Below are 57671 nucleotides of genomic sequence, written 5' to 3' on the forward strand. Positions count from 1 at the left end.
GACGCCACCCATCGTGCGTCCGAGCTGAGGGGGTCCCCATCACATGTCATCTTTCGTCGGTCGGCGGCGGCGTGTCGGTCCCTCGGGAGCCGGCTTCAGCCGGCCTGCTCCTGCTTCTTCTCCACGTTGATGCTCGGGTCGATCAGACCCTCGTTCATCGCCTTGATGAGCAGCGCGACGTGCTGGGAGAAGAACCGCGCCAGGCGCAGGCCGTTGGCCATGAACCAGAGCTTCTGGTGGCCGGAGTGGCGCAGCGTCGTCCGGAGCTCGCCGCGGTCGTCGACGTTCCAGACCGTTGCCAGTGCATCGGTCACCTCGTCCCCGACGATCGGGCGTGCCACCTCGCGCATGTTGCGGAAGCCGGTGCAGAAGACGACCACGTCGGCGGCCTCCTCGGTCCCGTCGCGGTAGACCACTCCGTTCGCGGTGAACCGCTCGATCTCGCCCGGCTGAATCCGGATCTCGCCGTTGATGATCAGCGCGCAGTTGCCCTTGTCGATGTAGACCGCACCGCCGCCGCGCGTGGTCAGGTAGGCCTGGCCCGCGTCGCCCGGTCCGAGGGTGGTGCGGAAACCCGCCGCCTCCAGGCCGGCCAGCATCTCGGTGTCGAGCTCGGCGATCCTGCGGGTCACGATCGGCGCCAGCCCGGTGCTGAGCGCGAGTGGGTTCGCGCTGGCGAGGAGGTCGGCGGTGCTGGTCTCCGGACCGTCCTCGCCGTAGTAGTTTCCGAAGAGATTCTTCAGGCCGTGCCGCTGGGAGAAGACCAGAACGGGGCTGCGCTGGACCATCGTGATCGAGGCGGCCTCGTGCTCGTAGGCGTCCTGAGCGATGTCGTGTGCGCTCGCGCCGGCTCCGACCACCACGACCTTCTTGCCCCGCAGTGCCTCGCCGCCCAGATGCGTGCTGGAGTGGGCGACGGTGCCGGTGAACTCGTCCATGCCCTCCACCACGGGCTTGTGCGCGATCGTCTCGCGGCCGGTGGCGAAGACCAGGTGCTGCGGGTGGAGGGTGCGCCGCTCGCCGCCGTGGTCGAGTTCGACGGTCCAGTGTCCGTGCGCCTCGTCGTACGTGGCGCTGTGGACGTTCGTGCTGGTCCACAGGTCGAGGTCCATCAGGGTGACGTAGGACTCCATCCAGTCGGCGAGCTTCTCCTTCGGGGTGAAGAGCGGCCAGGTGCTCGGATAGGGCAGGTAGGGGAACTGGGTCGCCCACTTCGTGTCGTGCAGCAGCAGCCCGTTGTAGCGCAGTCGCCAGTTGTCGCCGGCGCGCGCGTAGCGGTCGACGAGCAGCGTGGAGACGCCGAGCTGTCCCAGCCGGGCGGCCAGGAACAGGCCGGAGTGTCCGGCACCGACGATGAGGACGCTGGGGTCGGCGTCGCGGTACTCGCGGCGCTCTGCCCGGACCTCGTCCAGTGAGCGGCGGGCGCCCGGCACCGACGGCGAGTTGTGCTCGTCCTTGGCGGCGTCGTCGATCGAGACCACCGGCTCGGGGAAGTCGCGCAGCGCCTCGAGGCTGGTGGAGACGACCCACGAGCGCCAGGCCCCGTCGTCTTCCTGCACCAGGCGGACCACGCCGCGGCCGGTCGAGACCCGGGTCTCGAAGTGGTAGATCGCCTCGATGTAGTTGCCGTTGAACGAAACCGGCCAGGACTCGTCGAGCCGGAGCGCGCCGAAGCCGGTGTCCTCCAGCGCGCTCGCGAGCGCGTCGACGATGTCGTCGGCGCCGTGGAGGGCGACCAGGTCCCAGGTCAGGGCGTAGATGTCGCGCCACCAGGGGTCGGCGGAGAGCAGCGCACGTACGCCGGTCCGATCAGCACCGGCCAGCGCGCGGTCCATGCTGTCGAGCCACTCCTGCACCACCGTCCGGTGGTCGGGCTCCAGCCTGGTCAGGATTGGTGTGTCGTCGATCTGGGTCATCGGGTCTCGTCCTTTCCGGCCTGCGCGCGGAACTCCCGCACCGTCTCGGCCGAGGGAAGTGCGATCAGCTCCACCTGGTTGCCGTCCGGGTCCTCGCAGAGGAAGAGCGTCACAGGTCCGTAGTTCTTGATGAGGCTGGTGGTGGGCTCGGAGTAGACCTCGTAGCCCATCGCGACCAGCCGGTCGTGGAGGGCGCCGATGTGGTCGGGGTCGACCGGGAAGGACAGCTGGCCCATGCCGATGTCACCCGGTCGCTTGGGCCGGCCTTCGTCGTGCTCCGGCAGGTTCCACTGCGCGAGCTCGATCTGGCCGACCCGCGAGGCTCCCTGCACGAAGACAGTGGTCGCCTTGGCGTGCGCGGGCAGCCGCATGAGCGACGGCGTCAGGTCGCTCGTCTCCTTCGTCAGGGTCTGGCGCATGCCCAGCCCTTCGACGTAGAACCGCACGGAGGCGTCGAGGTCGCGGACACCGAGCGCGACGTGGTTCAGGCTCCCGACGGCGATCCGGGGCTCCGCCGGGGCGCGATTCTCCTCGGCCGTCGTCACAGCACGAACCCCTCTTCCTTGAAGTCGCCGTCGCGCCATTGCAGCGCCGACTTCAGCCCGTCGCGGGCCGCCCGGGTCTTGAACTCGCCGGAACCGGGCCGGAAGCCCTGGGCGAGCACGTACCACGGGACCGACGACTGCAGTGCGGACCGGAAGCCCATCGCCTCGTAGGTCTGGTTGAGCGCGATCTTGTTGGCCGAGAGCATCGCCGGGTGCAGCTTGGCCATCGGCCGCAGCTCGCGCATGACCTGTTCGTCGAGCTCCTCGGCCGGGTAACTCTTGGCGATCCAGCCCATCTCCGCGGCACGCTGCCCGGTCACCGAGTGACCGCCCAGCTGCATGTACTTCGCCTGCGCCATCGACATCTTCCAGGGGAAGTACTCGATGTCGGGGGTGGACTGCGCCCGGGTGGGCGGGTAGCCCATCACGCAGTCGTCGGCGGCGAAGACGATGTCGCACATCGACATCAGCTCCGAGCCGCCGGCCAGCGCGTAGCCGTGCACCTTGGCGACCACCGGCTTGAGCAGGTCCCAGATGGTCATCCAGTCGCGCAGGCAACTGCGCGGGAACTGCCCGGTCCAGGACTCGAAGAGCTCGGAGTGGTTCCACCCGTCGGGCCGCTCCGGGTTGGCCTGGCCGCCTGCGTAGCTGTTCATGTCGTAGCCGGCGCAGAACGCCTCGCCCGCACCCTGGATCAGGATGAGGGTGACCTCGTCGTCGGCCTCGGCGTCCTTGAGTGCCGCCACCACCTCGCGCCGCAGCGCGGGGCTGAGCGCATTGCGCTTCTCCGGCCGGTTGAGGGTGATCGTCGCGATCCGGTCCTCCACGCCGTACAGGATGTTCTCGAACTCCACTAGCTCTCCTCGGATCTGTGCTCATGGCTCTGCCCGGTGTCGGGCTGGTAGGGGGTGGGGGCGTCGGTGGTGACGACGACTCCACGGGCGATCAGGTCCTCGATCTGGGCGGCGGTCACGCCGGCGGCCGCCAGCACGGCGCGGGTGTCGGCGCCCTGCGCTCGTGGCGGGGTGCGCACCGCTCCGGGGGTCCGCGCCAGCCGCACCGGAACGCCGAGCATCCGGACGCCGCCTGCCTCGCTCACCATGCCGTGTTCGGTCAGGTACGGGTCGTCGAGCACGTGCTCGACCGGGCGCACCACGCTGGCAGGCACACCCTTGGCGATCATCTCGCGTGCGATGTCGGCGTCCGGGTCGAGTCCGGAGACCAGGCCAGCCAGGTCCGCGTTGAGGTCGTGCCGGTTCGCCAGCCTGTCGGCGTTGGTGCGGTAGCGCGGGTCGGTGACCAGGCCCGGTTCCCCCAGGAAGTCCGCGAGCAGCGCGAACTGCCGGTCGGAGCCTGCCGCGACGTACACCTCGCCCGCCGGCGAGTCGAACACCTCGCAGGGGGCGATGTTCGGGTGGCCGCTGCCGAGGCGGCGCGGGGGTTCGCCCGTCATGAAATAGTTCGCCGCGACGGGGTGCAGCAGGCTGAGCGCGCCGTCGGCCAGGCTCAGCTCGACGAGCTGGCCACGGCCCGACGCAGTGCGCTCGTGGAGCGCCAGCAGCACGCCGGAAAGGGCGAACAAGCCGGCGGTGAGATCGGTGATCGGCATCGGTACCCGCATCGGGCCGCCGTCGGGCTCGCCGTTGAGGTGCATGATCCCGGCGTGCGCCTGGATCACCGCGTCGTATCCGGGCAGACCGGCCATCGGGCCGTCGTTCCCGAACGCGGTGATCCGGCAGTAGACCAACCGCGGAAACCGCTCCAAGAGCGATGCCGCGTCCAGTCCCCAGCGATCCATCACACCGGGCTTGAAGTTCTCCACCAGGACATCGGCGCCCTCGAGCAGCCGCAGTACGAGCGCGCGGCCGTCAGGCGTGGAGAGATCGGCGCTCAGGTGCTGTTTGTTGCGGTTGAGCCCCGCGTAGTAGGAACTCACGCCGTCGGGACGCGCCGGCCCCCAGGTGCGGGTCAGATCGCCGGCGACGGGCTCGACCTTCACCACCTCGGCACCGTGGTCGGCCAGCATCTGGGTGCAGTACGGACCCGCGAGGACGCGTGAGAGGTCGATGACCCGCACGCCGTCCAGGGCCCCGGTCACTCCGCTGCCCTCAGCACCTCAGCCGCGTCGGGGGCCCCGGGCATCCGGCGCTTGCGCATCCGGATCCGCCAGCGGCCGACCTCGCGCCGGAACGCCCACTCGTTGATCGAGGCGCTGAGCAGCTTCAGGGTGGTCCCGTCCTGGTGGAAGATGAACGAGTAGCCGTTGGCCACGGCGTCGTCACCGGTCACCGCGATCGCCAGATTGTTTCCCTGCACGTGCATGCTGCGGCCGTAGAAGCCGTTGTCGTGGGCGGCGGTCCGCACCGAGAGGAACTCGCGCATCGCGGCGAGCCCCTCCCACCGGACCACCTCGTAGGGGTCGTCCCCGCGTCCGGCGGAGACGTCCATGACGCAATCGTCGGTGAAGAGCGCGAAGTACTCCTCGTCGAGCGGAGCATCGGCGTAATAGCCGTATCGGGCGAGCAGCTCACGGATCTCGCGCTCGTCCTCCAGCTCGCGCAGCCGAGCCTCCAGCATTGCCAGCCGGTCCTCCACGGTGCATCATCCTTTCGAGTCGCCCCACCACGCACTGTACATTACAGCAACATGCTTACAATACATCACTGCAACACACTTGCGGGAGTGGCGCTTGTGTCTCAGCAGCAGCCGTCGGCAGAGACGCCGACCCGCTCGTCGAACTGCAGGATCGTGCCGTCGGGGTCCTTGACGAACATCGCCCGCATCGGCTGGTCGGCGCTCTCGCCGTATCCGGCTCCGGTGGTGTCCTTGACCGAGATCGGCTCGTAGCCGGCCGAGCGCAGCCGTGTCGCCAGAGCCGGGATGTCGTCTACCCAGAACCCGATGTGGTGGATTCCTATCTGCCCCAGATGAAGCGGTGCGTTTCCGGCCAATTCGTCGGACTGCGAGATCGCCAGGAAGAGCCGGTCGCCGAAGCCCTCGCCGTCGTTGCCTCCGAACCTCAGCATCACCTCGCGGCGCCGGGTCGAGCCCACCTCGGGCCCGTAGAGCGAGTCCGCCGGCGGCTCGTTGGTCGCGTCGCGGATCACCGTCATCCCGAGCGCGTCGCGGTAGAACGCCAGCGAGCGCTTCAGGTCGCTGACGCCGATGGCGATGTGGGAGGCGAGCTTCATGAGGGTTCCCTTTCGGCAAGTGACGCGGATAACATGATCACAATAGCCTCATTACTAACCATGTCGGGCGCCGCAGCTCGGCCGCCCGTCCCAGGAGGATCCTTGACCGCCACGCTGCCCGACCTCGGCACCGCGGAGACCGGGCACACGCTCGGGATCATCGATTGCGACGTCCACCCGCTCAAGATTCGCGAGCACCAGCAGCGCGGTGCGGGTGTGCTCTCGTACCTGCCGCAGCGCTGGCAGCGGCATGCTGCCGAGGTGGGTGTCGCCCGCGGCGGCTGGGCCGGCGGCGACCGGCCACGGCCGCGGGAGTACGGCCAGCGCTGGGACACCGAGCCTCCCGGCGGCGGCGCGCCGGGGAGCGACCCGCTCTTCGCTGCCGAGCAACTGCTCGACACCTATCAGATCAGCGCGGGCCTGCTCAACGACCTGGGCGCCTTCTCCTCGGCGGGGATGAAGGGGCAGCCGACCGGCTTCTCGGCGGCGTACTGCCGGGCGCTCAACGAGCACCGGCGCGACAACTGGCTGGCCCGGGACCCGCGCTGGTACGCCTCGATCAACCTGCCCTACGAGCTGCCCGAGCTGGCGGTGCGGGAGATCGAGTTCTGGAAGGACCAGGACCGGCAGTACGGCGACCGGATGAAGCAGATCATGCTCGCACCGGACAACCTGCGCCCGCCGGGCCACCCGTCGTACTGGCCGATCTACGAGGCCTGCGAGCACTACGGGCTGCCGGTGACCTTCCACGTGATGACCGGCAACCGGGTCACCCCGTCGGGCTCGCCGAGCTACTACTACGAGGAGCACTGCGATTACGCGGCGTTCAACTTCCCGATGGTGGCCAGCTTCATCTTCGAGGGCGTCTTCGACCGCTTCCCGAATCTCGCGATCGTCCTGGTGGAGCTCGGCTGGTCGTGGGCGCTGCCGCTGTCGTGGCGCCTGGACGCCGCGGCCCGCACGATGGGCGGCGAGGTCGCGCACCTGGCCAAGGCGCCGTCGGAGTATCTCCGCGACCACTTCTACTTCACCACCCAGCCGATGGAGGAGCCCGAGGACAACGCCCACCTCGACGAGGTCTACGACGCATTCCTGGCCTCGGGTCTGGGCGAGAAGCTGATGTACTCCTCGGACTACCCGCACTGGGACTTCGACGAGCCCGCGGCGTTGCCGCGCAACCTGAGTGCCGAGCGCAGGGCCGCCGTCCTGGGCGGCGTGGCGAGCGAGCTGTACGGAATTCCACTGCTCCCCGGCCAGGGCTTCGCGGTCTGACCTCGGCTCTGGCTTCCTGCAGTCTATTTCTAATAATGTTACTGACATGGACATAGCTAGATGGCGGGCCTAGGCTGCCCTCGGTGCCGCACCGCGGGTGGTGGGGCCGGAGGGAACGCGAGGAGAAGCGTGACAATGAAGGTGAACGGTCGAAGGAGAACAGCGCGGATCGTCAGCGCTCTGGCGGCACTGGCGACGGTGGCACTCGCCGGCTGCGGCGCCGACAACACGTCGGGATCCGAGCAGTCGGCCGGCGGCGCCGATAGCCCGGCGGCCGCCCTGAGCGGGACCCCGATCACGATCGGGTACGCCGCCTCGATGTCGGGAGCGCAGGCCAGCAACGGACTCGGCGGCAAGGCCGTCGCCCACGCTTGGCAGGAGTACACCAACGCGCACGGCGGCATCCTCGGTCATCCCGTCGAGATCACGGTGACGGACACCAAGAACACCGTGCCGGGCGCGACGTCGGTCGTGAAGGGGTTCATGGGCGACTCCGACGTCGACGCCGTCTTCATGACCGATCTGGTCGCCGAGTCCGCGATGACGGACACCTTCAGGAACACCGATGTCGTGGTCATCAGCGCGAACGGCGCCACGAACGTGCCGTGGACCACCGTTCCCGGGCTCTTCCAGGACGTGTCCGGTGCCGAGTACGCGGCGCGGGTGTTCGCCGACGTCGCGAAGGCCGCAGGCACCGAGAAGCTCGGGTGGGCGGTCTGCTCGGAGGTGGCGAACTGTCAGGAGAACAGCGACAAGGGCTCGGCCTACGCGCAGACGCTCGGCGTCGCCCCGGTCGGCACCCAGCTGATCTCCGCGAGCGCCTCCGACTACACCGCCCCCTGCCTGTCCTTCGCAGGCAAGGGCACCGACGGCATCGCGATGTACGCCGGCTACACGACCGGTACCCGCTTCGCCACGGATTGCCTCCGGCAGGGGTACTCCGGCATCTTCCTGACCGCGAACTCCGGGTTCGACCAGACCGCCTTCGGCAAGGTCAGCGGTTTCAAGTCCTACGGCAGTACCGAGGGCTTCCCCTGGTGGGCCGACGATCCCGCCGTGGCGACGTATGGCGACGCGATGGCCGAGTACTCCCCCGACGGTGCCTGGCAGTCCGGCAACGCGACGGCGATCTGGTCGTCCTTCGAGCTCTTCAAGAAGGCCCTCGACGACGCGAAGCCCGCGACGATCGACCGCGCCACGGTGATGGACGCGATGTACCAGGTGAAGGACGAGACGCTCGGCGGCCTCCTCGCCCAGCCGGTCACCTACACCGAGGGCGAGCCTTCCCGGCCCGTCGAGTGCAGCTGGTTCCTGAAGTTCGACGCCGGCGACGACGAGCCGACGAGCATCGAGCCCGCGAAGTCCGGCAACGGCGCGACCGGCGACCTGGCGAGCACCTGCGGGGACAGCGTCGGCAGCTGACGCTCGACGAAACATCTACGGCGCGCGATGAATCCGGCGCGGCTGACCGGATCCGATCACCTCGATCGTTCGGGCCAGCCGCGCCGGGGTGGTGTAGGACTCGATCGAGCCACTCCCCCAATAGCCGGGAGTATCGGTGACGTTCACCACCGGGTTGTCGCCCACGGCGACGGCTCCCGATCCGATCAGCTCGTCCAGGAGGCGACCGGCGCCCAGCTCCTCGACGACGTCGACGGTGTCCAGGCCGGGTCGTCGGGCGGCCAGGAACGGACGCGCCGAGTCCTCGAACGCCCCGAAGACCGGATGCCCGATCCCGAACGCGCGCCCGATGCCGGGATGGTCGACGACGGCCAGCAGCCCGCGCCGAAGAGCGGTAGGGTCCTCGACGAGGTCGATCACCGGCACGTAGCGATGCGCGCCGATCCCGGCGGTACGCAGCTCGGCCACCGCCTCGGCGACGCCGCGCGCAGCGAAGTGTGGCACGAGCCACGCGCCGAGGTGTCCGTCCGGCACCGCAACCGACTCCGCGAGCCCGGCGACCTGAGCGAGCAGGTCCCGGCCGTCCGAGCCTGCGGCCAGGTAGAACCAGCCGTCGCGGGCACGGTAGAGCCGGTCCAGCTCATGCCGGCCCATGGCCTCGGGCCCGCTCGGCTCGTCCCACGACCTGCCGTCGTACCCGATCGCGAACGGCAGCTGGTGCAGCGTGGCGGTCCGTGACAGCGACGCGTTGACCTGCTGCCCCGCACCGGTGCGCAGCCGGTCCAGAAGCGCGAGCATGATGCCGAAAGCGTTCAGGTGCCCGGCCGCATGGTCGTTGACCACGACACCGAGCATCCGCGGCGGGCCCTCACCACCGGCGCGGACGCCCATGCCGGTCACCATCTGCGCGAGCGGCTCGTGACCCCGGTATTCTGCCCGGGAGCCGCCGTGGGAGTGCAGCGACATCGTGGAGTAGATCGCGGCCGGATTCAGCTGGTGCACCCGCTCGGCGCCGAGACCGAGCCGCTCGGCCGCTGCCGGCGTGAAGTTGTGATGGACGACGTCCATGGCGCCGATCAGATCCGGCAGCAGCCCCTGGATCCTCTCGTCCCGGAGGTCGAGGAACGCCATCCGCTTGCCACTGCTGACCGTGCGATGGCCGTGGAAGGCGGACAGGTCGTCGGTCAGTGGGTCGGCCCGGCTCGCGGCCACCGCCGGACTGTCGACCTTGAGCACGTCGGCGCCGTACTGCGCCAGCACACGCGTGCTCGTCGGTCCGGCCAGCAGGCTGGCACAGTCGAGCACCCGGATACCGTCCAGGGCGAGGTCGTGACGCAACCGCCTCTCGCTCGACCAGGAGAACCCCTCCCCGGCCCAGTCGACGTCCGCCTCCGGGCCGACGCCGTCGGGTCGCGCGGAACGGCCCCGGCGCAGCTGGGGCCGACTCTCCGAGAGCAGCACCGGAAATCCCGGCTGGACGGTCGCACCGAGCACCGGGTCGGCGACCTCGATGACCGACCGGCTGGCGCGCGCATGGTCGTCGGCGAGCCACGCCCGGGTGCTCTGGCACAGCCCGAAGGCACCCTGGAGCTCCTCCTGGCAGATGCGCTCCCAGTCCCGGCCGGACCGGGTGCCGATCAGCTCCACCACGTCCCGGACCATCTGCTCGCACGTGGAGTCGTCGAGATCGACGAGCCGGTACTGCGGAAGGAACCGGTCGAGGAACCGCTGCAGGCCGCGCAGCGGCGTGTCGAAGTACAGATGGGTCCCGTCGGCCGCCCGCGCGGTCTGGAGCATCCGGTGCAGACGCGCGTACGTCGGGTTGTTCGTTTTGCGGGAGACGGGGACCTCGGCGTAGGAGCCCACCGCCTGGAAGGCCGCCTCGTAGAGTGAGACCTCGATCCACGCGCCCCGGCCGGTGGAGGCCCGGGTGAGCAGTGCGCCGGCCACCCGATGCGACGCCATGAAGGCCGCGAAGGTCGAGGCCATCGGGAGCGCGCTGAAGACGGGGTCACCGTCGACCTCGCCGTGCCGCGCCGGGTACAGGCCGGTGGCCGCGGCGAGCAAACCGTCCCAGCCGGGCAGATCGGCCCGAGGATCGTCGCGGGGGAAACCCGGCAGCGAGCACCACACCAGCTGCGGTGCGCGCTCGCGGATGGCCGCCGGGTCCAGACCCAGTCGCTGCAGGACCCCCGGGCGGAAGTTGTCGACCACGACGTCGGCGGACTCGGCCAACGCTGCCGCACGGGCGACGGCCGCCGGATCGTGGAGATCGAGGCGGAGCTGCCGCTTGTTTCGATAGAGCGCAGCGTTCGCCGGCGAGTCCCACCGCGGGCCGTCCGGAGGATCGATGTGGATCACGTCGGCGCCGTTGTCGCCGAGGAACATCGCCAGCATGGGTCCGGCCAGGTAATGGCCGAGATCCAGGACACGCAACCCGCTCAGCGCACCGGTCGTCATCGGCGCACGCCCTCTATATACATAGCTACATCATTTCTGCACAATAGAAACAAAACAAGACTTCGGATACGACAGAGCGAGTCAGGAGGTCAGGTGAGCACCAGGAGGTACGTCGTCGGCAGGGCGGCCGATCTCGCCGACGGGGAGAAGATGGCCGTCGAAGCGGGCGGCCGCTCGATCGCGATCTTCAACGTCAAGGGCCGCTACTACGGCCTACTGAACCGCTGCCCACACCGCGGCGCCGACCTGTGCGCGGGGCGATTCCTGCCGCGGGTGACGGCGGCCGTCCCGGGCGAGTACCACTACGACACCGAGCACACCTTCCTGGTCTGCCCGTGGCACGGCTGGGAGTTCGACGTGACCACCGGCCAGTCCTACTTCGACCCGATCGGGATGCGCGGGCGGCCCTACAAGGTCGACGTCGAGAGCGGCGCGACCATCGCCGGGATGCAGCCCGGACCGCTCCGGGCCGAGACGGTCAGCGTTGAGATCGAGGACGACTACCTCGTCGTCGACCTCCGCCCGCAGCGACCACATCGCGCCCAGTCGGCGCGCACCGAGAAGCAGGAGACCGCATGACCACCCTGACCACTCCCCCGGCACCGACCGAGCCGGCCCTGATCGAGCCCGTCGTCGACCGCGCGGGCCGCGAGACGCTGTGGACCGGCAGCGTCATCGACGCCGATGTGCACGCCCAGGTGCCGAGCGCCGAGACGCTCTTCCCCTATCTCGCCCAGCAGTGGGTCGACTGGTGCACCGAGCGGAACTGGAAGCAGCCCCAGGGTCCGCTGTCGCACTACCCGCCGAACTCGCCGCGCACCTGCCGGCTGCAGTGGCGGCCCGCCGACGGCCGCACGCCGGCCTCGGACGTGGACCTGCTGCGCCGGCACGTCCTCGACCCGTGGGACGTCGATCGCGCAATCCTCAACTGCTACTACGGCATCGACAGCATCCGCCAGCCCGATTGGCACAACGCGATGGCCGGCGCAGTCAACGACTGGTTGATCGAGGAGTGGCTGAGCAAGGACTCCCGGCTGCGCGCCTCGATGGTGCTGCCCGCCCGCGACCCGGCCTCCATGATCGCGGAGATCGAGCGGGTCGGCTCGCACCCGGGAATCGTGCAGGTGCTCCTGCCGGTGCGCACCGACGCCCTGTGGGGCCGTCGGATGTTCTTCCCGGTCTTCGAGGCGATGGCCGAGCGCGGCCTGGTCGCCGGGCTGCACTACGGGGGAACCGCCGACGGCGTGCCGTCGACCACGGGCTATCCGTCGTACTTCATCGAGGAGTACGCCGCCGAGTGGCAGGCCTTCGGCAGCCAGATCACCAGCATGGTCGCCGAAGGTCTCTTCCAGGTCGTCCCCGACCTGCGCGTCTCCGTCCTCGAAGGCGGGTTCCTGTGGCTGCCCGCATGGGGCTGGCGGATGAACAAGGACTGGAAGGGGCTGCGTCGCGAGGTGCCGTGGCTGACCGAGCCGCCGTTCGACGTGGTGCGCAGGCACTTCCGCTTCTCCACCGCACCCACCGAGGCCGGGCCGACCCCGTTGCTGGAGAAGACGATCGGGTGGCTGCGCAGCGAGGACCTGCTGATGTTCGCCACCGACTATCCGCACGCGCACGACGACGACCTGGCCCAGCTGCTGAGCGCGATGCCGGAGTCGATGCGGGCCAAGACCATGGCGGAGAACGCCCGGTCCTGGTACCGGCTCTGAGACAGCGATCGGCGGGTCCCGTACTCGCGTACGTGGACCCGCCGATCAGCGTGTCGGGGGCAGCGTCAGCGGCCCGAGACCAGGAGCCGCACCGGGCCGCGGAAGTTGTACTCCGGGCGGTAGTCGAACCCGCCGGCGACGCGAAGGTCCGGGTAACGCCGATAGAGTGCGGTCAGCCCGACCTCGATGTCGAGTCGAGCGAGCCACTGTCCCAGGCAGGTGTGGATCCCGAACCCGAAGTCGACGTGGTGCTTGGCATCCTCACGCTCGATGTCGAGCCGCTCGGGGTCGGGGAACCGGGCCGGGTCGTGGTTGGCCGAGGCGACGAGGAGGCGGAGCGTCTCGCCGGTACGCACCTCGAACCCGTCGATCTCGGTATCGACCGCGACCGCGCGGTGCACGCCGTGCGCGGAGGGGCAGTAGCGGAAGAACTCCTCGATCGCGTTGCTCGTCAATTCGGGGCGCTCGTGCAGCAGGGCGCGCTGCTCGGGGAAGGCGTCCAGGGCGATCACCGCATTGGAGATCATGTCGTTCGCGTTGCCCGAGGTGAGCATGACGGTGAACATCGTGGTCAGCTCGGCATCGCTGAGTCCGGTGCCGTCCTCCCCCGCTGCAAGCAGGTTGGAGACCAGGTCGTCGCCGGGTCCGTCGGCGGAGTTCCCCGGCCGGCGTGAGCGAATCACGTCGTGGACGTAGGCCTCGATGTTGCGGACCGCGTCGTACGCCTCGGTGAGGTTCTCGTAGTTGGTGCCCAGCCCGCGACGCGCGGCCAGTGCCCAGCCGCGGAAGGACTCGACGTCGATGTCGGGAATACGCAGCATCCGGCAGACCACCCGGAACGGCAGGTAGAAGGAGAGCGCGCCCAGGTCGAATGGGCCCTCGCCGGTGGCGGCGATGCCGTCGAGCAACTCCTCGGCGATCTCCTCGGCCTCACTGCGCAGCGCGTCGATGGCCCGCACCGAGAAGGCCCGGGCGACGAAGCGGCGCAGCCGGCTGTGGTCCGGTGGGTCGTTCAGCCCGAGGTGATGGGAGTCGTGCCCGATGAGATGGTCGTACATCGCCAGCTCGTCGCCGCCCAGGGCGGCCCGCTTCTCGGTGACACGGGAGCCGGTCTGCCGCCGGTTGGAGAAGCGCTCGGTGTCGCGGAAGATCGCCTTGATGTCGTCGTACCTCGAGACCACCACGACCGGCCCGACGCGCAGCACGGGCGCGTGCGCGCGCAGGTCGGCGTAGAGCGACCAGGGATCGGCCAGCATCTCGGGGTCGAGCGCGAAGAAGCGGCTCGCCCGCTCCTCGAGGTCGCCCAGGCGGGCACCCGTGTCGGCCACGGTCATCGGCATGCCTCTCTGTCGTTTCGGGGACTCACAGGTCGAGGACGAGGCGCGGGCCCTTGGAGCGGGAGCAGCAGATCATCATCACGTCGTTCGCTGCCCGCTCGTCCTCGGTCAGCAGGGAATCGCGATGGTCCGGCTCGCCACCCAGGACGGTGGTCTCGCAGGTGCCGCAGGTGCCCTCGCGGCAGGACGTGAAAATGTCTACGCCGGCACGCTCGAGGACGTCCGCGATGGACTCGTCGGGTCCCACCGTCATGGTGAGGCCGGAAGCGTCGAGCACCACCTCGAAGGAGGTCGCCGGGCCGTCGAGGGCACCGGCCTTGGGCCGGAAGCGCTCGACGTGCAGGGCTCCGGTGGGCCACTCGGCGCACTGCGCCTCGACGGCGTCGATCAAAACACCGGGACCGCAGCAGTAGACCGCCGTGCCGTCGACCGGCTCGCCGAGCAGTCCGGCCAAGTCGATCAGGCCGCGCTCGTCCTCGGGCCACAGCGTGACCCGGTCCCCGTAGCGCTCCAACTCGCCGCGGAAGGCCATCGACGCACGGCGCCTGCCGCCGTAGACGAGTCGCCAGTCGGCCCCACGGCCCTCCAGCTCGGCGATCATGGTCAGCAGCGGCGTGATGCCGATGCCACCGGCGATGAAGAGGTGGCGCGGGGCCTCCTCCAGCGCGAACTCGTTGCGGGGGCCGCGCAGGCGGACGGCGTGTCCGGCCGCGACCGTGTCGTGCAGGTACGACGAACCGCCCCTGCTCTCCGGCTCGCGCAGGACGGCCACCCGCCACGACGACAGGTCGGCTGGGTCGCCGCACAGCGAGTACTGCCGCTCGACGCCGTTCCCGAGCACCAGATCGACGTGCGCACCGGGTGTCCACGCGGGCATCGCACCCCCGTCGGCGCGCACCAGCTCGAAGGAGCGCACGCCGTCGGCCTCGGCGACGACTGCTCGCACGGTCGCATCGACGAGCCGATCCGGGTCGGCCGACAGGGGATCCCTCTGTGCACCGGTCTGTGTCATCTCGATAGCCCTCGACATCGTTGCTGTAGAAACATTAGAAATCATAGTAACATGATATGTACACAACTTTGTTCGACGAGAGGGCGGCGAAGATGGCCGGAGAGTTCACCCGCAACGGATTGCAGCGCGCAGCGCTGAAGTGGGGGCATCAGCTCAGCAATCTGCTCTACCCCGTCGCGCGCAAGACGCTGCCGTATCGCCCGAAGATGTGGTGGATCCCGCGACTACCGATCTGGGCCCACCCGAGGCGCGCACCGCACGGCCGCCCCTGGAGCACCCCGGTCCCGGCACCGGCCGACGAACTGCGCACCGGCCCCGGCGTCCACCTGATCCCCGACGCGCAGCAGCGCGCCTTCGACGAGGCTCCGCTGCACGACTTCATCCGCCTCCACCCGGAGATGCGCGGAGAGCACAGCCCCACCGGCCACATGTGGATCTCGCTGCTCTCGACGTCGCCGCGCGTCCAGGGCGCCGCCCGCCGCCGCGCGCAGGCCAACCGCCGCCCCGACGCCACCGCACCGGCCGCGCGGGTGACGCCGGCAGCACTCACCGAGGCGATGAAGCGTGAGGCGGCACGCCTCGGCCTCGCCGCGGTCGGCGTGACCGCCTACGACATCAAGTACAACTACGCCGAATATCACGGCCTCGCCGTCGGCGACACGATCATCGTCGGCATCGTCGAGCAGAACTTCGACTCCACCCAGATGTGCCCGAGCCTGCGGTCGGAGAAGGCCGCCCTCTCCGCGTACGCGGGACTCGAGGACCGGATGCGCCTGCTCGCCGACTGGATCCGAGCGCAGGGCTACGCCGCCAGGGCCGAAGGCTTCGTGGGCGAGTCCATGGTGATCCCGTACGCCGTCCAGGCAGGGCTGGGTCAACTCGGGCTCAACGGACAGCTGTTGACGCCGAACGCCGGGTCGCGCTGTCGCATCGAGGTGATGTCGACCGACGCGCCGTTCCTCCACGACGCCCCGGTGGACTTCGGAATCGAGGGCGTGTGCGACAAGTGCCAGATCTGCGTGCGCCGGTGTCCGGCGGGCGCGATCCCGGCGATCCGCAAGGAGAGCCGCGGCGTCGTCAAGGCGAAGCTCAACACCAAGCGCTGCCTGCCCGTGATGGGCAAGACCGCAGGCTGCTCGGTCTGCATGAAGGTCTGCCCGGTGCAGCGGTACGGCCTCCCCGCCGTACTCCAGGAGTTCGAGGCCACCGGCCGCGTCCTGGGCAAGGACACCGACGACCTGGAGGGCTTCGACTGGCCACTGGACGGCAGGCACTACGGGCCCGGTGAGCGGCCCCGGCTCGCTCCCGAGGTCTTCGAGACGCCGGGCTTCGAGTTCGACCCGAGCCGCAAGGTGCCGCTGGACTGGGTGGACCCGACCGGGAAGAACCCCGAGGCGCTCGGCTACTGAGCTGACGAAACCCCCGCATGACGACGTTTCCATCCCCCTGAGAACCCCACATCCTTTGAAAACCCCACATCCTTTGAAAACCCAACATCCTTTGAAAACCCAACATCCTTTGAAAACCCCACATCCTTTGAAACCCAGGAGAAGCCCCATGAAGCTCGCCGTCGACCTCAACCAGTGTGAAAACCACGGTCAGTGCACGTTCGCGACACCGTCCCTCTTCTCACTCACCGACGAGGGCCTGCTGTCGTTCCGGTCCCTGGCCCGGGACGAGTACGTCTCCGCCGACCTCACCGAGGCCGACGCCGAGGCGGCGGCCGCTGCCGTCGACATGTGCCCCATGCAGGCGATCAGCCTGCGCGGGTGAACGCGTCCATGAGCGGGGCCTGCCGCCGGTTCGAAGACCACGTGGTCCTGGTGACGGGGGCGACCAGCGGCTTGGGCGAGGCCTGCGCACTGCGACTCGCTGCGGAGGGCGCCGACGTGGTGGTCACCGGTCGGCGCGCGGATCGCTGTGCGGAGGTGGCCGAGGAGGTGCGCCGGCACGGCGGGAGATGCCTCAGTGTTCCCGGCGATATCACCGACGCCGCCCATCCGGAGCGTCTGGTGGAGGCGACGCTGGCCGAGTTCGGCCGGCTCGACGGCGCTGTGAACAACGCCGGGGTCAGCCCAGCGCCGCGACCGGCGGCCGAGTATCCGGACGAGCTGTGGAACGACACGATCGCGCTGGACCTGACGGCCGTGTTCCGCTGCCAGCGTGCGGAACTCGGAGCGATGGTCGGGGCCGGCCGCGGCGCGATCGTCAACGTCGCCTCCTACGCAGGCACCACGGTCCAGACGCGGGGAATCGCCTCCTATGCCGCGGCCAAGCACGGGGTGCTCGGCCTGACCCGGTCGGCGGCACGCGACCATGCGGCCGACGGTGTGCGGGTGAACGCGGTCGGACCGGGGCACATGCGCACGGCGATGATCGACCGGCTGCTCGACCCGGAGGGCGAGGAGCGGCTGCGGACGCGCATCCCGATGGGCCGCATCTCGGACCCGGAAGAGGTCGCCGCCGTGGTGGTGTTCCTGCTCTCTCGGGACGCCTCGTTCGTGACGGGGCAGATCGTCGTGGCCGACGGCGGACTCTCGATCTGAACCGAACCGGACCGGGTCGATCGGCTGAGCCCGCCGACAGGCGCAGGCCTCAGCCGATCGACGTCTCGGTCTCCGGGTTCTCCGGCCACTTCAGGCGCTTGTAGAGCGGATCGTTCTGGTCGCGCGTTCCCCGGAAGTGGCCGCCCGGCACGGCATTCCGGCAGGGCACCGTCCCGTCCCACTCCATCACCACGCGGCGGTAGGTGATCCGCCAGCCGTCCTCGGTGCGCTGGAAGTAGTCGAGATAGCGCCCGATCGACTGGTACAGCCGGTCCTCGGCGGTCTGCATCCAGTAGGCGAAGTAGGACTCGCCGTACGCCTCGTCTCCCTCGACCTCGAAGATCGACTGGCCCATCAGGTGGTAGATGAAGCTGGAGGCCGACGTGAAACCGGGGTTGTTACAGATGAACTCGGCGAACTCCTCGCGGCTGCCCCGGAAGCGACCGTGGTCGTCGAAGGACTTCTCGGAGTAGCAGGCCAGGATCCCCTCGCGGTCCATCCGATCCACGGCGCGCTCGAGCTTGGCCACCAGTTCGGTGAGCTCCATCTTGTCGGCCAGCAGCGCCAGGTCAAGCGTGGCAGTCATGTATCACTCCTTCAGTCAGAACGTCGACAGTTGTTGTCAACTTATGCTTAAAGCAGGCTAGCGCGGTCGGTCGGCATCGTCCAGCACGTGCGGTTTCCCTCTTTCGGTGTCGCAATCAAGTGCGTTTACTATTATGGAATAAGTAGACAAGTGATGCTCGTCTCATCTATGTTCCCTTCAGAGGACACCCGTCGCCCGATGACGGGACCCGAACACACGAGGAGCATCGGTGTCATCCAGGATTCTCACCCTCAAGAAGGCAAAGCGGGTCGGTGCCGTGTTCGCCGTGGCCGGCGTGGCCAGCGTGGCACTCGCAGCGTGCGGCGGCAGCAGCAACGACACATCCACGTCCGGCCTCGACAGCGGCGGCAGCTCGTCGAGCTTGACCGGAACGCCGATCAAGATCGGCTATGTCGCTTCCAAGTCCGGCGCGCAGGCCACGAACGGCCTCGCGGCCGAGGCCGTCGCACACGCCTGGCAGGAGTCCACCAACGCAAGCGGCGGCATCCTCGGTCACCCGGTCGAGATCGACATGGTCGACTCCAAGAACACCGTTCCGGGCGCCACCTCGGCGGCCAAGGCATTCCTCGCCGACGACAGCGTCGACGCCATCTTCATGACCGATCTGGTCGCCGAGGGGGCGATGGCCGACCTGTTCAAGGACACTCCGGTCCCGGTGATCAGCGGCGGCGGCTCCAGCGACCTGCTCTGGTCGCAGGTGCCCGGCGTCTTCCAGAACGTCTCTGGTTCGGACTACACCATCAAGTCCTACATCGACCAGGCCAAGGCGGCAGGTGCGAAGAGCTTCGGCTGGGCCGCCTGCGCCGAGGTCGCCGTCTGCGCGACCAACGGCGACAAGGCCGAGGACTACGTCCAGTCCATCGGCATGACCGCGACCGGCGTGCAGCAGCTCTCGGCGACGGCCAGCGACTACACCGCCCAGTGCCTGGCCTTCACCGGCAAGGACACCGACGCAATCGCCTTCAACATCGGCTATGCCGTCGGCGCCCGTGTCGCGACCGACTGCCTGCAGCAGGGCTACGACGGCATCTTCTCGGTCATCAACTCAGGTTTCGACCAGGAGGCGTTCAGCAAGGTCTCGGGCTTCAAGTCGGCCGGCGGCACTCAGGGCTTCCCGTGGTGGTCCGACGACGCGAAGGTCGTGGCCTACCGCGACGCCATGAACAAGTACTCGCCCAACGGCGTCTACAGCTCGGGCAACTCCACCGCCATCTGGTCCAGCTTCGAGCTGCTGAAGAAGGCGCTGGAGAACGCCAAGCCGGCCGAGATCAACCGTTCGACGGCGATGGACGCGATGTACACCATCAAGGACGAGACCCTCGACGGCCTGCTGCCCGAGCCGATCACCTACACCAAGGGCCAGCCCTCCAAGCCGATCGGGTGCAACTGGCTGTTCACCTTCAACGCCGGCGACGACGACCCCAAGGGCATCGCGCCGGCAACGTCCGGCAACAGTGCGACGGGCGACCTCGCCAGCACCTGCGGGGGCTACCTGCCCGGCCTGGGTATCTGATCGACCGCACACGCATCACCGAAGGCCCGCGTCCTCCGTCCGGAGGGCGCGGGCCTTCGTCTTGTTCGTCCGTGGGGCGCAGGGCGTGTGACGGCGCTTGTTCGCACGCCTAGGTATTTCGCCACCCGAATCACTCAGCGCCACATCACTATCCGGGACCAGACCGGGCCGGGAGAGGCACGCTGGAAAGCCGCGGCCACGCGCCCGTGGCGTAGCTCGAACGACCTGGAATGCGATGAGGTTCAACGCATCTGAGCCCGCCCCCTGATCGGGGAGCGGGCTCAGTTTCGTTCGCAGGAGGGGCTCAGGCGGCGCCGTCGCCGATGTACTGCTCGAGGACGTTGCCCTGAAGCAAGGTCGCGGCGCTGCCGTCGTAGGCGATCTCGCCGCGGCGCAGCACGTAGGCGTGGTCGGCGATCGACAGGGTGCGCAGCGCGTACTGGTCGACGAGGAGTAGCGCGACGCCCTTCTCGCGCAGGGTGCGGAGGAAGTCGAAGACCAGGTCCACGATGATCGGCGCCAGACCGAGCGAGGGCTCGTCGACGAGGACCAGACGCGGGTTGGCGACGTAGGCGGCCGACAGCGCGAGCATCTGCTGCTCACCGCCCGACATGGTGCCGGCCTTCTGGTTCAGCCGCTCCCCCAGACGCGGGAAGACACCGGTCGCTATCTCGATGCTCTCCTGGGCGTTGAATGCGTTGGACTGCATCAACAAGTTCTCCCGCACGGTGAGGTTGCGGTAGACCCCCCGGCCCTCGGGCACGTGACACAGGCCCGCGCGCGAGCGCCGCGCCGCCGAGGTCCGGGTGACCTCGTCACCGTCGATGAGCACCTGGCCCGACGAGGGTCGAATCAGCCCCGATGCGACGCGCAGCGACGTGGTCTTGCCGGCACCGTTCGGGCCGATCAGGGCCGTCACCGAACCCGGCGCCACCCGCAGGGACACATCCCGCAGCACAGACGTGGTCCCGTAGCTGGCGTTGACGTTGCGCAGTTCGAGGGCCGGCTTCCCGGTGACGGCGACTCCCCCTCCGGACTCGGTCATTGTCGGTCGTTCGGTCATCGGACCATCTCCTCGATGAGGTCGTCGGCGGTCTCGATCTCGGCGTCGGTCTCCGAGCCGAGATACGCCGCCTGGACGACGGGACTGTTGCGGACCTCGCTCGGCGTGCCGTGGAAAAGCATCTTGCCGAAGTCGAGGACATGGATCTGGGCGCAGATCCTGAGCACGAGAGCCATGTCGTGTTCGACCAGCAGGATGCCGCAGCCGCGGGTCTTGACGATCTGGGTCAGGGTCTCGCCGAATTTCTCCGTCTCGACCGGATCCAGGCCGGAGGACGGCTCGTCCAACAGCAGGACGTCGAAGGGGCCGCTGAGGCAGCGTGCCAGCTCGACGAGGCGCCGCTGTCCGGTGGACAGCTCGCCCGCGTTCACGTCACGCAGGTCTGCGATCCCGCACAGCTCCATCGCGTACTCGGCCGCCTCCAGGGTCGCCCTGCGTTCCTTCCGGGTCGCGATCAGTTGACCGCGCAGGTTGGAGCCGGCCATGCCGGACTCGACTCCGAGCGCGACGTTCTGCGCCACCGTGAGCGAATCGGCCAACTGCATCAGCTGGAAGGTCCGGCCGAGACCGCGGCGGCCGCGGGCGGCGGCGCCGAGGCCGGTGACGTCCTGGCCGTGCAGCATGACCTGGCCGGTGGTCGGGGTGAGCAGGCCGCTCGCCGCGTTGAACAGCGTGGTCTTGCCCGCACCGTTGGGGCCGATCAGTCCGGTGATCTGGCCGACTGGAGCCGTCAGCACCGCCTTGTCGAGCGCGGTCCGACCGCCGTACTTGATCGTCAGGTCGCGGATCTCCAGGCCGGTCGCCGCCGACGGGATCTGCCATGGGTCGTCGGCGACGGCGACGTTCGGGGCCTCCTTGCGACGCCGGAAGTGGGTGTCGATGAAGTCGCGGGCACGCTGCGGGAGCGTGTCCGCGCCGCCGCGGGTGGCGATCACGATGGCGCCGACGCCGAAGAGCACACTGAGCCACGGCGTGGCGGTCTCGCTGTGCCAGTACGCCGGGATCATCGCCGAGACGACGCCCACCACCGCGTACCACGGCTCACGGAACGGCATCAGTGCCAGCGTGGCGACCAGGACCAGTGAGTAGTAGGCGGCGTAGTTGCTGTCGCCGAGCACCGCGTAGTGGATGGTGCTGCCGTAGAGCGTGCCGCCGATACCGGCGATGTAGCCGGCGATGCAGAAGACGATGAGGCGCAGCAGGTTTGTGTTGAGTCCGAGGGTGCGCACCGCGAGCGTCGCCTCGGACAGTCCGCGCAGCACCCGGCCCAGCCGGCTCTGGTGGATGAGCACCATCACGAGTGCGGCAACGACGAAGAAGGCGAGCACGACGTAGTACCACGCCTCGTCGCCGGCGTCGCCCGGTCGCGGCATCGGCAGGCCGGTGCCCGTCGTACCGAAGAACCAGCTCTTCTGGTAGAGCCAGGCCTCCGCGGACAGGCCGAAGCCGAGCGTGGCCAGGGCGAGGAAGAGTCCCTGCAGACGGATGGCCGGCAGCGCGAGCAGCGCCGCCACCGGGACGACGACCAGGCCGGAGAGCAGAACGCCGACCAGCCACGGCAGACCCCAGTGAGCACTGATCTGGGCGAAGGTGACGGCACCGATGGCGGCGAAAACGGCCTGGCACAGCGAGACCATGCCGCCGGTGCGTACGACCAGACCGAGCGAGAGCAGCACGATCGCCTGCGTCAGGCCGACGGTCAGGAAGGTCAGGTTGGAGGAGAAGATCTGCGGACCGAAGAGCAGGAAGATCAGCACGACTCCACCGCCGATGAGACGGGTGCTGGTCGGGCCGTGGTACGGGATCTTGGGCGCGTGCTCGGCTCGCGCCGGAGTGTCGAGGCGCCGCTTGGGCGTCACCATGAGAGCGACGATCAGGACGATGAAGGGCAGCGCCGTCGACATGCCCTGCAGGGACGGGAAGTCGATCGCGAACTTGGTGAAGAGGCTCGAGGCGACGCCGATCACCAGTGCGCCGACGTAGGTCAACGGGATGTTCGAGAACCCGCCGAGGGCGGCGGCGCCGAAGGCCTGCACGAACAGGAAGGTCATCGCGACCGCCTCGATGCCGGCCGTCGGAGCGATCAGCACGCCCGACAGAGCCGCGAACGAGGCGCCGATGCCCCAGGACAGCCGCTGGACGGCCTGCGGGCTGGTGCCGTGCAGGGCGACGAGGTCGGGATCGTTGACCACTGCGCGCATGGCCAGGCCGACCCGGCTGAAGCGGAAGAAGTAGAACAGCGCGGCGACGATCACCAGTGAGATCACGATGATCGTCAGCTGGGCGTAGGTGACGTTGACGCCGGCGATCCGTGTGAACTCGGTGGCGCCGGGCAGGAACGGCTCGGGCCGCAGCGGGTTGAAGCCGAACTTGACGGTGGACAGGCCCTGGACGAGCAGGACAATGCCCACCGTGGCCACCACCTTGAAGGTGGGTCTCTGGTTGCTCAGTTTGAGACTCACCGCAGAGAGGACCAGGCCGCTCAGCGGGCCGAAGACCAGTACCGACAGCAGCATCGCGAGCCACCAGTTCATGGTGAGCTCGACATGGAGCCAGTAGAAGATGTAGGCGGCCGCGGCGGCGATCGCGCCATGGCCGATATTGAACAGGCCGGACGTCTTGTACGTCAGTACCAGCCCCGTCCCGGCGAGGCCGAGCACAGATCCGGTCACCAGTCCGGCGACGATGAAGGGCAGGAGAGTGTCCACGTGATACCTCGAGGTTGCTGGGAACGATGGCACGCGCCCCGGGACCGGGCGTCGGGTCTACTGATGTTCTATGAATCCCACAATGATTCTTAATGGTCGTCTAATAATGCTCAGAGATCTGGGTCACGTCAATCGTCAGAGCGGACGAATACGACAGAAAGGTGTCGCCCACGCGTCACGAGCCGGCCTACGGCAGGGTCGCCGCGCCGACGATCGCGGCCCGCTGCGCTGCGCTGAGCACCCAACGGGGTTGGCGCCGCTCGACGAACGCGCTTGTGCCCTCCGTGTGGTCCGACGAGCCGCACAGGACGTCCATCGCCTCCGCGGTGACCGCCCAGCCCAGCTGCTCCCCGGGCTCCTCGATCCGCTCCAGTCCGCGCAGGATCTGGGCCACCGACTCGGGCGCACTCGTGATCGCATCCAGCGCGAGCTCGAACGCGGTCCGGAGCACCGCTCCGGGCTCCACCAGCCGATTGACCAGTCCCAGGTCGTAGGCGCGCGCGGCATCCAGACGGGCGCCGGTGAGCATCATCTCGACGGCCACGTTGCGGGGCAGCCGCTCCGGAGCGCGCAACAGACCTCCCGCGCCCGGCAGCCGTCCCCGAGCACCCTCGGGCAGCGCGAACCAGGCGTTGCGCGAGGCCACCACGAGATCGGCCGCGAGCACCATCTCGAAGCCGCCGCCCAGCGCCGGCCCGTCAACGGCGGCGACGAGGGGCTTTGTGCGGGAACGCCGGATCATGCCGTACTGCCCGCCATCGGCGGTATGCGGCCCCGCGCCCAGGACGAGGTCGCTGCCGGCGCAGAAGTAGTCGCCGGTCGCTGCGAGCACGCAGACCCGCAGGTCGGGATCCGCCTCCAGCCGGGTGAACGCCGCCTCCAGGCCGAGGGTCATCGCCGGGTCCACCGCGTTGCGCTTGTGCGGTCGGTCGAGGGTGATCTGCAGCACCGGTCCGATCGCCCGGACACGGACCACGCCGCCGGGCCGTCCGTCCTCTGACCGCGGATCAGCCATCGAAGGGCTCAGGCCAGTCCAGCCAGGTGGTCAGCGCCCGCCCTGCGACCAGGGCGCGCTCGGCCTCGCTCAGCGCGGGGAGTCGAGCGACGAAGACGTCCGCCAACTCGGCATAGGGCACCGCCAGCCGCGACAGATCGGATCCGAAGAAGACACGCGCGGCGCCGAAGGACTCCACCAGCCGGTAGATCGCCTCGGTGATGGACGGGAACGGGTGCTGCTCGCGTACGAAGCATGGGAGCGCCGATGCCTTGACCGCGATGCCGGGATAGCGGGCCAGAGCTGCGAGTGGCGCCACCGCCTCGGGCAGGGGAACCTCGGCGGTCTCGACGGCAGCATGGTCGACGGCGATCTTCAAGCCCGGGAACTCCTCGGCCAGTCCGGCGTAGAGCCCGTAGCGACCGGGCGCGTAGATGCTCAGGGGAACGCCGTAGCGCTCGGCCGCCGCGAAGAAGCCGCTGCGTCGCGCCGCTTCCAGCGTCCCGTCGACGTCGCCGCGGTTGAGCGACATCCTGATGGCCCGCATCCCCGCGATGTCGCGCCACTGCGCCAGCCGCTCGACCGCTTCCGGGTCGCCGGTGGCGAAGCGGCAGATCGCGCCGAAGCGCGCCGGGTCCGCCGCAGCCACCTCGAGCACGTAGTCGTTGCGCGATCCCTCCCAGGTCGGCCCGAGCAGGAGAGCACCGCTGACCCCGGCACCGGCCATCTCGTCCAGCACCTCGGGCACCTCCAGCGGAACGGGCCGCTGCGGTTCGATGGCGTCGAGGGGCCAGGGACGGTCCGGCGTCGAGGCCTTCCAGACGTGGATCTGAGCGTCGATCAGTCGAGTTGGAGTCATGATCATAAGATCATAGCGTCATCATTTGTCCACGAGAAGGATCTCAGAACGCGAAACCCTGCCAGGCTCGTCTGCTGAACGCCAACGGGTCCTGCACCAGCGAGACAGTGAGGTCGAGGCGGCAGAACGTCCTGTCCTCGCCATATGCCGGCCAGCCCGGCTCGCCGGTGGCGACGAACGCGACCCAGGCGCCGTGCATCCGGGTGGCCAGCTCCCGCGGCGCGTCGACACCGCGCAGCTCGATCCCCCAGGGATCGTCCAGGGTGTCGAAGACGAAGGGCACCTCGAGTGTGTGGCAGGCCCCCAGCCGGCCCTCGAACGTCGCCGGCCGCCAAGCGAATTGGTAGGCGTACGACGCCGTCCCCGCCGCCCGCCGAGCCTCGAGGAGGCGGTCGGTGGGGGCGATGCAGAACCAGTCCGACTGCACCGCCACGAACAGCTCGGCCGACGTCGCCTCGGGCAGCTGCTCGCGGTACGTCGCGAGCATTGCGCCCGGGTCCTCGCACAGCCTCGCCGTCGTGGCGGTGAGCACCTGAGCGGTCATCGCGTCGGCCAGGCCGGTGGGTGCCACGAAGAGCCCGTACTCCTCGGCGTTCACCCCGATCAGCAGGTCGACGTCCGCGGCGGCGCCGGCCGCGATCGCGTCCACCGGGTGCTCGGGCAGGAAGTCACCGTCGACCACCGGCTGGAACACCAACCGCCGGAATTCGGCGAAGCGCGGGTCCTGGCCGGAGGTCAGCCGGGCGATCACCGCGTTGGTGGCGGTGTGCAGCTCCTCAACCGGAACCTCCGCCAGGGCACGGGCATTCGCCTCGACACCGAGCTCGATACCCAGTTCGGCGGCGACGGTCTCGGCCCGTGCCCGGGTGTGCACGTGATGCCCGGTCCCGCTCTGCGAGATGGCGCGATGGAAGAGGCCACGCGCGCTCGGGACAGCGAGCAGGGTGCACACCGCCATCGCGCCTGCGGACTCCCCCGCGATGGTCACCCGTCCGGGGTCGCCACCGAACGCTGCGATGTTGTCGCGGATCCACTCCAGCGCCGCGACCTGGTCGCGCAGTCCGCGGTTGGTCGCGGCACCACGAAGCAGCGCGAAGCCCTCCACTGCCAGCCGGTAGTTGATCGTCACGGCGAGTACGCCGTCGCGTGCGAACGCCGTACCGTCGAAGGCCGTGGTGGAGCCGGCGCCGGTGGCGAATCCGCCGCCGTGGATGAAGACCAGCACCGGTGCGCTGCCGTCCAGATCCGGCGTCCAGAGGTTGAGGTTCAGGCCGTTCTCGCCGTGCCGGTGCGGGTCCGGTAGCAGGGCATCGATCACCGCGGAGCGCTGCGGCGGGGTGGAGACGGTCGGTCCCCAGTCGGTGGCGTCCGCGATTCCCTGGTGCGGCACCGGCGGGCGCGGGGCGTCGAAGCGGGCCTCGCCGACCGGCGGTGCGGCGTACGGGACACCCTTGAAGGCCCAGCCACTGCCGGTGCGCGCGCCACGGAAGGCGCCCTGCGCGATGCTCACCACCCTCGTCTCGGCCGCTTCGTCCACCACTGCCGTCTCCGCCTCTGACATCGGTCGCCTCCCTGTCGTGCTCGTGCCGCGGTCTTGCTGCGCGCATCGCGCTTGTACTTATTTTGCTATTATGTACAACTATTGCAGAAGTCGCGCTGAGACGCGACCGGCCTCCGCCGGACCGAGACTGTCCGCGGCGGGCGCTCGAGAGGCATTCGCGAAAGGTAGCGCCACCATGACCCTGGACGAGACGACTCGACTCCGGCTCCTCACCGCACCCGACGGGGCGTTCCCCGTGACGGAGATCGTCGTCGACGGTGTGCGCCTGGAGATGTTCGACCGCGATCCGCGCACGATGCGCGACGCCTTCCTCGCCACCCGAGCGCACCGGAACCGGACCGCGGTCGTGTACGGCGAGGAGCGCTGGACCTACGAGGACCAGTGGCAGGAGGTCGTCGCGCTCGCCCACGCCCTGCGCGACGAACTCGGCGTGCGCAAGGGCGACCGGGTCGGCCTGGCCATGCGCAACTACCCGGAGTTCCTCTTCACCTTCTGGGCGACCCAGCTGCTCGGTGCCGTGCTGGTGCCGTACAACGGCTGGCTCCGCACCCGCGAACTCGCCGACCTGATCGCCGGGTCGGGACCGGTGGTGCTGGTCGCCGACCGCGAACGCGTCGCCCTGCTGGCCGAGGAGGACCTGACCGCCGCAGGCGTACGCGCCGTCATCGGGGTCCGAGCCGAGGACGCCACCGCCACCGCCACCGCCACCGAGCGCGGACGCAACGCGGTGATTGCCTATGCCGACCTCGTGCGGCGCGCCGGTCACCCGGCCGAGCCGCCGGCCGAGGAGGTCCTCCCGGAGGACCCCGCCACGATCCTCTACACCTCGGGCACCACCGGAAAACCGAAGGGCGCGCTGCACCGCCACCGCAACCACTCGGCTTCCCTGCTCAACAAACTGATCCGCGCCGTGCGGGTCGTGCCTGCGACCGCCACCGAGCCGCTCCAGGTCCTGCCGCCGGCTCCGTCGACGAAGCTGATGACGTTCCCGATGTTCCACATCGCCGGGATGAACACGCTCTACACAGCGGCGTACTCGGGCCACACCCTGGTGCTGATGTACAAGTGGAACGCCGAGCTGGCGGTCGAGCTGATCGAGCGCGAGGCGGCCAACGAGATCGCAGGCCCGCCGTTCGTCATCCAGACCTTCCTCGACGCCGCCGCGACCACCGAGCGCGACCTCGGCAGCCTGCGCATCATCGGGATGGGTGGCTCGGCAGCCTCTCTCCAGGTCGTCGACGCCATACGGGAGCGCTTCGGCGACCAGATCACGCCCCGCACCGGGTACGGCCTGACCGAGACCACCTCGGGTGTCCTGTCCATTCCGGCCGGCGACTTCGCCCGTCATCCAGACAGCGTCGGGCGCACGCTCCCCACCGTGCAGGTGGCCATCCTGGGCGAGGACGGTCGCTCTCTCCCGACAGGCGAAGTGGGTGAAATCGCGATCTGCGGACCTCAGGTCGTCAGCGGCTACTTCGACGTGCCGGACGCCGAGGACTTCCGCGACGGATGGTTCCACACCGGCGACCTCGGCCGGATCGACGAGGAGGGCCTGGTCTACATCACCGGTCGCCTCAAGGACGTGGTCATCCGCGGCGGCGAGAACATCTACTGCGCCGAGGTCGAGGCCGCGCTCAACGCACATCCCGACCTACTCGAGGCGGCCGCGTTCGGCGCCCCGCACGCCGCGCTCGGCGAGGAGCTCGTCGCGGTCGCACGTGTCCGGCCCGGCAGCAGCGTCGAACCGGAGGAGCTGCGCACCTTCGCCGCCGAGCGGCTGGCCGCCTTCAAGGTGCCGGCCCGGATCGCGATCGTCGACGCCGAGCTCCCCCGCACGCCGAGCGGCAAAATCGTCAAACGCGACATCGCCACCACGCTCGACGTCACCGACCTGCTCAACCCCGTCGATGCCTGAGATGGCGGGCTCGGAGCTGCGCTGGAGCATCCGGGCCAGCTTCCTGCGCTACGTGGCGGCGCTGCCGGACGCCCGCGGGTCGGTGTCCGACGGCGCGCGGCTGACCCGCGACGACCCGCAGCTCGTCGTCTATCCGGCGGACCCGGACGCGACCACCGCCTCGACCCTGGCCTTCCGCGGTGACCTGCGGCTGTCGGGTCATGGCGGGCTGCTCTTCGTCCGCCTGGCCGGGCCGCGGATCGAGCTGGGCATCGACGGCGGTACGGCGGTGCTCAGCGTCGAGGACCCGCAATCCGAGGACGGGACCGGGCCGCGCCTGCCGCTCGTCACCGTGACCATGACCCGGACCGAGGCAGGCTGGTCCGGCTCGGACGCCGCGCTCACCGCGGACGGCGTGGCGCTGTTCAACCACGTGTACCCCGCCGGTGCTGCGTTCGACCCGCTCGAGATCGTCACCCCCGACACGGTGACCGACTCCGCTCGATGAGCGTCCTGGATCCTCGTCGGGGCGAGGATCCAGGGCGCCGGGGGTCGAAAGTCCCGCTCAGACCCGCTCGGGTTCGGGAGTATCGACGTTGAAGACGATGCTGTTGCCGCCGTCGACGATGATCGTCTGACCGGTGACGTGGCCGGCCAGCGGCGAGCTCAGGAAGAGCAGCACGGCGGCGATGTCCGAGGGATAGGCAACCTTGCGCAGCGGCGTTTTGTCCACGTTGGCGACCACGAGGTCGTGGGTCCAGCGCGGGTTGGTCTGTTGCCGCGGCGTGCGCACCACGCCCGGGGCGGCGGCATTCACCCGGATGCCCAGCGGACCGAGTTCGACCGCGGACGTGCGCACCAGCGACATCAGCGCCGCCTTCATCGCGCCGTACGCGCTGGTCTTCGGGGCGCTGGTCATCCCGGCGACGGATGCGACGAAGGAGATCGAGCCGCCGGTGCCGGTCCGCTCCCAGAGCTTGCCGGCGTAGGTGAGCGCGAGGTAGGCGTGCTTGAGCACGAGATCGACGTGGAACGTCCAGTCGTCGTCGGTCAGGTCGACCAGCGGCTTGTACATCGCCAGTCCGACGATGTCGACCACGCCGTCCAGCCGACCGCACTGCTCCTCGACGAAGCCGAAGAGCGAGGCCATCGCCTCGCGGTCGGTGATGTCCCCCGTCCAGGCAAGACCGCCGACCTCCGCGGCGACAGCGGCGGCGCGTTCCTCCTCGCGATCCACGCAGACGACGGTCGCGCCGTTGGCCGCCAGAGCCCGGCATGCCTGCAGGCCGATTCCGAACCCGCCGCCGAGGACCACGTGTACCTCACCGTCCAGGCGCAGCATCGACGCGTAGTCCGGGCTCCAGTCCGCGTCGCGGTCCACCCACTCGGTCACTTCGCGGCCACCGTGGTGTGCGCCTTGGTCTGTTCCGGGTCCTGATCGGGATCCGCCGAGGATTCCCGCTTGCGCCACTGGACTGCGCCGTCCTCGACGGTCGCGTGGGCGACCCGGCCGCCGTGGATCTCCGCCCAGTGGGCGTGGTTGATCTGGTGCAAGCTGAAGCAGGCCTGCAGTGCGTTGTGGAAACCCATGTTGTCCTGGGTCTGATTGACCGCTTCCTTGATCATCAAGGCGGTCATGGTGGGCCGCTTGGCGATCTCGCGGGCGTAGTCGAGCGTGCGCTCCTCGAGCTCGTCAGCGGGGAAGATCTTTTGGACCATGCCGAGGAGGTGGGCCTCCTCGATCGTGACCTCGCCGCCGGTGAGCATCAGCTCCTTGGTGCGTCGCAGGCCGAACTCCCAGGGGTGGGCGAAGTACTCGACGCCGCACATGCCGAGCCGGGTGCCCACCGGGTCGGCGAAGGTCGAGCCCTCGGCTCCGACGATCAGGTCGCACGACCAGGCGAAAGTGAGTCCCGCCGCATGCACCGGCCCTTGGACCGAGCAGACGGTGATCTTGCGCAGGTTCCGCCACCGCAGCGAGTTCTGGTAGTAGAAGTGCCACTCCTGGGTCATCCGCTTCTCAGCGCTGACCTTGGTCGCTCCGTGGCTCTGGAACGTCGGGTGCTGATCGGGACCGGCCTCGCGCTCCAGGGCCCTGTCAGGCGTGCCCATGTCGTGCCCGGAGGAGAACGTCATACCGTTGCCGGCCAGGATCACCACACGCACGGTGTCGTCGGCCTCGGCACGGAGCATCGCCTCGTCGAGTTCGACGAGCAGGCCGCGGTTCTGGGCGTTCCGGTAGCGGGGACGGTTCAGGGTGATCCGCGCGATGACGCCTCCGTCCAGCTCCTCATAGGTGATGAACTTGTACTCCGACATGAGCGTCCTCTCCGGCGCGACGACCGTGTCGCCCCATTCTTCGATCGAAACATAGAAACAACATAATTGCGGTCCTACTTGACCGCGATCGGGTTCAACGGCGAGCCGACGGCTCCCGTCACCGTCAGTGGCTGGGCACTGAGGAAGAACTCGTAGATGCCGTCCGCGGCGCAGTCGGCGGCGAGCTGGTCGAGATCCCACATCTCACCGATGAGGACACCGGCATTGACCAGGAAGATCACGTGCAACGCGAACTTCGCCTCCGGCAACGACTCGCTGGGGACAGACTCGAGTCCCCAGGTGTCGGAGGCGACCGCCGCGATCTTCCGCGGGAGCAGGTAGTCGGCCGCGCTCACGCCGAGCCCCGGCGCGGGACCGGCGGCGTAATCGCCCCAGTGCTCCTCGCCCTCCTCGCGCCGGCGACACATGTGCCCGGTGCGGATCAGCACGATGTCGCCCTCGCCGATCTCGACGCCCTGCGCCTCGGCGCAGGCCTCCACGTCGACGTCCTGGATCGCCTCCTCGGGCTCGAGCCAGTCGACGCCGTAGAAACGCGGGAAGTCGAGCAGCACACCGCGTCCCACCACCCGGTCGCTCACCTGGGCGATGCTGTTGTGCACCGCCCCCTGGCCGGTCACCGACTGCGGACCGTGACCGTTGTAGGTGACGCCGTCGTAGAACACATGGCAGAAGGCGTCCCACTGGGTGGCGCACTGCAGCGGCAGGTAGATGCCGTCGTCGGTGGACTGCATCCCGTGCTGGGCGTTGTCCCAGTCGGCCAGCAGGTCGCCACCGTGCTTGTACATCACGTGCTGTGGGTTGACCCGTGCCGACCGTGCCGGCATCGGACCGTTCCGGTCGAGCGGGATGGCCAGGGAGAACGACTTCCCGGTGCGGATCAGCGCACCGGCAGCGGCTCTCCGCTCCCGAGTGATGTAGTTGAGCGAGCCGGCCTCGTCGTCACTCCCCCAGCGCCCCCACGTGCGGTAGCGCTGGGCGATCTCGTCGAGTTGGGCCTTGCTGTAGCTGCGCCGTGGCGAGACGGTCGGGCGAGTACTGATCGTCTTCTCCATATCTCTGGGTCGGGTCCGGGTCAGCCGCCGATGCCATACGTCTTCATGTTGGCGAACTGGTCCATGCCACTGCGCCCGAGCTCACGACCGACACCGGAGCGCTTGGTGCCACCGAAGGGCACCTCGGTCGGCGAACCCAGGAAGGCGTTGATGCCGACACCACCGGTGTCGAGGCGTGCGGCGATCCGCATGGCCTCCTCCTCGGCGCCGAAGACGGCGCCGCCGAGACCGTAGGGGTTGTCGTTGGCGAGTGCCACGGCCGCTTCCGCGTCGGCGACCCGGAAGATCATCCCGAGGGGGCCGAACGGCTCCTCCTTGTAGACCCGCATCTCCGGCGTGACGTTTCCGATGACGGCAGGCGCGAAGTACGAACCGGGGCCGTCGACCTTGCCGCCCTCGAGCAGCACCGTCGCACCCTTCGCGATCGCGTCCTCCATCTGCTCCTGCAGCAGGTCGGCCGCCGCCTGGCTCGACATGGGGCCCACGGTCGACTTCTCGTCGAACGGGTCGCCGAGAACCTGCCCGGCGAACGCGGCGACATACTTCTCGGTGAACTCGTCGGCGATGCCGTCGGTCACGATGACGCGCTTCGGCAGCGCGCAGGCCTGGCCGCCGAGAACGAGGCGGCAGGCCGCAGCAGTGCCGGCAGCGAGGTCGACGTCGGCCGAGTCCAGCACGATGAACGCGTCGGACCCACCGAGCTCGAGGACGACCGGCTTGATGTGCCTGCTCGCCTGGGCGCCCACGGCCGAGCCCGCGCGGTCGGAGCCGGTGAGGGTCACAGCCCGGACGCGGTCGTCGGCGATGAGGGTCGAGCACTGGTCGGGGGTGGCGAGGATGGTCTGGTAACACCCCTCGGGGAACCCGGCGTCGCGGAAGATCTCGTCGTACATCAGCGTCGAGCCGGCGCAGATCTCGGCAGGCTTCACCATCACGGTGTTGCCGAGCATCAGGTTCGGCGCGGTCGCGCGCATCGCCTGGTAGAGCGGGGCGTTCCACGGCTCGATGCCGAGAACGACACCGACTGCCTCCCGCCGCAGGATCACCTTGGCGAAGCCGGCAACCTCGATCAGCTCGTCGGCGAGCAGCTCCTCGCCGTGCTTGGCGTAGTACCGGAACATGTCCACGGCACCGCTGCCCTCGGCCATCGAATGTGGCAGCACCTTGCCCATCTCCAGGGTCGCCTGGTGGGCGAGTTCGGGGAGCCTCGCCTCGATCAGGTCCGCGACCGCGTGGAAGAGTGCGACCTTCTCCGAGATCGGAACGTCGCGCCAGACGCGGTGGGCCGCGTGCGCGGTCGCCAGCTTCGCCTCCAGATCCGCGTCGTCGACGAAGGCGAACTCTCGCAGCAGCTCACCCGTGGCGGGGTTGAGCGTTCGGTAGGTGCGCTGGGCGGGCATCGTGGCAGTCACGTGGTCCTCCTGTGGACGGGCTCGTAATTAGCTTTCAACACTAGTACAACAAGACTTAAAAAGGTATGTTCCCTTATTGAAACTCGTCAGCCCGGCGGCGCCCGGGATCTCTCTCCTTCTGGAGGTGCGCATGGACATCAACCTGCTCGACCCGGCCCACTACGTGAACGGCCAGCCCTATGAGCTCTATCGCCATCTGCGCGAGACCGACCCCGTGCACTGGCACGAGGAGTCGTACGGCGGACCGGGCTACTTCGCCCTGACGCGCTACGCCGACATCAAGGCGGTCGAAACCGACTCCGCGACGTTCGCGAACGCACCGACAACGCTGATCAACGACGACGCTCGCGTCGGCGACGAAACCCATCAGCACCTGATCTTCTCCGACCCTCCGCACCACACCGAGCACCGCAAGTTCCTCAGCCCGGAATTGGGCGTGCTCGCGGTTCGCACGGGAGATGACCGCCTTCAGGAGCTGGTCCACGACATCATCGACCGGGTCATCGAGAAGGGCGAGTGCGACTTCGTCGAAGACATCGCCGGCCGGATGGCCAGTTTCGTCATGGCCGACCTCATCGGGCTGCCGCGCGAGCAGTCGCTGGTGATGTTCGACGCTGCGGCCGTCCTCGCCAGCGGCGCCGACACCTCGAAGGGCCGCGGCCTCGAGGCGGCGACGATCATGTACCAGTGGGCCGACGCGGCCCGCAAGGAGCGGCTCGAGAGCCCCCGTGACGACATGCTGACCCGGATCGCGCACGGGGAGGTGCTCGGCATCCCGTTCGACGAGTTTCAATTCCAGCTCGACTTCCAGCTCCTGGTCAGCGCAGGCAGCGATACCTCCCGCAATGTGCTCGCGACGGGCATGCTCCGGCTGTTCGAGAACCCGGACCAGTACCGCGCCCTGGTGGAGGACCCGAGCCTCGTCGCCCAGGCCGTCGAGGAGATGCTGCGGTTCGACCCGCCGATCGTCTTCCAACGCCGCACGGTGACGCGCGATACCGAGATCGGTGGTGTCGCGATCCGACAGGGCCAGAAGGTGGCGAGCTACTACGGCGCCGCGAACCGTGATCCCGCCGTCTTCGCCGATCCCGACACGTTCGACATCCGCCGCTCCCCCAACCCGCACCTCGCCTTCGGCGCAGGCAGGCACTTCTGCCTCGGCACGCACCTTGCGCGGGCCGAACTGGTGGCGATGTTCACCGCGCTGGTGACCCGGATGCCCGACCTGCGTGCGACCGGTGACACCGTCTGGCACGAGTCGCCCGAGACCCCCTCCGTAGTCGGTCCGACGGCGATTCCGGTGGCGTTCACCCCCGGCGTCCGACTGGGCAGCGCCGCGCTCATCTGACGTCCGGCTTCCACCCATCCATATTATGTTTGTAGTGAGGCAACTCACCTGCTTTAGTTATGTTAATCCGAGTAGGTTGGTTGCCGTCACTGCCCCCGGCTGCGAAGGATCACCATGACAACCGCGCCCCCCGCGACCGCCAGCGAGACCCTGGTCGAGGAGATCGCCCACCGAGTGGTGGCCGAGCATCCGCCGGCCACCACCCCGCTGCCCGAACTGATGGGCGCGTGGTACGACGCCGGCCTCACCTGGGTACATTTCCCCCTCGGCCTGGGTGGGCTGGACGCACCGCGCTCGCTGCAACCGCTCGCCAATCGGATTCTCCGCGAGGCGGGCGGTCCCGAGCCTCGCACTGTCAACACCATCGGCTACGGCATCGTCGCCGGCACCATCCGGCGCTATGCCGACACCGAGCTCGCCGCTCGCCTGCTGCGCCCGCTGGCCACCGGCGAGGAGAAGTGGTGCCAACTGTTCAGCGAGCCCGGCGCCGGCTCCGATCTCGCCGGCCTGGCGACCCGCGCCGTACGCGAGGGGGACGGCTGGCGGATCAACGGCCAGAAGGTGTGGAACAGCCTCGCTCACCTCTCCCGCTGGGCGGTCCTGCTGGCCCGGACCGATCCCGACTTGCCCAAGCACAAGGGCCTCACCTACTTCATCGTCGACATGCAGACCCCTGGCATCGAGGTCCGGCCGTTGCGCCAGCTGACCGGACGGGCGTCGTTCAACGAGGTCTTCCTCGACGACGTCTTCATCCCGGACAGTCAGCGCTTCGGCGAGGTCGGCGAGGGCTGGATCGTGGCCAACAGCACCCTCGGCGACGAACGGACCTCCTTGGGTGACCGCGTCGCCGCCCGCGGCAGCGGTGCCATCGCCGACGCCCTCGCACTGTGGGCCGCCCACCCCGAGCGGCACACCCCGGTACTGCGTGAGCGCCTGGTCCGGCTGTGGGTGCGGGCGGAGAGCCAGCGACTGACCGGCAACCGGGCCCGCGTGGCCGCCACCAAGGGCGTGATCGGTCCCGAGAGCGCCATCATCAAGCTGCTCAATTCCGAACTCACCCAGCATGTCTACGAGTTCTGCATGGAGTTGCTCGGACCCGAGGCGACGCTCATCGACACCTACTCCCTGGATGCGCCGGACGATGAGAGCGGGCCGACTGCGATCCAGCGCAAGTACCTCCGGTCCCGGGCCACCACCCTGGAGGGCGGCACTTCGGAGATCATGCGCAACGTCATCGGCGAGCGCGTCCTGAAGCTGCCGCAGGAGCTGCGCGCCGACAAGGGCATCCCGTGGAAGGACATCCCCCGATGAGCACGACCCCGACCACCCCCAGTTTCCCCACACGACAGGCAGGCAGATGACGCAGGAGTTCGAGTTCAGCGACGAGTTGGTGGAGCTGCGCACCATGGTGCGCGACTTCTGCCGGGAATTCTCCCCCGAGGCCGTCGTACGCGAAGCGATGGAGAGCGACACCGGCCACGACCCTGCGCTGTGGCGACGGTTCGGTAGCGAACTCGGCGTGCTCGGGCTCGCCGTTCCCGAGGAGTACGGCGGCGACGACGCCGGTCTGGTTGCACAGGCCATCGCTGTCGAGGAGATGGGCGCTGCTCTGGTGTGCGGCCCTGTTCTCGGCACTGTTGCTCTGGCGATGCCGGCCCTCGCCGCGCTGACCGACGACGACGCCAAGCGCGAACTGCTGCCGGAGCTGTGCTCCGGCGCGAAGCTCGCGACGCTGGTCGCGCCGCTCTCCGACGGCACGCTCGACGTGGACGCCGTCACCGTGTCGGCGACGGCCACGGACGGCGCCTGGCGGCTCGGCGGTGAAGTCACGCAGGCCCCCGACGCCGGCACCGCCGACCTGCTCCTGGTCGTGGCGACCACCGACGAGGGACCTGCACTGTTCGCGGTCGCGGGCGATGCCGCGGGGCTGACGCGTACGCCGCTGACCACCCTCGACCTCACCCGTCGTCAGGCCGCGCTCTCGTTCGCCGGAACTCCGGCACGGCTCCTGGCCACCGGCGCCGAAGCGCTCGCTGCTTGCGCTCGCGCCGCTCTGGTCGCCGGCGTGCTGCTCGCCGTCGAGCAGGTCGGTGGCGCCCAGCGGATGCTCGACATCACCGTGGCGCACGTGGCCGCCCGCAAGCAGTTCGGTCAGGCCGTGGGCGCGTATCAGGCGGTCAAGCACCGGTGCGCGAACATGCTCATTGCGGTGGAGACGGCGCGGTCCGCGGCCTACCACGGAGTCTGGGCGCTGCAGGACGGCACCGACGACCCGCAACTCGCGGCGAGCCTGGCCAAGGCGGTGGCGAGCGAGTCCTACGCGTGGGTCAGCACCAGCGCGATCCAGATGCACGGCGGGCTCGGCTTCACCTGGGAAGGCACCCCGCAGCTCTACTTCAAGCGCGCGACCACCGACTCGCTCACCCTCGGCACCGCCGACCAGCACCTCGACCGGATCGCCGGCCAGGTGCTCGACGGGCTCGTGCGGGCCTGAGGTCCCGTCGCCCAACACAACCCGGGCCGGCTCGCCGAGTCGGTACGCGCAGCAAGGAGAAGAAAGACCGTGGAGTACGACTACGTCATCATCGGATCGGGCGCGGGTGGCTCCGTGCTGGCAGACCGGCTCTCCGCCGGCTCCGACGCGAGCATCCTGGTCATCGAGGCCGGCGGCAGCGACCGCAACCCGATGCATCTGGTCCCGAAGGGCTTCTTCTTCACGATGCACTCGGACAAGTACGCCAAGAAATTCGACGCCGGGCCGTTCGGGCCCAACGACTCGATCGATGCGTGGTGGCGCGGCCGGGTGCTCGGCGGCTCCACCACGATCAACGGTCTGGTCTGGAACCGCGGGTGGGCGGGAGACTTCGACAGCTTGGTCGAGGACGGTAATCCCGGCTGGGGCTGGGACACCTTCCTGGCCGCGTACCGGGAGATCGAGTCGTTCCAACTCGGGGCCTCCGAACTTCACGGCGCCGGCGGCCCGGTGAGCGTGGAGATCACCGCCCCCGTCGAGCCGGTGTCGGAGGCGTTCATGGCCTCGTCCGCCGCCATCGGCGCGACGCGGGTCATCGACATCAACGGCTCCGACCTGGAGCGCGCCGGCTACACCCAGTTCTCCACCCGTCGCGGGCTGCGGGTCACCGCCGCAACATCGTTCCTGCGTCCGGCGCTGCGCCGACCGAACGTGACCCTGATGAGCCGCACCGAGGTCGCCCGCATCCTCTTCGACGGCACCCGCGCCGTCGGCGTGCTCGCGCGGCGCCGGGGCGAGAAGGTGGAGATCAAGGCCCGCCGCGAGGTACTGGTCTGCGGCGGCTCACTGGACTCCCCCATCCTGCTGGAGCGCTCGGGCATCGGCCGCGGCGACGTGCTCGCAGCCGCGGGCGTCAAGCAGGTCGCGGAGAGCCCGAACCTCGGCGAGCGGCTCAACGAGCACCGCGGACTGCGGTTCATGTACAAGCTGAACGGGCGCACCGCTGCCGAGAACGGTTTCAACCCGCTCGTCGGCAGTTCCGTGAAGCAGATGACCCAGGGAGCCAAGTACCTCGTCCGCCGGGACGGCATCATCGCGCAGGGATCGGCCACCTGTCTGCTCTACTTCAAAGCGGACCCCACCTCGGACAGGCCCGACACCATCGGCTTCTTCAACCCGATCTCGATGAAGGCCCCGACCATGCACAACGACAAGCTCGCGGTGGACGACGAACCCGGCCTGATGCTGGCGGCGTACCCGTTGCGCCCGACCAGCCAGGGCAACATCCACATCACGGGTCCTCACCCGGGCGACCCGGTGGCGATCCAGCCCAATTTCCTCGACACCGAGGACGACCGGCGGATCCTGTCGAAAGTCGGACCGCGTGTGCGTGAGCTGTTCGCCAGCGGACCCATCGCCGACCTGGTCACCGAGGAGCGCGTTCCCGGCAGCGGCGTCCGCACCGAGACCGACTTCGAGCAGCTCGGGCTCAACGCCGGATCCTCGGGTTACCACCCGCTCGGCAGTTGTGCCATGGGGCCGAACGCGGACGACGTCGTCGATGCCCGGCTGCGCGTGCGCGGCGTCGAGGGCGTGCGGGTGGTCGACGCCTCCGTCTTTCCCCGCCAGCCGTCGGGCAACACCTCGGCACCCACCCAGGCGCTGGCCTGGCACGCGGCCAAGCTGATCCTGGAGGATGCGTGAGCGTGAGCCCTGCGTGCTCGACAGCGTGATGGTCGGCGCGCCCGTGCCCACACGGGCGCGCCGCTCCCTCAGCCGCGCGTGACCTCGTCCCTCACCCGTCGAGTCTCCTTCCACTTCATGAAGACCCGACGCTCGGTGATCCGCCATCCCGCGTCCGTACGCGCCAGCGTGTCCTCGTAGGCGCCACCACCGGACACCCGCACGATCTCGCCCTCGCTCTCCCCGCGTCGCCCGGTCTCCATCTGATAGTGGGAGAAGGCTTTTGCGGTGTCTCCCGCGAGCTCGATGACCGTGTTGTACAGCGGATGCTGGGCGAACAACCATGCCGGGTCGGGCTTGCCGAGACGCTCGCGCATCTGCGCGGGAGTCTCGCGCTTACCCCCCATCGGCGTGAAGTCGATCGCCGCGTCGGCCGCGAAGGCCAGATCCCATTCCTCCCAGCGGCGCTCGTCGAGCCCGATTGCGTAGTGGCGCAGCGCCTTCTCGATATCGAGCCGGTCCTGTAGTTGATCAGCCATCGTCGGTGTCTCCTCGTCGTGGCTCAGTGTGGCCATTGGATGGTGAAGTACTGCGTCTCGAGGAACTCGTCGAGACCGGCACGGGCCCCCTCGCGGCCGAGGCCACTCTGCTTCATGCCGCCGAACGGCGCCGACGGATCGGAGACGAGTCCGCGGTTGATACCGACCATTCCGGCATCGATCCGCTCGGAAATCCGCAGCGCGCGGCCCAGCTCGCCGGAGACGACGTACGCCGCCAGTCCCATCTCGGTGTCATTGACCAGGCGCAGCATCTGCTCCTCGTCGGTCCAGGTCACGATCGGGGCGACCGGACCGAAGATCTCCTGGGTGACCACGTCGGCGTCGGGCGCCACGTCGACCAGGACCGTCGGCGCGTAGTAGAAACCGGCGTCGTCCGGCGTCGCGGCGCGGTGGCTGACGCGGGCACCGCCTGCCACCGCGCGCTCGACCAGGCTGCCGACCTCCTCGACGGCACGAGCGGAGATGAGCGGGCCGATGTCGTGCCCCTGCGCCGCGGGGCCGACGCTGAGCTTCTCCACCGCGTTGCCGAACCGCTCGGCGAATTCGTCGGCGACCGCGGCATGCACGTAGAAGCGGTTCGCGGCGGTGCAGGCCTGTCCCGCGCCGCGGAACTTCGCCACCATCGCGGCCTCGACGGCCAGTTCGAGGTCGGCATCGTCGGTAATCACGAACGGCGCGTTGCCGCCGAGCTCCATCGAGGCGTTGAGCACACGGTCGGACGCCTGGCGCAGCAGTGTGCGACCGACTTCCGTCGAACCGGTGAAGGAGATCTTGCGCACGCGTGGATCGGAGATCCACGTCGAGACGAGAGTGCCTGACCGTTTGGTCGGGACGACATTGACGACCCCGGCGGGGAGACCGGCCTCGACCATCAGCCGAACGACGGCGAGGGTGGTGAGCGGGGTCTCCGAGGCCGGCTTCACTACCGTCGTGCATCCGGCCGCCAGTGCCGGTGCGAGCTTGCGGGTGGCCATCGCCGCCGGGAAGTTCCACGGCGTGACCAGGGCCGCCACGCCGACGGGCTTGTGCGTGACGACGGTGCGGGTCCCGCCGGCCGGCGCGACGCCGTAGTCGCCGGCGGTGCGCACGCCCTCCTCGGCGAACCAGCGGAAGAACTCCGCCGCGTACGTCACCTCGGCGCGGGCGTCGGCGAGTGCTTTGCCGTTCTCGGCACTGATGAGGGCAGCCAGTTCCTCGCGGTCGCGCAACATGAGTTCGTAGGTACGGCGCAGCAGTTCCGAGCGCACGCGCGGGGCCGTTGCGGCCCAGCCGGGAAGCGCCTCGGCCGCGGCATCGACGGCGGCGGTGCCTTCGGCCTCGTCGCCGTCCGCGATCGTGGCGACCACGCTGCCGTCAGCCGGGTTCAGGACGTCGAACTCGCCCGCGCCACCTGCCCGCCAGACGCCTCCGACGAACAGGCCATTGTGGACAATTTCATTACTTAAAGTCATATCAGCATTATTCACAACATAATTGCAGTAGTCCAGGGAGTCACCCCACCACCGAACGGGATACCGTGGCGGCTCCGCTCCTGTCGAACGGTCCTGTCCGTGACAGGATCACTACAAGACAAATAGAAAATCGGAACCCCGGGTTCGGTTCGGACGCCGTTCCGCTCGTGAATAGGATGAGGGCCATCATGCAGAGCCAACGCGACGAGTCCATCTCGATCGCACTCGAGCGACTCGCCCTCACCCTGGGCGAGAGCGGCGCCGTGCCCGTCGCCGAGCTCGTCCGTGCGCTCGAGCGTGCGGCGGAGCGGCTGCGCACCAAGTCGGTCGCCGACGAGAACCCCATCGACCTGGTCACCCAGGCGGACGCATCGCGCGCGGTGGGGGTCAGCCGCCAAGCGGTGAACCAGTGGGTGCGCAACGGCGTGGTGCGCTCCTACGCCGGTTCGGGCACCAGCGGCCGCTACGGCCCGATGGTGTCGCTGGCCGAGATCGCGATCGCCGCCAACCGCCGGACCCGCGACGTACCGTTCTCGAACAGACGGCGCCGAGAGCTGGTCGATTTCCTCGGGCTTGTCACTCGGAGCACGGCCGCCCCGGTCGCAGCCGAGATCCTGAGCGCGCTCGAGGACGAGGGCTACGAGAGCCGCACGCCCGAGAAGACCCGGGTTCTGGGCGAGTTCGTGATGGCGTCGATGGGTCTGGGCGACCAGCAGCGTGAGTTCACGCCCGAGGGGCTCCGTCTGCTCTCCCAGCTCGAACCTGCGATCACCGTCGACACCGACTCGCCGTTCGGGCGGTTCACGGACTCACTGGGGCTGCTGATTCGCTCGTCGGGCGGCAATGCAGGCTTCGACTCTCCCTCGGCCGCGCTGCTGTCCCTGTTCGGCTGTGCGACCGTCGGGGCGCTCTACTCCGGCGCCGACGCTGAGATCGGTCGCGACATCGCCGACGCGGCGCACGAGGTGTGGGGAGAGGATTGGGTCGAGCGCCTGCTCGATGCCGTCTTCCACCTCGGCGAACTGCGCCGCTCGCCGCTGACGCGGTTCACCGCCTCACTGACGTACCTGGACAACAACCGCTTCTTGCGCAACGCCCAAGCGGCCGGAGTGAGCATCGCCTACTCGCGTGGGCCGGGCCCCTTGCTCCCCCACCGCTTCTACGGCGGTCCGATCTTCCGGGACTTGATGGCGGACACGGAACGGCGCACCACTCCCTGGGGCTTCTCGCCCGCCTCCGCCCAGGTGGGGCGGCCGGCCGAACTCGAGAGCGGTCTCAACCCGTTCCGCGTGATGAACTACGAATTCGGGCTCCTCGACCCGCACGTGCACGGCATTCGCCGCTACTGCTTCTCGACGACGGATGCCCGGCGTGACCTTCGGGCGTACGTCGAATCGCTCCACGGGAGCGAGCGAGAGCGCTACGTCGGGTATGCCGTCGACGGCCTCGCCCGCACTGTGCAGCAGCAGAACATCGAGCTGGCCGCGATCGACTCCGAGCAGGAGTTCGACTGGTGGAAGGACCACATCATCCGCTCCTCGGAGCAGGAGATCCTGCTCGGTCTGCGCGACGAGCGCGCTCGCAAGGTCGCGCACGCCCTGCTGGTCTCGACGAGTCTGCTGCCCGAGGTGGTCAGCGCCGCACACACCGACGGCGCGTTGCGCGACCGGCTGCGGATCTATGTGAAGAACCTCGAGTTCGACGTCATCGACGCCCGCTACCGCGACGACCTACGCCGCGGTGCCTCCCGTGTCATCAAGGGTGGCGGTGTCGCCTTCGACGAAGCCAAAGCCACCGAGGCCGCGACGGCAGAGATTCAGGCGATGCTCGCCTGATCCTCGGACCGAGGCTCGGGAGCGACTCGCACCAGGCGCTTGCCCAGGTGCTCGCCCGCGAGCATCCCCAGGAAAGCCGACGGTGCGTTGACCAACCCGTCCACCACGTCCTCGTGATGAACCACGTCGCCGGCGCGGAGCCAGTCCGCGACCTCGCGCTCGAAGGTGGGCCGCAGGTGCTCGAAGTCACTGAAGACGAACCCCCGCATCGTGATGCTCCGTGTCACGAGCCCGGACAGCAGGCTGTCGGCGTCGGTATCGAGACCTGTCGACGCCGCGCTGTACGCCGAGGCGACGCCGCAGACCGGCACCCTCGCGTGCCGGTTCAGGCGGGGCCAGACCGCCTTCCGGACCCGCCCGCCGACGCTCTCGACGTAGACGTCGATACCGTTCGGCGTGGCATCGGCGAGACAGCTCTCGAAGTCGGGATCACGGTGGTCGAGGGCGGCGTCGAAGCCTGCGGCGCGCAGCCAGCCGACCTTGCGCTCGCCACCGGCGATGCCGACGACGCGGGAGCCCTCCAGGCGGGCCATCTGCCCGGCCAACGATCCGACCGTCCCGGTCGCAGCGGCGACGACGACCGTTTCCCCCGGCCGCGGCCTGCCGATCTCACGGATGGCGGCGTACCCGGTCAGTCCTGGCATACCCCGCACACCCAGCGCCGTGGAGACGGGTGCATCAGCTGGATTCAGGCGCCGGACCGCGGTCGCCGGAGCAACGGCATACTGCTGCCAGCCGGTGGCTGCGGCGACGACGTCACCCGGCACGAAGCGCGGGTCGCGACTGACGACGACCTCCCCGACGGTGCCGCCCTCCATCACCGCGCCGAGGGCGACCGGCGGAGTGGCGGAGGAATGCGATGCCGAGGAGCCCATCCGGCCTCGGAGGTAGGGATCGAGCGACAGGTACAGCGTGCGCAACAGCAGCTGGCCCTCTGCCGGCTCCGGGATCGGTCCCGAGGTCACCTCGAAGTCGTCCGGCCGGGGTGCGCCGTCGGGACGTGCTGCGAGCACGATCCGGGTCTGGGTACGGGTCATCGTTACCTCGCGGTGGGTTGTCGGGAGCCTCACCGCGAGGCGGTGGGCACTCAGTCGGCGGAGCGGGCCGCCACGGCGTCGTCCCCGTGCGCGGCCGAGCTGAGCGGCTGGGAGAGCAACTCGGCGATCTGATTACGCGCGATCTCGAGACGTCGGGCGTACTGGTCGCGCTCGGCCGCGATCTGGTCGGTCGTGGTGCTGGCCGCCGGTGCGGCTTCGCGCTGGGCCTCCGCGGTGGCCGACAGCAGTTCGGCGACCAGTGCCTGCGCGAGCCGCTTGTAGTCGAGCTCGATCGTGGGCTGGCCCGAACCGGTGATCACCGTGGTCCGGCTCGTCGAGGCCATCGCCTCGGACGAGGGCATCACCGGGACGCCGATCCCCTCGATCTTGTAGGTGCGCTTGCCGCTGATCTCCCGCTCGATCTCGCCGTCACGGTCCATGGCGGCGATCAGCTGGATGAAGGCGACAGCGGATCCCGTGTAACCGACAGCGTCCTTCAGCAGGCTCGTGGCATAGCCCGACGGGTCGACGATCGGACCCGAGGTTGCGAGGTACTGCCGTATGCGCGTGCGCGCGGTGCGGTCTCGTGACATTGATCCTCCAATGATGCGTCGCCCATGGCCGCCCCGTGCCGCCGGTCGGGCGACTGTCTGGAATCCAGCCATCAGCACAATAACACATCAACTTAAGGATAAGTACAGCCACGGACCCGCGAACAGCCGCCGACCGACCGTGATCAGCTGCGGCGGGCCTGCACCTCCCGGATCGTCTCGGGACGTATGCCGATCTGCGGCGCTTCGCGCATGCGCTTTCTCGGCTTGTCGGCGGCGGCCTGGTCGACGGCCCGAACATTCACAGCGCGTACCGAAGCGGAGAACAGTCCGGCCCGGTGGGGATGACCCACCGGTTCCTCGGCCGCCTGGGCGAAGGCGGGGTCCATACGCTCCAGCGGCGCTGCGGTCCGCAGATGCCGGGAGAGATCGCCGTCGCTCGGACGCTGCGCGGCTCGGGTGGACACGGTGCTCATCTGCTCCTCGTTCTAATGCTGTCGACACAGTCTCCACGACTAACCAGTGGTTGTCAATGGCATCACTTGACGGACGAAGGGGGACGGCATAGCGTGCGTGACGGCGGTTACATCAGGGTCGCTGCAACACGACGAGGGAAGGCACACCATGGCCGACGAGCGGATGATGTTGATGGCCGGACAGGTCGCTTCCCTGGTACCCGAACCGCCGGCCTGGCATGACGCGTTCGGCTATCTGGCGTGGGAAGAACTCGTGCTGACCGCGGCCCAGTGGCTCCGCGCTTACCTTCCCGACGCCGCGCTCCAGTGCCCGCCCCGGCGTTCGCCTCTGTCCTTCTCGCCCGAGACCGGTCGCCTGGCCGCCGGTTCACTCACGGCGCTCGCCACCATGCTGGCGCACGAGGTCGACACGGCCTCGTGCGAGGCGCTGCTACTTCAGGCCACCACATCCTGGCAGGCCGAAGCCCGGCAAGCAGATGCCGGGACCGCCGTGCCTGCGCTCGCGCGCCGCGCCTGACCCGAAGCACCGGCGATGCAGAGACGACGGTGGCCGATCCGTTCGGATCGGCCACCGTCGTCGCGATGCGCGCTGTTGATCAGACGCGGGCGTCTCGCCAGCGAGCCGACGGCACTTCGACCTCGACGTCAGCCGTCTGCAAGCCGAATTCCGCTGCCACCAGCGCAGTGTCGGCACCGGGGATCGGAGCGCCGGCAGGGGCAAGGTCGGGAGCGGCGCCGAGCTTCAACGGCGCATTGGCGACCTCGATGCCGTCGACGAGGTCGATGTCCGAGAGCCGGAGCCGCATGCCGCGCGCGACCGCCTGCGGGTGCGCGAACGCCTCCCCGACGCTCAGGACGACGGCGCCGGGGAGCTTCAGTGAGTAGTAGAGCACCTCCCACTCCTGCGCCGTGCGCTCCAGGAAGCTCGGCTCCACGAGCGCATAGAGTTCGTCCTCGTTCTCCCGGCGCAGTGGCTCGGTGACGAACCGCGGGTCCTCGACCCACTCGGGGTGACCGGCGGCCTCACAGAACCTCGCCCAGAACTGCGGCGTGATGCAGATCGTGAACCACCTGTCGTCGGCGGTGCGGAACACGCCGAAAGGCAGCGAACCACTGCCGCCGCGGCGCGGCTCGGGCAGGAACTCCTTGCCAACGGTGACCGCCTGTGGCGCGCGGTAGGACAGGAGCGCGACCTGTGAGTCGAAGAGGCTGATATCGAGCCGCTGGCCGTGGCCGCGCAGACTACGTAGTCGCAGTGCGCCGAGCGTTCCGAGGGCCGCGAACATCGCGCCGGTCAGTCCGCCGATCGGGTTCCCCCAGCGGATCGGCACCTCGGGGCGGGTGTGGTCGACGGTGATACTCATGCCGCCGCCGAGAGCCTGGATGGCGTTGTCGAACGCGGGATAGGCGCTCCACGGACCGCTGTGCCCGAAGCCGGTGATCGAGGTGGCGATCAGCTTGTCGTTCTTCGCGCTGAGCGTGTCGTAGTCCAGGCCGAGACGCTCGAGGACACCGGGACGGTAGTTGTCGATCATCACGTCGGCACGGCCGGCCAGTCCCAGCAGGAAGTCGAGCCCCTCGGGCGTCTTGAGGTCGGCGACGACGCTCCGCTTGCCGCGGTTCAGCCCCGCCCGGAAGGACGCCTCGCGGCTCTCGTCCGGGTAGGGCTCCATCACCTGACCGAACGGACGCTCGACGCGGATCACGTCGGCACCGAGGTCGGCCAGTAGTTGGGCGGCGAACGCCTTGCTGGGCTCGTCGCCGTTCATCTCCAGCACTGTCGTGCCATCCAGCGGCCGGCCGAGCTGCCGCGAAGGCTCGGGTGCGCCGGACGGGATCACCCGCTCGCGAAGCGGCAGACTCCCGCGATCGTCTCCGCAGTGAATCACGCCTGCGCCGGCGAGCCGGTCCAGTTCGGGCCCGTCGAGCCCGAGGAGGGTGCGCAACACCATCGCGGTATCCGCGCCGACCTGGCGTGGCGCCCGCCAGGTCGAGACGTCACTGAACTTCAGCGAGTCGCCGACCACGGTTGCCGTCCGGCCGAACTCGTCGGTGATGTCGACGGACATGCCACGCGCCTGGACCTGCGGGTGACGGAAGACGTCGGCGACTCGCGTCACCTTTCCGCAGACCACGCCGGCTGCCATCAAATTCTCCTGCCACCAGTCGGCAGGGCGCTGCTTGAACACCTCCTGCAGCAGCGCGACCAGTTCCTCACGATGCGCGTGCCGCGCCTGTCCGGTGTTGAACCGCTCGTCGGTGAGCAGATCGGGCCGCTCCATCACCCTGGCGGCGGCGGGCCACATCCGCTGGCTGATGCACGTGGCGACCCAGCCCTCGCTGCACTCGAAGTTACCGAAGGGGACCGTGCCCTGGCCGCCCTCGAAGGGCGCAGGCAGCGGCTCCTGACCGAAGGTCAGCGCCTGCGGCACGCGGTAGGTGTTGAGGGCGAGCATCACGTCGAGCATGGAGACGTCGACGTGCTGGCCTGCGCCGGTCCGGTCGCGATGGATCACCGCTGCGACCAGGCCGATCGCGCTGAAGATCCCGGCGAAGAGGTCGCCGATCGGGATTCCCCAGCGCACAGGGGGCGTGCCGTCGTCGAGTCGGGTGTAGTTCATCGTGCCGCACATCGCCTGCACGATCGGGTCATAGGCCGGCATCGTGGACCATGGCCCGTCGCCGCCGAAGCCGGTCAGCGAGCACGTGATGATCGACGGATTGAACTCGAGCAACGACTCGCGGTCGACCCCGAGCCGTCGGGTCACCCCGGGACGGAAGTTGTCCACGACGACATCGGCCTGCGCCACCATCTCCTGAAAGAGCCGGCGTCCCTCGTCGGACTTGAGGTTGATGCTGACCGAGTGCTTGTTGCGACTCAGCCCCCAGTTGAAGGCCTCGTCCTCACTGAGTCGGGCGTGGTCGATCTTCGCGGCCGAGCCGGGCGCGGGGAGCGATTCGACCCGGATCACCTCCGCACCGAGATCCGCCAGGAGCAGGGAGCCGAACGGACCCGAGACGACCCGGCACAGGTCGAGGACCCGCAGCCCGGACAGTGGGGCTGACGGCGATGACGTGGGAACGGTCGCTGCATCTTTCATAATGCCTTGACCATAATACGTACCTTATTAAGGCACAACTATGAGTGGCCTATATCATCATTAGGGTCTCGGCTTGCGTGAGCGGCCGGATTCGCGACCGTCCCGTCCCGGACGTGAGCAGGATCAGGCCGGGGCGGGTGGTTCGGGCGACCGCGTCGTGGCGATCAGCGCCGCCACCTGGCTCCGCGAGGTGAAGTCGAGCTTGGTCAGGATGCGTTGCACGTGCGTGTCGACGGTACGCGGTGAGATCACCAGCTCGTCGGCGATCTCCCGGTTCGTCTTTCCGGTCGCCACCAGTCGAGCGATCTCCTGCTCGCGTCGCGTCAGCGGCAGGTCCTGGAGGGGATTGTCGATGTCGTCCGGTTTCGCCAGCACCTCTCCCAGGGCGACCGAGGCAGCCTCGTCGAGGGTGAGTCGCCGACCGTGCCCGAGCGCGGACCGATAGCCGCTCACGCCGAGTCCCGTCGCGGCTCGGGCCGCGTAGCGGTCATGCCACTCCCGCATCCCGCCGAAGCCGTGGAACGGAGGGCCGAAGTCCCCGGCGCGTGCCTCTCCGACACCGAACAGCACCGCGGCCCGCTGAGCGTCGCCGACTTCGACCGCTGTCCAGGCCATGAGCTCGATCGCCCAGATCATCCCCTGCCGGTTGTCGAGAGACCGTTTGCGCACCAGGCTCTCCCGCGCCAGGCCGGCGGCCGACTCGGCGTGCCCGCGCAGCAGTTCCTCCAGGCCGAGAAAGGCGAGTGCCCAGGAGAGCAACAGGCCTTCGCCGTAGGCGGCGCACAGTTGGCTGGCCTCGGTCAACACCTTGTGCGCCTCATCGAGCCGGCCCAGGTAGCAGTAGGCCAGTCCCAGGTTGAGCAGCGCATCGGCCAGGTACGGCGGACCGCCCGGCACGGCGCGCTCCATTTCGACCCCCGCCTCGAGGTGTTCGATCGCCGGCTCGAGCCGGCCCTCGAACAGCTCGGCGATGCCCAGTGAGCTCCGCGCGTGTGCCACGCTCGCGGCATCTCCGACCTTCGCGGCGATCCGCTCACACTCCGCGAGCTGCTCCCGTGCCGCGGGATAGTCGCCATTGACAGCGCACAGGAAGCCGTGAATCCACAACGCCGCCGCGCGCTCGGGGTCGGTCGGCTCACTGGCGGTGAGCAGCCGGCTCAGCCATCGCCGCCCCTCCCCGGGCAATCCCAAGCTGATCCAGAACATCCACAGCGAGCTGGCTATTCGCAACCCGGTGCCCGCCCTTCCCGGGCTGGTGAGAGCACCTTCGAGCGCGGCGCGCACGTTGGCCTGGTCCGCTGACACCTGGCTGAGCAGTCTCAGCTGGTGTGGACCGAACCAGCCTTCCTCCACCGATTCGGCCATGGCAAGCACCTGGCGCAGGTGCGTCTCCCGCACGACCTCGAGTTCGCCCGCCTGGTGGAGGAGCTGGGCACCGTAGAGCCGGATGGTCTCGAGCATCGTGTAGCGCGATCCGTCCAGGACGACCAGGGACTTGTCGGTCAGCTCGCACAGCGCGGTCCACACCGCGTCGGCGGGCAGGTCCGGTCCGGCACAGACCGCCTGCACCGCCTCGAGCGTCGCACCGCCGCGGAACACCGACAGTCGAGCCCAGAGCACGCGTGCCTGGGACGTGCACAGGTCGTAGCTGTAGTCGAGGCTCGCCCGCAGGGAGCGGTGTCGCTCCGGAGTCGAGCGCGAGACCCTGGTGGCCGGTGCCAGCGGGTCGCCGCCATGGGTCAGCATCGACTCCACCGACAGCCATCTACTCCCCGCGGCAGCCAGCTCGATGGCGAGGGGGAGGCCGTCCAGCTGCCGGCAAAGCTCGACGACCGACTGCTCGTCGTATCGACCTGCGGCGATGTCGGGGTTCAGCGCCCCCGCCCGCTCCAGGAAGAGCGCGACACTGGCATAGCTCTGCGCCTTCCCGGGTTGCAGACCCGCTTCCCGGCTGGGCAGTGCCAGCGGCGGGACCCGAAAGGGTGCCTCGCCCTCGACGCGCAGCACCTCCCGGCTGGTCGCCAGCACCCGGAGCGAAGGACAGCCGCACAGCAGGGCGAAGGTCACGTCCGCGACGGCATCGACGAGGTGCTCGCAGTTGTCCAGCACGAGGAGCATCTGGCGCTCGTCGATCGCCGCGACGAGGTCCCCCAGGTCGTCGCCGGCGGACAGGCTGATACCTATCCGCGCCGCCACGGTGGCAGCGATCAGATCGGGCTGGGAGAGGTCCGCCAGCGGGATCGTCCAGACACCGTCGGCGAAGGCGCCGCGGACCTGCCGGGCGACGTGATACCCCAGTCGGGTCTTCCCCACGCCGCCGGGACCGGTCAGCGTCACCAGTCGGGAGTGTGCGAGCAGGCTCTTGATCTCGGCGGTCTCGGTCTGTCGACCGACCAGGCTGGTGATCTCCACGGGCAGTGTGTCCCGGAGACGCGCGTCTCTGCGCACCATCCTTGCGCACCATCCCGTTCGGTCGTGGTCCTTGGTGACCGCATCAAGCCCGCTCGGCCGACCGCGAGAACTCTCGTGGCGCCGATGTGAGGAACATAACATACGTAGCCGCGTACGCCGTTCTACTGATGCGTGGCCCAACCCGTTCGGCGGAGGCTTCGGTGACACAGCACACAACGATGTGGAGGTCATCCAGATGGAGTGTCGCGCTCACAACGCCGCAGGACGCCGCGGTTCACATCGGCCGGGACGAAGCGGTAACCGAGGCCCGATCGCGGACCGCTGCCCCGGCCGGCGATCGGCCGCCCACGCCGTTCGGAATCAGGCCCGGCCGCCGGCACCCGCGGTGGACGAGCCCATGGTCCGCGCGGCCGAGCTCGTCACCCGCATCGCCGCCCTGATCCCCCTGCCGAGCGATTCCCTGACCGGCGACGACACCGCCTGGTCGGCCTTCGAGGCGCTCCTGGCCGAGGCTGCGACCTTGCTGGCCGGTGCGCTCGGCCACGACGGCCGCGCCGTGCTGTCTGCGCTGACGGCTTCGCCGCTCGGCGCCAACCCCCTGTGCGTGCTGCTGATGGAGCGCTGCAGCCACACTCTCTAAAGTAATGCTGTTATTATGTTCTATACATCAATAACATGAGTGCACCTGCAGTGTGCCTCACCGAGTGCACAGGAGGAGCTCTGTGACGGAGCCACAGTCCGAGGCGACAACACTGGACGCCCTCGTCATCGGTGCCGGCATTTCCGGCATCTACCAGCTCTACGCGCTCCGCGAGCTCGGACTCGACGTCCAGACGCTCGAGGCCGGCTCCGGAGTGGGCGGAGTCTGGTACTGGAACCGCTACCCCGGCGCCCGCTTCGACGCCGAGAGCTATACGTACGGCTACTTCTTCTCCAAAGAGCTCATCGACGAGTGGGACTGGAGCGAGGAGTACGCCGCCCAGCCCGAGATCGAGCGCTACCTCAACTACGCGGTCGACAGGTTCGGCCTGCGTGAGCGGATCAACCTCGAGCAACGGGTCTCCTCGGCCGTCTGGGACGCCTCGAGCGGACGCTGGACCGTGACCACCGAGAGCGGCCGGGTCTGGCGGCCGCGCTACCTCGTCACCGCGCTCGGCATCCTCTCGGCGCCGGCCTTCCCCAAGGTTCCCGGTCTCGAGGACTTCCGCGGCGAGTGGGCGCACACCGGCCTGTGGCCGGCCGACGGCGTCGACTTCACCGGCAAGAAAGTCGCTGTGATCGGCACCGGATCCAGTGGCGTCCAGATCATTCCGATCGTCGCCGAGGACGCCGACAGCCTGGTCGTCTTCCAGCGCCGCCCCAACTGGTGCACACCGATCAACAACTTCGACATCACACCCGAGCGGATGGACGACATCCGCAACCGGATCGACGAGATCTTCGAGGCCACCCAGCTCTCCCCCTCCGGCTCGCCGCACAGTCCGATGACGGAGTCCTCCCTCGACCTGGAACCCGAGGAACGACGCAGGCGCTTCGAGAAGCTCTACGACTCCCCCGGCCTGGTGATGGCCTTGGGCAACTTCCGCGACGTCGCCCTCGACAAGCGCGCCAACGACAACTGCACCGCCTACATCGCCGAGCGGATCCGTGCCCGGGTCAACGACCCCGCGGTCGCCGACCGGCTCATCCCGATAGACCACGGCTTCGGACAGAAGCGGCCGCCGCTGGAGAACGGCTACTACGAGGTCTTCAACGAGCCGCACGTCACACTGGTCTCCACCCTGGAGGAGTCCATGGTCCGGTTCACCGAGACCGGCATCGAGACGAGCGCCGGCCACTACGACGTCGACGTGATCGTCTTCGCCACCGGCTTCGACGCCGTCGTCGGCTCGTACAACAAGATCGACATCCGTGGTGAGGGCGGACTCAGCCTGAAGGAGCACTGGGAAGCGGGCCCGCGCACCTGGTTCGGCATGCAGACGGCCGGCTTCCCCAACCTCTTCATGATCGGCGGAGCGCAGAGCGTGACCGGGACCATTCCGCGCATCACGGATTTCCAGGCCGACTGGGTCGCCTCGGCCGTCGAATACGCCCGCGACCACGGTCACACCACGATCGCTACCAGCGAGGCGGCCGAGGACGAGTGGATCGACCACGTCAACGGCGGCATCGTCGGGACCCTGCAGGAGAAGGCCGAGTCCTGGGCCTTCGGCTCCAACGTCCCCGGTCGCAAGCGCGCCTACCTGCTCTATGCCGGCGGCCTGCCGCAGTATCGCGAGCGGGTCCGCGCCGCCACCGACGACGACTACCGGGGTTTGACCTTCTCGTCCTGACCCCCGCAAGACACTGCGCCCGACGCCGTTGACGTCTTCTAATGATGTCCACTATGTTGCTTAAACAACATTAGGCGTCGGGCGCAGTGCGTCCGACGACAAGAGAGGCAGCGATGAGCACCAGAGCAGCAATCCTGTGGGGCACGGGCGAGAAGTGGAGCGTCGAAGACGTGGAACTCGCCGATCCCGGCCCGGGCCAGGTGCGGGTCAAGATCCGCGCGACCGGCCTGTGCCACTCCGATGACCACGCCGTCACCGGTGACATGCCGACCCCGCTGCCCCTGGTGGGTGGCCACGAGGGTGCAGGCATCGTCGAGGCGGTGGGGCAGGGTGTCACGCGAGTGGCGCCCGGCGACCACGTCATCCTCATCTTCCAGCCGCCCTGCGGCCACTGCCGCAACTGCGCGCGCGGACGCTCCAACCTGTGTCTCAACGCCTCGCTGCAGGAGTACGGCGCCTCCAAGTCGTTCCAAGCCCGGGGCCAGGAGCTCGCCGCGACCGGCGACCTGGGGACCTTCGCCGACGCGACGGTCGTCTCGGAGCGCTGTGTGGTGAAGATGGACAAGGACATCCCGTTCAACGTCGCGGCCCTGCTCGGCTGCGCCGTCACCACCGGCTGGGGGGCGGCGGTATACCTCGCCGAGGTGGAGCCGGGTGACAACGTCGTCGTCATCGGCAGCGGTGGCGTCGGTGTCAACTCGGTCCAGGGCGCCAAGAACGCCGGCGCGAACTTGATCATCGCTGTCGACACCGTGGAGATAAAGCGACAGAAGGCACTCGAGTTCGGCGCTACTCACGCCGTCGGCTCGATCGAGGAGGCGCAGGCGCTGCTCGCCGACCTCGCGCCCGGACGGGGCGCGGACGCGGCGATCCTGTCGGTCGGCGTGGGCGACGGCAGCAAGCTGGGTGAGATCATCGACCTCACCGGGCCGGCCGGCATCACGGTGATCACGTCCGTCTCGCCGTTCGCCTCCGCCAGTGTCAACATGAACCTTGCCATGTTCACGCTGACCCAGAAGACGCTGCGTGGCAACGTGTATGGCGGCGTGCAGGTGCACCGCGACATCCCGCTCCTGCTCGACCTCTACCGCCAGGGGAAGCTCAAGCTCGACGAGCTCATCACCAAGACGTACACCCTCGACCAGATCAACGAGGGCTACGCGGACATGCACGCGGGCAAGAACCTGCGTGGCGTCATCGAGTTCGCCGGCTGACCGCGAGAACCTTCGGCTACCGACAGGGGCCGCACGCTTACGGGTTGCGGCCCCTGTCGTCTGCCCACGACAGCCACGGGGTCACCCGAGAGCATGTGATGATGCCGTGCCGGCGCGCAGCCACAACACAAGGGAGCCTTATGAAGTCCACCGCATTCGAAATCTGTGTCCAGGATGAGGCGATTGCGGACCTGCACCGTCGACTTCGCGAAACCCGCTGGCCAGACCAGATTTCGGGTACCGGGTGGGACTACGGCACCGACGGTGACTACCTCCGGGACTTGTGCGACTACTGGGTCGACGAGTTCGACTGGAGACGGGTCGAGTCCGAGGCGAACTCGTGGCCACAGTTCACCACTGACATCGATGGCCAGGGTATCCACTTCATACATGCACGCTCATCATACGAGCAGGCCAGTCCACTTCTCCTGGTTCACGGGTGGCCGAGCAGCCCGTTGGAGTTTCTGAAGATCCTCGGGCCGCTCACTGACCCCGTGGCTTTCGGGGGCAAGCCCGAGGATGCATTCCACGTCGTCGTCCCGTCGATTCCGGGCTTCGCTTGGAGCGGGCACACGATGACGACGGGATGGCATCCTGGTCGCATATCCGCGGCGTTCGCCCAGTTGATGCAGGGCCTCGGTTACGACCGCTTCGGGGCATTCGGCACCGATCTGGGGTCTCCGATCAACATCGAGCTGGCGCTTTCGGCACCGAGTGTGCTGTCGGGCATCTACCTGACCTTGATTCCCTCGGGTCTCCAGCCCCTGGACGGCGTGCTCACACCCGCCGAACAAGCGCTGATGGCGGCCAACGATCGCAAGAAGAGCGCCGAGATCGGTTATGTGGCACTGCAATCCTCGAAGCCACAGACGCTTGCCTATGCACTGTCGGACTCGCCGGTAGCCCAAGCTGCCTGGATTGTCGAGAAACTGCGGAGCTGGACCGATTGCGGCGGAGACCTGGAGTCTGCACTGACCAAGGACGAGATCTTGATGATGGTGTGCGCACCCTGGTTCACTGCGACGGGCGGTTCATCAGCCCGCGCCTATTACGAGATGGCACGATACTTCGCACAAAATGCCGGAAACACCCCGACACGGGTCGAGGTTCCCACCGGTGTCGGGGTGTTTCCGTTCGAGCTCTACCCGACCTCGCGCCGCATCGCGTCCGACCATTTCAACATCGTCCACTGGACCGACATGCCGGCGGGCGGTCACTTCGCCGCGATGGAGCAGCCGAGTCTGCTTGTCGCCGACATCAGGAAGTTCTTCAGCACATCGCGATAGGTGTGCAGCCAACCAGATCTCGACAGTCTCGAGGAAAGATAACCGAGGAGCAGCGGTGACAAACATTGTGACGAGCAGTCCGCAGGCAACGAGCCAGGAAAGAGCGAACACACCCGAACACTTCGACGTCATCGTCATCGGAGCCGGGTCCGCAGGTCTGTACGAGCTGCATCTGCTCAGGCAGCGAGGACTCTCCGTACGGGTGCTCGAGGCCGGCGGCGGTGTCGGCGGAACGTGGTACTGGAACCGGTACCCGGGAGCCCGCCTCCATTCCGAGAGCCACACCTACCAGTACTTCTTCGACAAGGAGCTCCTCGACAGCTGGGACTGGTCGGAAGCGTTCGCCGGACAACCCGAGCTGGAGAGATACTTCAATGTCGTTGCCGACAAGCACGACATGAAGAAGGACATCGAGTTCAACACTCGCGTCGATGCCCTGGAATTCGATGACGCGACGAGCAACTGGACGGTACGCACCGACGACGACCGCACCTTCACAGCGCATTTCGTCGTTACCGCCACCGGCCCGCTCTCCGCTCCGATCTATCCCGACGTGCCGGGAATCGACACGTTCTCGGGAGAGTCCTACCACACCGCACGGTGGCCGCACACCCCTGTGTCGTTCGACGGCAAGCGGGTCGCGGTGATCGGCACCGGATCAACCGGGGTCCAGCTCATTCCCAAGATTGCCGGTGAAGCACAGCATCTCAGCGTTCTGATGCGCACTCCGAACTGGGTGGTTCCCCTCAACAACCGAGTCATAGACGGAGACGAGATGGCCGAGATCCGTTCCGGCTACCCGAAGCTCTACGACTATCTGGTCAGCACCTTCGGGGGCTTCCTCCACGACCCCGAACGCCGACCGTCCACGGACTTCTCTGCTGACGAACTGCAGGAACGCTACTCCGAGGCGTGGCAGGGTGAGGGGTTCTCGAAGTGGTTCGGGCTTCCCTACGACATACTTTCGGACTTGGAGGCGAACGGCGAGTACTGCAAGTTCGTTGCCGCGAAGATCCGTGAACGTGTGAAGGATCCGCAGACAGCCGAGGTGCTCACTCCTACACATCCTTTCGGCGCCAAGCCTGTTGATTGCGAATCCGCAGGACATGCCGGGGACGAGCGCGGGTACTACGAGGTGTACAACCAGGACAATGTCGAACTCGTTCCCGTAGCCGACAACCCGATCGTCGAGATCGTGCCGGAAGGTGTGCGTACCCGTGACGGCCTGATCGAGGCGGACATGATCGTCTACGCCACCGGGTTCGAGGCCTTCGTCGGTTCGTTGAATCGGATCGACATCACCGGCGCCGGCGGTGAGAAGCTGCGCGATCGGTGGGAAGGTGGACCCACGACCCTGCTGGGTATTCAGGTGTCCGACTTCCCCAATCTGTTCATCGTCGGTGGCCCACATGGCAAAGGCGGTCACGGGAACTCGACACGCTGCGCCGAGTTCCCGCTGGAATGGATCGCGAATCTGATCGGCAAGGCGGTCACTGACGGGCTGGCGCGCATCGAGGCGGACAAGAGCGCGGAAGTCGAGTGGACGGAGCACGTCTACAAGCTCGGAAACGCCAGCATGGTGTCAAAGGCGAAGTCGTATCTGTTCGGTGACAATGTTCCGGGCCGGCGGCGTGCCTACGTCGCCTACGTCGGTGCCCTGCCGGACTTCGTCGAGCGGCTGCGCGAGGTCGAGAAGAACGACTACCAGGGCTTCGTGCTGAGCTGAACCAGCGCGTGCCCACTCCGGGCGGGGCGGACCTCTCCGCCTGCCCGGAGCGGACGCCGCGACGGCCGCGGTTCGCGGTGAGTGTCGGCGTCGATGTGCCAGATGAGAGGCCTGGGGTCAGGCCTCGGTCAAACCCGGGCGGTCTCCAGCTCGGCGGTGAGTCGCTGCAGGTAGACACCCATGCTCTTGGGCATTCCGAGCAGCACCACGCCGACCAGCGCGCCACCGCGCCGGTAGCCGACGGCCGCCTCTCCCCGCAGCTCGCCCTCCAGTAGCTCGACCTCGTCGCCGAGACCGGGCTGGCCGAGCGCGCGCAGGCTCACAGCCCCCTGGTCGGACCAGAACGTGGGGAGCGTACCGAAAGGCTCGGTCCACGGCGTTTCCGCCAGATCACCGAGCAGCACCTTGGCGGCGTGCATGCTCGTGTCCACTGCCACCTGCCAGTGCTCGATGCGGCGCGGCTCGGCGTCGTACAGCGCGTTCGGGAATCGGCCGACGTCGCCCACGGCGACGACACCCGAGAGTCCGCCCGGACGAAGCATCTGATCGCAGACGACGCCGTTGGTCAGATCGAGTCCGTTGCCCTCGAGCCAGCCCGTGTTCGGCTCCGAGCCGATAGCCTCCACGACCACGTCCGCGACAAGCCGGATGCCGTCGCTGAGGACCACGGCGCCAGGCTCGATCGCCGCCACGCCGGTGCCGAGGTGGAACGTCACGCCCGCCGCCGCATGCCGACGACGCAGCTCGGCGCCGACCACGGCGCCGAGCGGAACCTGCATCGGTACGTCGTCGA

48 protein-coding genes (1 of these 48 running past the window's edge) are annotated in these 57671 nt (G+C 68.6%); 21 read left to right on the plus strand and 27 right to left on the minus strand.

Annotated elements, in window-relative coordinates; all coding sequences use genetic code 11:
• Nucleotides 1-95: 95 nt before the first annotated feature.
• From P3H15_RS19070 to P3H15_RS19095, 6 genes are all read right to left on the minus strand, one after another.
• Nucleotides 96-1916 (minus strand): NAD(P)/FAD-dependent oxidoreductase, encoded by a 1821-nt coding sequence (locus P3H15_RS19070; protein ID WP_276138684.1) that lies wholly within the window; start codon nucleotides 1914-1916, stop codon nucleotides 96-98.
• Nucleotides 1913-2461 carry a VOC family protein gene (locus tag P3H15_RS19075; protein ID WP_276138685.1) on the minus strand — a complete coding sequence of 183 codons (549 nt, stop codon included), beginning with the start codon at nucleotides 2459-2461 and terminating at the stop codon, nucleotides 1913-1915. Before P3H15_RS19075 ends, P3H15_RS19070 begins: the two co-directional genes overlap by 4 nt.
• Entirely contained in the window at nucleotides 2458-3315 is an 858-nt protein-coding gene (locus P3H15_RS19080; protein WP_276138686.1) for an enoyl-CoA hydratase-related protein, read from the minus strand. Before P3H15_RS19080 ends, P3H15_RS19075 begins: the two co-directional genes overlap by 4 nt.
• Nucleotides 3315-4559 (minus strand): CaiB/BaiF CoA-transferase family protein, encoded by a 1245-nt coding sequence (locus P3H15_RS19085; protein ID WP_276138687.1) that lies wholly within the window; start codon nucleotides 4557-4559, stop codon nucleotides 3315-3317. Before P3H15_RS19085 ends, P3H15_RS19080 begins: the two co-directional genes overlap by 1 nt.
• Nucleotides 4556-5056, minus strand: coding sequence for a nuclear transport factor 2 family protein (locus P3H15_RS19090; RefSeq protein WP_276138688.1), 501 nt, complete (start codon nucleotides 5054-5056; stop codon nucleotides 4556-4558). Before P3H15_RS19090 ends, P3H15_RS19085 begins: the two co-directional genes overlap by 4 nt.
• A gap of 101 nt (nucleotides 5057-5157) precedes the next feature.
• Nucleotides 5158-5652 carry a VOC family protein gene (locus P3H15_RS19095; protein WP_276138689.1) on the minus strand — a complete coding sequence of 165 codons (495 nt, stop codon included), beginning with the start codon at nucleotides 5650-5652 and terminating at the stop codon, nucleotides 5158-5160.
• 102 nt (nucleotides 5653-5754) lie between these two features.
• On the opposite strand from P3H15_RS19095, the gene P3H15_RS19100 reads away from it, so the two are divergent.
• Nucleotides 5755-6924 (plus strand): amidohydrolase family protein, encoded by a 1170-nt coding sequence (locus P3H15_RS19100; protein WP_276138690.1) that lies wholly within the window; start codon nucleotides 5755-5757, stop codon nucleotides 6922-6924.
• A gap of 135 nt (nucleotides 6925-7059) precedes the next feature.
• Complete coding sequence (locus P3H15_RS19105) at nucleotides 7060-8346, plus strand: ABC transporter substrate-binding protein (RefSeq protein WP_276138778.1); 1287 nt, start codon at nucleotides 7060-7062, stop codon at nucleotides 8344-8346.
• A gap of 15 nt (nucleotides 8347-8361) precedes the next feature.
• On the opposite strand, the gene P3H15_RS19110 is transcribed toward P3H15_RS19105, so the two are convergent.
• A complete protein-coding gene (locus tag P3H15_RS19110) occupies nucleotides 8362-10785 on the minus strand; it encodes a CoA transferase (protein ID WP_276138691.1) in 2424 nt (807 codons plus the stop codon).
• A gap of 93 nt (nucleotides 10786-10878) precedes the next feature.
• Between P3H15_RS19110 and P3H15_RS19115 the strand changes: the two genes are divergently transcribed.
• Nucleotides 10879-11364 (plus strand): Rieske (2Fe-2S) protein, encoded by a 486-nt coding sequence (locus P3H15_RS19115; protein ID WP_276138692.1) that lies wholly within the window; start codon nucleotides 10879-10881, stop codon nucleotides 11362-11364.
• Nucleotides 11361-12494: an amidohydrolase family protein gene (locus P3H15_RS19120; protein ID WP_276138693.1), complete on the plus strand. Its 1134-nt coding sequence runs from the start codon at nucleotides 11361-11363 to the stop codon at nucleotides 12492-12494. Before P3H15_RS19115 ends, P3H15_RS19120 begins: the two co-directional genes overlap by 4 nt.
• Nucleotides 12495-12559: 65 nt before the next feature.
• Here the strand turns inward: P3H15_RS19120 and P3H15_RS19125 are convergent, their stop codons facing one another.
• The gene (locus tag P3H15_RS19125; protein ID WP_276138694.1) at nucleotides 12560-13828 is read right to left on the minus strand and encodes a cytochrome P450; all 1269 of its coding nucleotides are present in this window, start codon (nucleotides 13826-13828) and stop codon (nucleotides 12560-12562) included.
• 28 nt (nucleotides 13829-13856) lie between these two features.
• A complete protein-coding gene (locus P3H15_RS19130) occupies nucleotides 13857-14843 on the minus strand; it encodes a PDR/VanB family oxidoreductase (RefSeq protein ID WP_276138695.1) in 987 nt (328 codons plus the stop codon).
• A 56-nt stretch (nucleotides 14844-14899) separates the two neighbouring features.
• On the opposite strand from P3H15_RS19130, the gene P3H15_RS19135 reads away from it, so the two are divergent.
• The 3 genes from P3H15_RS19135 to P3H15_RS19145 all read left to right on the plus strand — a co-directional run bounded on the left by P3H15_RS19135 (nucleotide 14900) and on the right by P3H15_RS19145 (nucleotide 17389).
• A complete protein-coding gene (locus tag P3H15_RS19135; protein WP_276138696.1) occupies nucleotides 14900-16252 on the plus strand; it encodes a hypothetical protein in 1353 nt (450 codons plus the stop codon).
• Between the two features lie 148 nt (nucleotides 16253-16400).
• On the plus strand, nucleotides 16401-16616 hold the full coding sequence (locus P3H15_RS19140; protein WP_276138697.1) for a ferredoxin: 216 nt from the start codon (nucleotides 16401-16403) through the stop codon (nucleotides 16614-16616).
• Nucleotides 16613-17389, plus strand: coding sequence for an SDR family NAD(P)-dependent oxidoreductase (locus tag P3H15_RS19145; protein ID WP_276138698.1), 777 nt, complete (start codon nucleotides 16613-16615; stop codon nucleotides 17387-17389). Before P3H15_RS19140 ends, P3H15_RS19145 begins: the two co-directional genes overlap by 4 nt.
• A gap of 49 nt (nucleotides 17390-17438) precedes the next feature.
• Here P3H15_RS19145 and P3H15_RS19150 read toward each other — a convergent pair whose 3' ends face one another.
• Nucleotides 17439-17975 carry a nuclear transport factor 2 family protein gene (locus P3H15_RS19150; RefSeq protein WP_276138699.1) on the minus strand — a complete coding sequence of 179 codons (537 nt, stop codon included), beginning with the start codon at nucleotides 17973-17975 and terminating at the stop codon, nucleotides 17439-17441.
• A 229-nt stretch (nucleotides 17976-18204) separates the two neighbouring features.
• Here P3H15_RS19150 and P3H15_RS19155 point away from each other — a divergent pair, with 229 nt between their 5' ends.
• Nucleotides 18205-19509, plus strand: a complete 1305-nt coding sequence (locus P3H15_RS19155) for an ABC transporter substrate-binding protein (RefSeq protein ID WP_276138700.1) — start codon at nucleotides 18205-18207, stop codon at nucleotides 19507-19509.
• A 304-nt stretch (nucleotides 19510-19813) separates the two neighbouring features.
• Here the strand turns inward: P3H15_RS19155 and P3H15_RS19160 are convergent, their stop codons facing one another.
• From P3H15_RS19160 to P3H15_RS19180, 5 genes are all read right to left on the minus strand, one after another.
• Entirely contained in the window at nucleotides 19814-20572 is a 759-nt protein-coding gene (locus tag P3H15_RS19160) for an ABC transporter ATP-binding protein (RefSeq protein ID WP_276138701.1), read from the minus strand.
• Nucleotides 20569-23280 carry a branched-chain amino acid ABC transporter permease/ATP-binding protein gene (locus P3H15_RS19165; protein ID WP_276138702.1) on the minus strand — a complete coding sequence of 904 codons (2712 nt, stop codon included), beginning with the start codon at nucleotides 23278-23280 and terminating at the stop codon, nucleotides 20569-20571. Before P3H15_RS19165 ends, P3H15_RS19160 begins: the two co-directional genes overlap by 4 nt.
• Nucleotides 23281-23467: 187 nt before the next feature.
• Complete coding sequence (locus P3H15_RS19170) at nucleotides 23468-24295, minus strand: enoyl-CoA hydratase-related protein (RefSeq protein ID WP_276138703.1); 828 nt, start codon at nucleotides 24293-24295, stop codon at nucleotides 23468-23470.
• Nucleotides 24288-25133 carry an amidohydrolase gene (locus tag P3H15_RS19175; protein ID WP_276138704.1) on the minus strand — a complete coding sequence of 282 codons (846 nt, stop codon included), beginning with the start codon at nucleotides 25131-25133 and terminating at the stop codon, nucleotides 24288-24290. Before P3H15_RS19175 ends, P3H15_RS19170 begins: the two co-directional genes overlap by 8 nt.
• A gap of 43 nt (nucleotides 25134-25176) precedes the next feature.
• Nucleotides 25177-26694, minus strand: a complete 1518-nt coding sequence (locus P3H15_RS19180) for a carboxylesterase/lipase family protein (protein ID WP_276138705.1) — start codon at nucleotides 26692-26694, stop codon at nucleotides 25177-25179.
• 175 nt (nucleotides 26695-26869) lie between these two features.
• Here P3H15_RS19180 and P3H15_RS19185 point away from each other — a divergent pair, with 175 nt between their 5' ends.
• Complete coding sequence (locus P3H15_RS19185; RefSeq protein WP_276138706.1) at nucleotides 26870-28609, plus strand: class I adenylate-forming enzyme family protein; 1740 nt, start codon at nucleotides 26870-26872, stop codon at nucleotides 28607-28609.
• Nucleotides 28602-29096 (plus strand): HtaA domain-containing protein, encoded by a 495-nt coding sequence (locus P3H15_RS19190; protein WP_276138707.1) that lies wholly within the window; start codon nucleotides 28602-28604, stop codon nucleotides 29094-29096. The genes P3H15_RS19185 and P3H15_RS19190 overlap by 8 nt, the downstream gene beginning before the upstream one ends.
• A gap of 57 nt (nucleotides 29097-29153) precedes the next feature.
• On the opposite strand, the gene P3H15_RS19195 is transcribed toward P3H15_RS19190, so the two are convergent.
• The 4 genes from P3H15_RS19195 to P3H15_RS19210 all read right to left on the minus strand — a co-directional run bounded on the left by P3H15_RS19195 (nucleotide 29154) and on the right by P3H15_RS19210 (nucleotide 33392).
• Nucleotides 29154-29981, minus strand: a complete 828-nt coding sequence (locus P3H15_RS19195; protein WP_276138708.1) for an SDR family NAD(P)-dependent oxidoreductase — start codon at nucleotides 29979-29981, stop codon at nucleotides 29154-29156.
• Nucleotides 29978-30907: an enoyl-CoA hydratase gene (locus P3H15_RS19200; protein ID WP_276138709.1), complete on the minus strand. Its 930-nt coding sequence runs from the start codon at nucleotides 30905-30907 to the stop codon at nucleotides 29978-29980. Before P3H15_RS19200 ends, P3H15_RS19195 begins: the two co-directional genes overlap by 4 nt.
• A 74-nt stretch (nucleotides 30908-30981) precedes the next feature.
• On the minus strand, nucleotides 30982-31980 hold the full coding sequence (locus P3H15_RS19205; protein ID WP_276138710.1) for a cyclase family protein: 999 nt from the start codon (nucleotides 31978-31980) through the stop codon (nucleotides 30982-30984).
• A 20-nt stretch (nucleotides 31981-32000) separates the two neighbouring features.
• The gene (locus tag P3H15_RS19210; protein ID WP_276138711.1) at nucleotides 32001-33392 is read right to left on the minus strand and encodes an aldehyde dehydrogenase family protein; all 1392 of its coding nucleotides are present in this window, start codon (nucleotides 33390-33392) and stop codon (nucleotides 32001-32003) included.
• 130 nt (nucleotides 33393-33522) lie between these two features.
• On the opposite strand from P3H15_RS19210, the gene P3H15_RS19215 reads away from it, so the two are divergent.
• The 4 genes from P3H15_RS19215 (at nucleotide 33523) to P3H15_RS19230 (ending at nucleotide 38917) form a co-directional block, all read left to right on the plus strand.
• On the plus strand, nucleotides 33523-34740 hold the full coding sequence (locus P3H15_RS19215; protein ID WP_276138712.1) for a cytochrome P450: 1218 nt from the start codon (nucleotides 33523-33525) through the stop codon (nucleotides 34738-34740).
• Nucleotides 34741-34854: 114 nt separating this feature from the next.
• Nucleotides 34855-36051 (plus strand): acyl-CoA dehydrogenase family protein, encoded by a 1197-nt coding sequence (locus P3H15_RS19220; RefSeq protein WP_276138713.1) that lies wholly within the window; start codon nucleotides 34855-34857, stop codon nucleotides 36049-36051.
• Between the two features lie 46 nt (nucleotides 36052-36097).
• Nucleotides 36098-37234 carry an acyl-CoA dehydrogenase family protein gene (locus tag P3H15_RS19225; RefSeq protein ID WP_276138714.1) on the plus strand — a complete coding sequence of 379 codons (1137 nt, stop codon included), beginning with the start codon at nucleotides 36098-36100 and terminating at the stop codon, nucleotides 37232-37234.
• 69 nt (nucleotides 37235-37303) lie between these two features.
• The gene (locus P3H15_RS19230) at nucleotides 37304-38917 is read left to right on the plus strand and encodes a GMC family oxidoreductase (RefSeq protein ID WP_276138715.1); all 1614 of its coding nucleotides are present in this window, start codon (nucleotides 37304-37306) and stop codon (nucleotides 38915-38917) included.
• 68 nt (nucleotides 38918-38985) lie between these two features.
• Here the strand turns inward: P3H15_RS19230 and P3H15_RS19235 are convergent, their stop codons facing one another.
• Complete coding sequence (locus tag P3H15_RS19235; protein ID WP_276138716.1) at nucleotides 38986-39435, minus strand: nuclear transport factor 2 family protein; 450 nt, start codon at nucleotides 39433-39435, stop codon at nucleotides 38986-38988.
• Nucleotides 39436-39458: 23 nt separating this feature from the next.
• Nucleotides 39459-40907: an NAD-dependent succinate-semialdehyde dehydrogenase gene (locus tag P3H15_RS19240; RefSeq protein ID WP_276138779.1), complete on the minus strand. Its 1449-nt coding sequence runs from the start codon at nucleotides 40905-40907 to the stop codon at nucleotides 39459-39461.
• Nucleotides 40908-41095: 188 nt separating this feature from the next.
• Between P3H15_RS19240 and P3H15_RS19245 the strand changes: the two genes are divergently transcribed.
• A complete protein-coding gene (locus tag P3H15_RS19245; RefSeq protein WP_276138717.1) occupies nucleotides 41096-42742 on the plus strand; it encodes a hypothetical protein in 1647 nt (548 codons plus the stop codon).
• Here the strand turns inward: P3H15_RS19245 and P3H15_RS19250 are convergent.
• The 3 genes from P3H15_RS19250 to P3H15_RS19260 all read right to left on the minus strand — a co-directional run bounded on the left by P3H15_RS19250 (nucleotide 42724) and on the right by P3H15_RS19260 (nucleotide 44806).
• The gene (locus P3H15_RS19250; protein ID WP_276138718.1) at nucleotides 42724-43779 is read right to left on the minus strand and encodes an NADP-dependent oxidoreductase; all 1056 of its coding nucleotides are present in this window, start codon (nucleotides 43777-43779) and stop codon (nucleotides 42724-42726) included. The two genes, P3H15_RS19245 and P3H15_RS19250, sit on opposite strands and share 19 nt — an antisense overlap.
• Nucleotides 43780-43829: 50 nt before the next feature.
• Nucleotides 43830-44372 carry a hypothetical protein gene (locus P3H15_RS19255; RefSeq protein ID WP_276138719.1) on the minus strand — a complete coding sequence of 181 codons (543 nt, stop codon included), beginning with the start codon at nucleotides 44370-44372 and terminating at the stop codon, nucleotides 43830-43832.
• Nucleotides 44373-44515: 143 nt separating this feature from the next.
• Nucleotides 44516-44806, minus strand: a complete 291-nt coding sequence (locus P3H15_RS19260; protein ID WP_276138720.1) for a hypothetical protein — start codon at nucleotides 44804-44806, stop codon at nucleotides 44516-44518.
• A gap of 148 nt (nucleotides 44807-44954) precedes the next feature.
• On the opposite strand from P3H15_RS19260, the gene P3H15_RS19265 reads away from it, so the two are divergent.
• Nucleotides 44955-45323 carry a hypothetical protein gene (locus tag P3H15_RS19265; RefSeq protein WP_276138721.1) on the plus strand — a complete coding sequence of 123 codons (369 nt, stop codon included), beginning with the start codon at nucleotides 44955-44957 and terminating at the stop codon, nucleotides 45321-45323.
• A 79-nt stretch (nucleotides 45324-45402) separates the two neighbouring features.
• Here the strand turns inward: P3H15_RS19265 and P3H15_RS19270 are convergent, their stop codons facing one another.
• Together P3H15_RS19270 and P3H15_RS19275 are read right to left on the minus strand one after the other, a co-directional pair.
• Entirely contained in the window at nucleotides 45403-47907 is a 2505-nt protein-coding gene (locus P3H15_RS19270; protein ID WP_276138722.1) for a CaiB/BaiF CoA-transferase family protein, read from the minus strand.
• 123 nt (nucleotides 47908-48030) lie between these two features.
• Nucleotides 48031-50358 carry a LuxR C-terminal-related transcriptional regulator gene (locus P3H15_RS19275; protein WP_276138723.1) on the minus strand — a complete coding sequence of 776 codons (2328 nt, stop codon included), beginning with the start codon at nucleotides 50356-50358 and terminating at the stop codon, nucleotides 48031-48033.
• Nucleotides 50359-50704: 346 nt separating this feature from the next.
• Between P3H15_RS19275 and P3H15_RS19280 the strand changes: the two genes are divergently transcribed.
• From P3H15_RS19280 to P3H15_RS19300, 5 genes are all read left to right on the plus strand, one after another.
• Nucleotides 50705-50959 carry a hypothetical protein gene (locus P3H15_RS19280; protein WP_276138724.1) on the plus strand — a complete coding sequence of 85 codons (255 nt, stop codon included), beginning with the start codon at nucleotides 50705-50707 and terminating at the stop codon, nucleotides 50957-50959.
• Between the two features lie 82 nt (nucleotides 50960-51041).
• Complete coding sequence (locus tag P3H15_RS19285) at nucleotides 51042-52652, plus strand: NAD(P)/FAD-dependent oxidoreductase (RefSeq protein WP_276138725.1); 1611 nt, start codon at nucleotides 51042-51044, stop codon at nucleotides 52650-52652.
• Between the two features lie 113 nt (nucleotides 52653-52765).
• Nucleotides 52766-53866: an NDMA-dependent alcohol dehydrogenase gene (locus P3H15_RS19290; RefSeq protein ID WP_276138726.1), complete on the plus strand. Its 1101-nt coding sequence runs from the start codon at nucleotides 52766-52768 to the stop codon at nucleotides 53864-53866.
• Nucleotides 53867-54006: 140 nt separating this feature from the next.
• Entirely contained in the window at nucleotides 54007-55152 is a 1146-nt protein-coding gene (locus P3H15_RS19295; protein WP_346348789.1) for an epoxide hydrolase family protein, read from the plus strand.
• 55 nt (nucleotides 55153-55207) lie between these two features.
• Nucleotides 55208-56878 carry an NAD(P)/FAD-dependent oxidoreductase gene (locus P3H15_RS19300; protein ID WP_276138728.1) on the plus strand — a complete coding sequence of 557 codons (1671 nt, stop codon included), beginning with the start codon at nucleotides 55208-55210 and terminating at the stop codon, nucleotides 56876-56878.
• Between the two features lie 128 nt (nucleotides 56879-57006).
• Here P3H15_RS19300 and P3H15_RS19305 read toward each other — a convergent pair whose 3' ends face one another.
• On the minus strand, nucleotides 57007-57671 hold the 3' portion of the coding sequence (locus P3H15_RS19305; protein WP_276138729.1) for an NAD(P)/FAD-dependent oxidoreductase. Its footprint extends 538 nt past the window's final position; the window shows 665 of its 1203 coding nt (coding positions 539-1203); its start codon lies beyond the right edge, outside the window; its stop codon occupies nucleotides 57007-57009.

The sequence above is a fragment of the Rhodococcus sp. T2V genome, from assembly GCF_029269925.1.
GTDB lineage: Bacteria > Actinomycetota > Actinomycetes > Mycobacteriales > Mycobacteriaceae > Rhodococcus_F > Rhodococcus_F koreensis.

Coding starts and splice junctions, on each gene's coding strand:
- P3H15_RS19250 (WP_276138718.1), bottom strand. CDS start 43,779: ATGACCCGTACCCAGACCCGGATCGTGCTCGCAGCACGTCCCGACGGC.
- P3H15_RS19260 (WP_276138720.1), bottom strand. CDS start 44,806: ATGAGCACCGTGTCCACCCGAGCCGCGCAGCGTCCGAGCGACGGCGAT.
- P3H15_RS19110 (WP_276138691.1), bottom strand. CDS start 10,785: ATGACGACCGGTGCGCTGAGCGGGTTGCGTGTCCTGGATCTCGGCCAT.
- P3H15_RS19290 (WP_276138726.1), top strand. CDS start 52,766: ATGAGCACCAGAGCAGCAATCCTGTGGGGCACGGGCGAGAAGTGGAGC.
- P3H15_RS19235 (WP_276138716.1), bottom strand. CDS start 39,435: ATGGCTGATCAACTACAGGACCGGCTCGATATCGAGAAGGCGCTGCGC.
- P3H15_RS19070 (WP_276138684.1), bottom strand. CDS start 1,916: ATGACCCAGATCGACGACACACCAATCCTGACCAGGCTGGAGCCCGAC.
- P3H15_RS19120 (WP_276138693.1), top strand. CDS start 11,361: ATGACCACCCTGACCACTCCCCCGGCACCGACCGAGCCGGCCCTGATC.
- P3H15_RS19215 (WP_276138712.1), top strand. CDS start 33,523: ATGGACATCAACCTGCTCGACCCGGCCCACTACGTGAACGGCCAGCCC.
- P3H15_RS19220 (WP_276138713.1), top strand. CDS start 34,855: ATGACAACCGCGCCCCCCGCGACCGCCAGCGAGACCCTGGTCGAGGAG.
- P3H15_RS19265 (WP_276138721.1), top strand. CDS start 44,955: ATGGCCGACGAGCGGATGATGTTGATGGCCGGACAGGTCGCTTCCCTG.
- P3H15_RS19170 (WP_276138703.1), bottom strand. CDS start 24,295: ATGGCTGATCCGCGGTCAGAGGACGGACGGCCCGGCGGCGTGGTCCGT.
- P3H15_RS19275 (WP_276138723.1), bottom strand. CDS start 50,358: ATGGTGCGCAGAGACGCGCGTCTCCGGGACACACTGCCCGTGGAGATC.
- P3H15_RS19175 (WP_276138704.1), bottom strand. CDS start 25,133: ATGACTCCAACTCGACTGATCGACGCTCAGATCCACGTCTGGAAGGCC.
- P3H15_RS19225 (WP_276138714.1), top strand. CDS start 36,098: ATGACGCAGGAGTTCGAGTTCAGCGACGAGTTGGTGGAGCTGCGCACC.
- P3H15_RS19245 (WP_276138717.1), top strand. CDS start 41,096: ATGCAGAGCCAACGCGACGAGTCCATCTCGATCGCACTCGAGCGACTC.
- P3H15_RS19295 (WP_346348789.1), top strand. CDS start 54,007: ATGAAGTCCACCGCATTCGAAATCTGTGTCCAGGATGAGGCGATTGCG.
- P3H15_RS19200 (WP_276138709.1), bottom strand. CDS start 30,907: ATGTCGGAGTACAAGTTCATCACCTATGAGGAGCTGGACGGAGGCGTC.
- P3H15_RS19190 (WP_276138707.1), top strand. CDS start 28,602: ATGCCTGAGATGGCGGGCTCGGAGCTGCGCTGGAGCATCCGGGCCAGC.
- P3H15_RS19140 (WP_276138697.1), top strand. CDS start 16,401: ATGAAGCTCGCCGTCGACCTCAACCAGTGTGAAAACCACGGTCAGTGC.
- P3H15_RS19130 (WP_276138695.1), bottom strand. CDS start 14,843: ATGACACAGACCGGTGCACAGAGGGATCCCCTGTCGGCCGACCCGGAT.
- P3H15_RS19150 (WP_276138699.1), bottom strand. CDS start 17,975: ATGACTGCCACGCTTGACCTGGCGCTGCTGGCCGACAAGATGGAGCTC.
- P3H15_RS19160 (WP_276138701.1), bottom strand. CDS start 20,572: ATGACCGAACGACCGACAATGACCGAGTCCGGAGGGGGAGTCGCCGTC.
- P3H15_RS19105 (WP_276138778.1), top strand. CDS start 7,060: ATGAAGGTGAACGGTCGAAGGAGAACAGCGCGGATCGTCAGCGCTCTG.
- P3H15_RS19185 (WP_276138706.1), top strand. CDS start 26,870: ATGACCCTGGACGAGACGACTCGACTCCGGCTCCTCACCGCACCCGAC.
- P3H15_RS19135 (WP_276138696.1), top strand. CDS start 14,900: ATGTACACAACTTTGTTCGACGAGAGGGCGGCGAAGATGGCCGGAGAG.
- P3H15_RS19205 (WP_276138710.1), bottom strand. CDS start 31,980: ATGGAGAAGACGATCAGTACTCGCCCGACCGTCTCGCCACGGCGCAGC.
- P3H15_RS19255 (WP_276138719.1), bottom strand. CDS start 44,372: ATGTCACGAGACCGCACCGCGCGCACGCGCATACGGCAGTACCTCGCA.
- P3H15_RS19125 (WP_276138694.1), bottom strand. CDS start 13,828: ATGACCGTGGCCGACACGGGTGCCCGCCTGGGCGACCTCGAGGAGCGG.
- P3H15_RS19270 (WP_276138722.1), bottom strand. CDS start 47,907: ATGAAAGATGCAGCGACCGTTCCCACGTCATCGCCGTCAGCCCCACTG.
- P3H15_RS19180 (WP_276138705.1), bottom strand. CDS start 26,694: ATGTCAGAGGCGGAGACGGCAGTGGTGGACGAAGCGGCCGAGACGAGG.
- P3H15_RS19095 (WP_276138689.1), bottom strand. CDS start 5,652: ATGAAGCTCGCCTCCCACATCGCCATCGGCGTCAGCGACCTGAAGCGC.
- P3H15_RS19240 (WP_276138779.1), bottom strand. CDS start 40,907: ATGACTTTAAGTAATGAAATTGTCCACAATGGCCTGTTCGTCGGAGGC.